Origin of the sequence: Mycobacterium avium subsp. avium (assembly GCF_009741445.1) — a bacterium.
Taxonomy (GTDB): Bacteria; Actinomycetota; Actinomycetes; order Mycobacteriales; family Mycobacteriaceae; genus Mycobacterium; species Mycobacterium avium.
The window spans coordinates 1,189,820-1,247,490 of record NZ_CP046507.1 but is presented as its reverse complement, the minus strand read 5'-3'; the positions used below and the strand labels follow the sequence as shown (position 1 = coordinate 1,247,490).

Genomic DNA, 57,671 nt, shown 5'->3' with positions numbered 1-57,671 from the left:
GTTGACGGTGGTGCGGCGGCGGCGTGCGAGTTCGCTTACCGCGCTGGTGGTTTCGGCCGCCATCCGGAACGAGGCGACCCCGCGCCGCCCGGGCGCGTCGGCACCCCGCGGGGCCACCAGGGTGGGGGTGTCGAAACCGTCGAGCACCGCGCGCCATGCGGCGCGGGCGGCCGGCACGTCGCGGGCCGCCAGCCAGGTGACGAAGCCGCGGTACGGCGCCGGCGCCGGCAGCCGGGCACCGTAGTAGCAGGCGAAGATTTCCTGCAGCAGCACCGGCAGCGACCAACCGTCCATCACCAGGTGGTGGACGGTGAGCACGAACCGGTGTTCCGTGTCCGCGGTGCGGATCAGCGCGGCGCCAAACGGCGGGCGGTCGCCGAGCTCTCGCACCGCGGCGCGTTCGTCCGCGGACAGCTGCTCGAGCTGTTCGTCGACGTCGCTGGCGTCGAGTTCGAGGTAGCGCCAAGCTATTTCGGGTTCGGCGGGAATGATCTGCACCGGCTCGCCGAGCTCGGGGCAGAAGCGGGCGGCCAGGTTCGGGTGGCGGGTGACGACGGTGTGCAGGGCGCGGTGTAGCCGGTGCGGGTCGAGGGCGCCGCGCAGCGTGACGCTCAGCTGCACCGCGTAGACGTCGCCCTCGGCATGGCTTCCGGTCGCGTGGAACAGCAGCCCCTGCTGCAGCGGGGTCAGCGGCAGGATGTCGGCGACGTCGTAGCGCCGTTCCAGCTGCTCGATCCGGCCTTGGTCGAGGCGGGTGGGCGCGATGTCGGACGGCGTCAGCCCGCCGCCGCCGGCCTGCACGTGCGCGCAGATGCCGGTCAGCGCCTCGAACCACAACCGGCTCAACCGGTTTAGCTGCTCGTCGGTGAGCACGGAGCGCGCCCAGGTCCAGTTGGCGTGCAACTGCGGGCCGGCGTCGGTGTCCATGGTGCCGGCGTTGAGTTCGACGGTATGTCCCAACGGCATTGGCACGGCCGTTGCCACCGCGGCCGATGACAGGCTGTCGGCGCTGACCCGCCACATCTCCTCGGACAGGTCGGCGGCCGCGCCGCCGAGCCGGCCCAGGTAGTTGAATCCGATCACCGGATCCGGCCCCTGCACCTCGATCTCGGGGTTCAAGTAGCGCAGCAACCCGTAGCTCAGGCCGTCGGGCAGCGCCCGCAACTGCTCCTTGGCATCCTTGATCACCGCGCCCAGCGCGGCCTCCCCCGCCACCACCCGCGCCCAATCCAGACGCCGGCCCATCCTCAGTGCCACAGGATATTTCGTGGTGAACCAGCCCACCGTACGAGACAGATCCACCCCCGAGGCGATCTCCTCGTGCCGCCCGTGACCCTCCACGTCGATACCGATCGGCGCGCCACCACCCACGAACTCCGTGCAGGCCAACCCGAACGCAATCAACAAAATGTCTTGCACCCCAGCGTGAAACGCCGCCGGCACCTCCCCCAACAACAACCGGGTGGTCTGCACATCCAGCGACGCCGACAACTGCCCCGCCGACGCATACGTGTCATCGGGCCCCACCGCCGGCAACACCGCCGGCGTGGCCACCACCTGCTGCCACGCCGCCGCCGCAGCCACCACCGCCGGACTCTTGGCGTACTCGGCCAGAATCGACGACCACCGCCCAAACGACGTGCCCGGCACCGGCAACGCGATCTCCTGACCACCCTGATGCTGCGCCCAGGCGATGTTGATGTCCTCGATCAACGTCCGCCACGACACCCCATCAACCGCCAGGTGATGAACAACCAGGGCCAATTCGTTGGTGGCGCTTGCCCATACCGCGGACAGCATCAGGCCGGCGCCGGGGTTCAGCCGGGCCCGGGCCCGGGCCAGCGCGGCCTCGGAGAGCACATCGACGGTGCGCAGGATGGGGCGGGCGTCAACCGAACCGGGGGGCGGCACGTGCAGGTCCCAGCCGCCGGCGCCGTCGTCGTCGAGGCACAGCCGCAGCATCGGATGCCGATCCAGCAGCGCCTGCAGCACCACCGCCACGTCGGATTGGCTCACCCCCGCCGGGGCGGCCAGCACCATGGTCTGGTTGAACTCGTCGATCGGGCCGTCGATGTCCTGCAGCCAGCGCATGATCGGGGTGGGCTGCACCGGCCCGATCCCCTCGTCGGCCGCGCCCAACTCGCCGTCGGCGGCGGCCACGGTGACGACCCGGGCCAGCCGGGCCACCGTCTGTTCGACGAAAACGTCTCGGGCCGTGCACATCACGCCGGCGGCCCGGGCCCGTGCCACCACCTGCATGGACAGGATGCTGTCGCCGCCCAGGTCGAAGAACGAGTCGTCCACCCCGACCCGCTCCACGCCCAGCACCTGGGCGTAGATGCCGGCCAGGATCTCCTCGATCGCGTCGCCCGGGGCCCGGTAACGGCCGCCGGCGTAGTCGGGTGCGGGCAGGGCGCGGGTGTCCAGCTTGCCGTTGCCGGTCAGCGGCAGCGCGTCCAGCACCACCACCGCCGAGGGCACCATGTAGCCGGGCAGTCGGTCGGCCAGCTGCGCGCGCAGCTCGGCCGGGTCCGCGGTGCCGGTGATGTAGGCCACCAGTCGCGGGTGCCCGGCGCCGTCGTCGCGGGCGATCACCGCGGCCTGCTCCACCCCGTCCAAACCGGCCAGCACGGAACGGATTTCGCCGAGCTCGATGCGGAACCCGCGAATCTTGACCTGCTCGTCGGCCCGGCCCACGTAGTGCAGCTGCCCGTCGGCACCCCAGCGCGCCAGGTCGCCGGTGCGGTACATGCGGGTGCCGGTACCACCGAACGGGCAGGCGACAAACCGCGACGCCGTCAAGGCCGCGCGGCCGAGATAGCCGGCGGCCACACCGCGGCCGGCCACGTACAGCTCGCCCACCACGCCGGGCGGCACCCGGCGCAGCCGGCCGTCCAGCACGAACAGCGCCGCCCCGGGCACCGGCGAGCCGATCGGCACCGCGGCGCCGCCCGCACGCAGCGGCGTGGTCATCGTCGCGTACAGCGTGGTCTCGGTGGGCCCGTACTGGTTGACCATCAGCCGGCCGGGCGCCCAGCGGTCCATCAGCTCGACCGGGCAGGCCTCACCGCCGAGCACCAGCGCCACCGATTCCAGCCGTTCCGGCGACAACGCCGCCGCCGCCGACGGGGTCTGGCTCAGCACGGTGACGCCCTCGCCGATCAGCAAGGCGTGCAGGTCTTCCGGCGACCGGACGACGTCGTCGGGCACGATGACCAGCCGCCCGCCGCGCAGCAGCGCGCCGAAGATCTCCCACACCGAGAAGTCGAACGCCAGCGAATGGCACTGGCTCCATACCCGGCCGAGGCCCAATCGGTCGTCCAGCGAGCCAAGCAGCTGGGTGACGTTGTGGTGAGTGACCGCGACCCCCTTGGGAACGCCGGTGGTGCCGGAGGTGTAGATGACGTAGGCGATGTCATCCGGCGCCGGGGCCGCCCGCCCGCCGATGCGCGGGACGTGCGGGGCAGGGTCGTCGATGGCGACGACCCGATCTGGGTCGCCGGCCGAAGCGCGCAGTTCGGCGGTGGTGACCGTGACGACGGGCACGGCGTCGGCGAGCATGAAATCGATTCGCGCCGAGGGCAATCCGGGGTCGATCGGGACGTACGCGGCGCCGGTCTTGAGCACCGCCAGGATGGACACCACCGCGCCGGCGGACCGCGGGACCAGCACGGCGACCCGCTCGCCCGGGCGGGCGCCCCGGCCGGCCAGCACGCGCGCCAGCCGGTTTGCCGACGAGTCGAGTTCGCGGTAGGTCCAGGACCGCTCGCCGCAGCTGATCGCCACCGCCTCGGGGGTGCGCGCCACCTGGGCGGCGAACAGCTGCGAAATCGACACCCACCCGGTCGCCGGTCGGGTCAGCGCGGCACGGTTGCCGAGCGCGTCGAGGTGGGCGTACTCCGGTTCGTCGAGGATGTCGATCGACGACACCGGCCGGGCGGGATCGGCGGTCATGGCGAGCAACACCCGCTGCAAGCGGCGCACGAGTGTTTCGATGCTGGCCGCGTCGAAGACGTCGGTGCGGAACTCCACCGTGCCGTCGATGCCGTCGGGCCGGCCGTCCGCTGTCCAGCGTTCGGCCAGCGACCACACCAGATCCATTCGGGCGACCTGGTTTTCCAGTGGCATCGGCGTGACGTGCACGTCGCCCAGGCTCACATCGACCGGGTCGTTGTTCTGCCAGGCCAGCATCACCTGGACCAGCGGATGGTGGGCGAGGCTGCGGGTGGGGTTCAGCCGTTCCACCAGTAGCTCGAAGGGCACGTCCTGGTTTTCGTAGGCCTGCAGGCTGCGGTGGCGCACCTGGCCCAGCAGCTCGGCGATACTGGGGTCGTCGGCCAGGTCGACGCGCAGCACCAGGGTGTTGACGAAAAACCCGACCACGTCGTCCAGCGCGGGGTCGCGCCGGCCGGCGATCGGGAAACCAACGGCCACATCGGGATTCGCACTCAGGGTGGACAGCAGCACCGCCAGGGCGGCCTGCACCACCATGAAGCTGGTGGCGTTGTGCGTCCGGGCCAGCTGGGCGATGTGCTGCTGCAGTTCGGCCGGCCAGTGTACCTGCACGCTCGCGCCGAGATGGTCGGCGACCAGCGGGTAGGGCCGATCGGTGGGCAGCGCGACGCGTTCCGGCATCCCGGCCAGGGCTCGCTGCCAGTACTGCAGTTGGGTGGCGATCGGGCTGTCGGGGTCGTCGAGGTCACCGAATTGCGCTCGCTGCCACAGCGTGTAGTCGGCGTACTGCACCGGCAGCGGCGCCCAGTCCGGGGGCCGCCCGCGGCACCGGCTGGCATACGCGGCGCCCAGGTCGCGCACCAGCGGGGTCAGCGACCATCCGTCCGCGGCGATGTGGTGGACCACCGCCACCAGCACGTGCTCGTCGTGGTTGCGCCGGAAAAGCCATGCGCGCAAGGGGATCTCGGTGGCCAGGTCGAAGGTGTAGCGCGCTGCCTCGTGGGTGGCCTCCGCCAGCCAGGACGCCGGCCACCGCGCCGCGTCGACGACCTGCCAATCGACCTCGGCGCGTTCGGCCTCGAGCACCACTTGTCGGGGTGCCCCGTCGGGCGCCGGGAACAGGGTACGCAGGCTCTCGTGGCGGGCCACCACGTCGCCCAGGGCGGCGCCCAGCGCGTCCGTGTCCAGCGGCCCGCGCAGGTTCAATGCGACCGCCATGTTGTACACGGGCGACGGGCCGTGCAACTGGTCGATGAACCACAGCCGGGATTGGGCGAACGACAGCGGCAGCACCGCCGGGCGTTCCGCGGCCACCAATCGCCCGGCCCTGCCGGTGCCGGCCGCGACGCGGGGCGCCAGTTGGGCGACGGTGGGTGCCTCGAACAGGGCGCGGACGGTCAGGTCGGCGTCCAACTCGGCGTTGACCGCGGTGATCAGCCGCATGGCCGACAGCGAGTCGCCGCCGAGTTCGAAGAAGGAATCGTCGACCCCTACCCGTTCCAGTCCGAGGAGGCGGGCGTAGACGTCGGCCAGGCTTTCCTCGGTGGGGTTTTGCGGTGCGCGGTAACGGTTTTCGGCGCGGAGCTCGGGGGCGGGCAGGGCGCGGGTGTCCAGCTTGCCGTTGACCGTCAGCGGCAGCGCGTCGAGCGCCAGCACCGCCGACGGCAGCATGTAGCCGGGCAGCCGGTCGGCCAGCTGGGTGCGGACCTGCGCGGGGTCGGCGGTCCCGGTGAGGTAGGCGACCAGGCGTTTGTGACCGGGGCTGTCCTCTCGGGCGATCACCGCAGCCTGCTCGACGCCGTCGAGATCGGTGAGCGCGGAACGGATTTCGCCGAGCTCGATGCGATACCCGCGAATCTTGACCTGCTCGTCGGCCCGGCCCACGTAGTGCAGCTGCCCGTCGGCACCCCAGCGGACCAGGTCGCCGGTGCGGTACATGCGGGTGCCGGTACCACCGAACGGGCAGGCGACAAACCGCGACGCCGTCAAGGCCGCGCGGCCCACATAGCCGGCGCCCACCCCGGCGCCCGCCACATACAGCTCCCCCGTGACCCCCACCGGGGCCGGGCATAACCAGGGGTCCAACACGAAAAACGATGCCCCGGCCACCGGCGACCCGATCGGCGGTGCGCCCGAGCCCGCCGCCAACGGCCTACTGTGCGACACCCACATGGTGGTCTCGGTCGGCCCGTAGACGTTGATCATCACCCGGTCCGGCGCCCAGCGGTCCACCAACTCGGGCGGGCACGGCTCCGCCCCGATCACCAGGGCGACCGAGTCCAGCCCCTGCGGCGACAGTGCCCCGGCCGCCGACGGCGTCTGCGTCAACACCGTGACGCGCTCGCGAATCAGCAAGCGCCGCAGGTCATCCGGTGAGCGGGCCACCGCGTCGGACACCACCACGAGCCGCCCGCCGTGCAGCAGCGCGGCCCAGATCTCCCACACCGAGAAGTCGAATGCCAGCGAATGGCACTGGCTCCACACCTGATCCGGTCCCAGGGTGATGCCGGTGTCCAGCGACGCGAACAGTTGGGTGATGTTGCGGTGGCTGACGGCCACTCCCTTGGGTTCGCCGGTGGTGCCCGAGGTGTAGATCACGTGGGCGATGTCGCCGGCGGCCGGGCCCGGGCCGGCCGGTTCGGTGGCCGGGTAGTCCGCCAACGCCGGATCGTCGAGGTCGACGATCGCCGCGCCGAGCCCGGTCAGCCGGGAGCGCGATCCCGCATCGGTCACCACCACCCGCAGATCGGCGTCGGCGACGATGAAGGCTATCCGCGCCGCCGGCACCGCCGGATCCATCGGCACGTACGCCGCGCCCGCCTTCAGTACCCCCAGGATCGCGACGACCGCCTCGGCGGAACGGTCCAGCAGCAACCCCACGTACTGCCCCCGGTCCACGCCGTGCTGAATCAGCAAGTGCGCCAGCCGATTCGCTGTCTCGTCGACCTCCCGATAGGTCCAGCAGCGGTCCGCGCTGCTGATCGCCACCGCCCCCGGCACCCGCTGCGCCCAGGCGCCGAACAGCGCGGGCACCGAGGCGCCCGTCGTTGACCGGCCCAGCGCCGCGCGGTTGCCGAATATGTCGAGCCGGGCAAACTCGGTGTCCTCGAGCACCTCGATCGACGAGAGGTGCCGGCCCGGGTCGGCGGTCAGGACGTCGAGCACCCGGCGCAGCCGCTCGGTGAGGGTGCGGATGGTGTCCGCGTCGAAGACGTCGGTGCGGAATTCCACCGTTCCGGCGATGCCGGCGGGCCGGCCCTCCTCGGTCCAGCGTTCGCACAGGGAGAAGGTCAGATCCATTCGAGCGGTGCCGATGTCGATCGGCAGCGCCGCGACCTCCAGCTCGCCCAGGCGCAGCCGCGTCGGATCGTCGCCGCGCCAGGTCAACATCACCTGAATCAGTGGGTGGTGGGCCAGCGATCGGGTGGGGTTGAGCCGCTCGACCAGGATTTCGAAGGGCACGTCCTGGTGTTCGTAGGCGGCCAGGCTGCGTTGGCGCACCCGGGCCAGGATTTCGCCGACGGTGGGATCACCGGACAAATCGACGCGCAGCACCAGGGTGTTGACGAAGAACCCGACCAGGTCATCAAGAGCCGGGTCACCACGCCCGGCAATCGGAAAACCCACCGCCACATCACAACTCGCACCGAGCTTGGCCAGCAGCACCGCCAAGCCGGCCTGCACCACCATGAAACTGGTCGCGTTATGCACCCGGGCCAGGGCCGATATCTGCTGCTGCAGCGACGCCGGCCAGTCGATGTCCACCCGAGCCCCACGATGATCAGCCACCGCCGGATACGGCCGATCCGTCGGCAACGCCAACCGCTCGGGCAACCCGGCCAACGCCTCCTGCCAATAACGCAACTGCCCCGCGATCGGACTGTCCGGGTCCTCGAGATCACCGAACTGCGCCCGCTGCCACAGCGCGTAATCGATGTACTGCACCGGCAACGGCCCCCAATCCGGGCCCCGCCCGGATGATCGGCGGACGTAGGCCGCGCCGAGGTCGCGCACCAGCGGGGTCAGCGACCATCCGTCCGCGGCGATATGATGGGCCACCGCCACCAGCACATGCTCGTCCTCGGCGAGGCGGAAAAGCTGTGCGCGCAAAGGGATTTCGTGGCACAGGTCGAATCGGTGGCCGGCTATCGCGTCGATGGCGTCGTTCAGCCGGCTCGCCGGCCATCCGTTGGCGTCAATCACCCGCCAGCCGATGTCGGCTTGTTCGGCGGGGATGACGACCTGGTGCGGTGTGCCGTCGCAGACGGCGAACACGGTACGCAGGCTCTCGTGCCGGCCCACCACGTCGAGCAGCGCGGCGCCCATGGCGTCGGTATCCAACGATCCGCGCAGGTGCAGCGCGATGGCCATGTTGTGCACCGGGGACGGCCCGTGCAGTTGGTCGAGGAACCACAACCGGGACTGGGCAAACGACAACGGAACCACCGCCGGCCGCTCACCCGCCACCACCCGAGCAAGCGTGCGGCCACCACCGCGCACCCGAGGCGCCAACTGCGCAACCGTAGGCGCCTCAAACAACGTACGCACCGAAACCCCAGCACCCAACACACCATTGACCGCCGCGATCAACCGCATCGCCGACAGCGAATCACCCCCCAAATCAAAAAACGAATCCTCAACCCCAACCCGCCCCACCCCCAACACCTGACCAAAAACCCCCGCCAAAACCTCCTCAACCACCCCCACCGGCGCCCGAAAACCCCCACCCCCCAACACCGGCGCCGGCAACGCCCCCACATCCACCTTCTCGCCCACCGTCAACGGCAACACATCAAGCACCACCACCGCCGACGGCACCATAAAAGAAGGGAGCCGCTGACCCAACCGGGCCCGAATCTCGACCGGGTCAGCGGCTCCGGTCACATAGCCGACAAGCCGCCGCTCACCGACCCCATCCTCACGAGCAAGCACCACCGCCTGCTCCACACCCTCAACCCCCAACAACGCCGCACGAACCTCACCCAACTCAATCCGATACCCCCGCACCTTCACCTGCTCATCAACCCGCCCCACAAACTCCAACCCCCCACCCACACCCCACCGCACCAAATCCCCCGTCCGATACATCCGCACCCCCACCCCACCAAACGGACACGCCACAAAGCGCGATGCCGTCAACCCCCCACGCCCCCAATACCCCACTCCCACACCCACACCCGCCACGTACAACTCCCCGACCACACCCACCGGCACCGGACACAACCAGCCGTCCAACACAAAGAAGGCCGCCCCGCGCACAGGCCAGCCGATGGGCGGCACGCCGGATCCCGCGGTCAGCGGCGCGCTGTGGGAGGCCCACATGGTGGTTTCGGTGGGGCCGTAGACGTTGACCATCACCCGGTCCGGCGCCCACCGATCCACCAGCTCGGCCGGGCACGGCTCGGCGCCGACCACCAGCGCCACCGAGTCCAGCCCGTGCGGCGACAGGGTCGAGACCGCCGACGGGGTCTGCGTCAGCACGGTGACGCCCTCGTCGACCAGCAGCGCGTGCAACTCGTCGGGAGCTTGGGTCACCGCGTCGGGCACCACCACCAGGCGGCCGCCGTGCAGCAGCGCACCCCAGATCTCCCACACCGAGAAATCGAAAGCGTAGGAATGGAATTGGGTCCACACCTGCTGCGCCGACAACTCGATGCCGATGCGCAGGTCGTCGAACAACTGCGCAACGTTATGGTGAGTCACCGCAACACCTTTCGGCACGCCGGTGGTGCCCGAGGTGTAGATGAGGTGGGCCAGGTCGTCCGGGGCCGGCGTCGGCGGTGCCGTGCCGGGTTGGCCGGCCAGCGCCGGATCGTCGACGTCGATGACCGGCAGCTCGAACCCGTCCAACGTGCCGGCCAGCGCCGCGGTGCCGACCGCGGCGATCGGGGCGGCGTCGGCCAGCATGAACTCGATGCGGGCCGCCGGCAGTGCCGGGTCGATCGGCAGGTACGCCGCACCGGATTTCAGCACCGCCAAAATCGCCACGATCGCCTCAGCCGAGCGCGAAAACACCAGGGCCACAAGCTCGCCCGGGCCGGCGCCACGATCGATCAACGCGTGCGCCAGCCGGTTGGCCGCCAGGTCGAGCTCGCGGTACGTCATCGACCGGCCCCGGCACGTCAGCGCCACCGCGTCCGGTGTGCGGGCCACCTGCGCCGCGAACAGGTCCACCACCGACACCGGTGCCAGCGGCTCGGACAGCGCGGCGCGGCGGCCGAACAGATCGAGTCGGTCGCGCCCGCTCTGGTCGAGCAGCTGCAGCGACCGCAACGGCCGGGTGGGATCGGCGGTCATCGCCGTCAGCACCCCTTGCAGCCGGTCGGCCAACTCGGCAGCGCCCAGCCCCGACCACGGTGCCCAGCTACCCGCCGTGCTGAAGAACAGCTCGTCGCCGTCGCTGGAGAAGATCAACCCGAACCCGTCGGCCTGGCCGGAGTTGGTGTACGACGCCGACGCGGTGACGCCGCCGAACGGCAGGGTGAATGCCGACGGGATGAAGTTGACGCTCACCCGTTCGGGCGGCCGGGCCAAGCCGCGGACCTTGCGCTCCAGCGCGTGCACCGGGAATCGCTGGTGCTGGATCGCCTCGTCGATGCGGGTCTCGACGTGCCGGCAGAAGGCGGCGACCGTGCACTGCGGCGCCAGGCTCAACACCAGCGGCACCACCCCGGCGACCATCCCGGGCAGCGTCTTGAGCTCCGGGCGCACCCGCCGGCTGACCGGGAAGTCGAGCACGACGCCGGAGCCGTCGCCGTCCCAGGCCCGCACCAGCAGGGCGCAGGCCGCGGTGATGACCGAGGTCTGCGAGACGCCCCAGACCTCCGACAGCCGGCGCACCCGGCGCACGACGTCGGCGTCCAGCGGCACCGGCGCCGACGGCCACGGGTCACGCTGCGCCGGGGCGGCCGGCAGCCGGGTGGTTTCGGGCGGAAGGTTCGCCAGCCAGTAGGCCTCGTCGTCGCGGTAGTCGGCCGAGGATTCGTAGTGCGACTCGCACTCGACCAGCTCCCGCAGCGAGCCGAAGACGGCCGTCGGGATGGGTCCGGCGGCGACGATCGCGGAGTAGATGGAGGCGATGCGGTGACCGACCAGCCCGACGCCGGTGCCGTCGATGACGATGTGGTGGCAGCAGGCGAACAAGTAGAACTGGTCCCGCCGGGTCGCAAAGAGGGCGAACCGGAACAACGGCCCGGACAGCGGCATCGGCGTGCGCTGGATCGCCAGCGCCCGGCGGCGGGCCTCGGCCACCGGGTCGTCCAGGCCGCTCAGGTCGTCGAAGGTCAGCTCGACGTCCGGATGCTCGATCGCCCGCTGGTAGACCGCGCCGTCCACCTCGAAGAACGCGACACGGGCGGGTTCAGCCTCCTGCACCGCCTGCCGGATCGCCCAGTGCAACGCGTCGCGCTCGACGCGGCCGTCGATGCGCACGAACAGGCCGAGCTGCCACTCGGTGCTGGAGTGACCCGTTGCCTGCGCAAGCCAGATGTCTAGCTGTCCGCGCGTAAGCGGAAGTGCTTGAGCATCAAGCTCCATCCATCTCCCCAACCACAGGGTCTGCCTTTCAACCCCCCGGTTGATGAAGCCGCTCGAGCAAGTGTTCTCTACCCGGTGCGGCCCCGGCGCGCGGCGCGATCCGCTCTGCCGTGCTCCACCCGGCGACCGGCTGGAGCGCCGGCAAAGACGGACCGCAACCGTGGCTGCCCTCGTGGTGGACCGAGGCGGCGAAGCCGGCGGCTGTCGCCACCGAATGCTTGGCGCTCACCGACTCCCAAGGCCTCGTAGTCAACACGAGTGCAACAGTTGGGAAGGCTAGTAGACGACAACCCCGCTGGTCCAGAGTTATTCAAACTTAATGTCCTGTGAATTGGCCAACTCAGTAGATTCGCCACCAGTATTTAGGTCGTATACGTACTTCAGGTACTGCCGAAACGCGTTCCAATGCCATACAGTATGGATTGGTGATGGGGGTATGCGGCCGCGGACCGGGCATCGGGCGTTATTGCCCCGTGATAGGCAGGGGGGTCTCCGTGCAAGGCGACGGGACACGCGCATGCTCCGGCGACGGCGCAGTCCGCGGGGACCAGGCCGTCGCCGGAGTTCTCGGAGGGTTAGAGCAAACCGAGCAGTTGCAGGTCGGTGACGTACTTGACGATCACCGGCGCGCTGATGTGCGGGATGTCATTGTCGGAGCCGACTTTGGCTTCCTGCACCGCGGCCCGGAACCGGTCGGTCGGCGCGAAGGCGCCGCGGGCCGGCTCGGCGGGCTGCAGGTTCTTCGGGTCGCGCAGCAGCAACAGCAACATCTGCAGCACCGAGTTCTGCCGCTGCCGTTCCGGCAGCCCGCGCAGACCGGTTTCGAAGCGTTGCAGCCACTCACCGAAGTCGTCGACCCGCTCGATCGGGTAACCCGCCTCGATCAGCCAGTCGACGTACTCGTCGAGCCCGATCCCGTCGTCGTGCGGGTTCATCACGTGGTAGGTCTCGAACCCGTCCATCACCTGGGCGCCGAGCTTGGCGATCGCCTCGGCGACGAACTCGACGGGCAGGGCGTCGAAGTGCGAGCGCTGCCGGTTGCCGTCGGCGTCGAGCCGGTAGAACGACTTGGGCGCGGTGCCGGTGGCCACGATGCTCAGGATCATCCGGGTGAAGATGTCCGTCACGTTGAGCTGGCCGGCGTAGCTGGTGTCGGCCAGGATCATGTCGGAGCGGAACACCGAGACCGGCAGCCCGCACAGGTCGTGGGCCTCGCGCAGCAACACCTCGCCGGCCCACTTGCTGTTGCCGTACCCGTTGGCGTAGCTGCCGTCGATGACGCGGGTGGCGCTGATGACCCGGATGTCGGCGTCCTCGGTGAACGCCGACGGCTCGATCTGGCGTCCCACGTCCGACGTCGACACGTACGCGAACGGCTTCTTCCTCGTGGTCAGCGCCAGCCGGATCAGCTCGGCCGTTCCGCCCACGTTGGGGGTGAACAGCTCACTGTAGGGCAGCACGCCGTTGACCACGGCCGCGGAGTCGACGATCAGGTCGACGGTGTCGGCCAGCTGCTGCCAGGTCTGCTCGTCCAGGCCGAGGTTGGCCTGGCCCTTGTCGCCGGCCACCACCTGCAGGTGTTCCTCGGCCAGTTCCTGGAAGTGCCGCAACAGTTCCGGGTCGCCGGTGTTGAAGGTCTTCTCCAGCCGGCCCCAGGCCTCCTCGTCGGAGCGGGCGCGCACCAGGCAGATCAGCTTGCCGTCGACCTGCTCCAGCTGCTCGAGCCATTCCAGCACCAGGTAGCGGCCCAAAAAGCCGGTCGCCCCGGTCAGCAGGACGGTGCGCACCTCGGGGCTGGGACCGGGCAGCGTCGGCGCGGTCGACAGCGTCGTCGCGTCGAGGAACTTGTCCAGGGTCAGGTCCCGGGCGTACACCTCCTTGGCGTCGGCGCCGTGCACCGCCGCGAAGCCGGGGCCCGCGGCGTTCTCGGCGTCGGCGCCACTGGTGATCCGCTGGCTCAGCGCCCGCACCGACTGCGAGTCGAACAGGGTGCGCACCGACAGCGCGCCGTCGACGGCGGTGTTGATCTCGGCGATCACCCGCATCGCGGACAGCGAGTCGCCGCCCAGCTCGAAGAAGGAGTCGTCGATCGAGACCCGCTCCATCCCGAGCACCCGGGCGAAGATGCCGGCCACCGTCTCCTCGGTCGGATTCGTCGGGGCGATGTATTCGCCGCCCCGCTTCCGGTACTCGGGGGCGGGCAGGGCGCGCTTGTCCAGCTTGCCGTTGACCGTCAGCGGCAGCGCGTCCAGCACCACCACCGCCGCCGGCACCATGTAGGCGGGCAGCCGCTCGGCCAACTGGATGCGGATGCCGACCGGGTCGGCGGTGCCGGTGATGTAGCCGACGAGGCGCTTGTCGCCGGGCCGGTCCTCGCGGGCGATCACCGCCGCCTGCTCCACGCCGTCCAGGCCGGCCAGCGCCGCCTGCACCTCGCCGAGCTCGATGCGGTAGCCGCGCAGCTTGACCTGCTCGTCGGCGCGGCCCAGGTATTCGAGCTGACCGTCCTGGTTCCACCGGACCAGGTCTCCGGTGCGGTACATCCGCGCGCCGGGGCCGCCGAAGGGGCAGGCCACGAACCGCGACGCCGTCAGGCCCGATCGGCGCGCGTACCCGGTGGCCACGCCGTGACCGGCGATGTACAGCTCGCCGACCACACCCGGGGGTGCCGGGCGCAGCCACCGGTCCAGCACGAACAGCGCGGCGCGCGGCACCGGCGACCCGATCGGCGCCGACCCGGTGCCGGGCTGCAGCGGCGTGCTCATCGCGGCGTACACCGTCGCCTCGGTCGGGCCGTAGGCGTTGATCATCACCCGGCCCGGCGCCCACCGATCCACGATCTCGACCGGGCAGGCCTCACCGGCCACCACCAGCGCCGTCGAGTCCAGGCCCTCCGGCGAGAGCATGCCCACCGCCGACGGGGTCTGGCTGAGCACGGTGACGCCCTCGGCGACCAGCAGGTCGTGCAACTCGTCCGGGGAGGCGGCGACCGACTCGGGCACCACCACCAGGCGCCCGCCGTGCAGCAGCGCACCCCAGATCTCGTGCACCGACACGTCGAACACCAGCGAGTGCCACTGCGCCCACACCCCGCCCTCGGGCAGGTCGGCGTGCAGCGACTCCACCAGCTGGGCGACGTTGTCGTGACTGACCGCCACCCCCTTGGGCACGCCGGTGGTGCCCGAGGTGTAGATCAGGTAGGCGATGTTGTCCGACGACGGGACGGGCAGCGCGGCGCTGGGCTGGCCGGCCAGCGCGGGGTCGTCGACGTCGACGACCGACGGCTTGCAGCCGTCCAGCCGCGACCGCAGCGCGGCCGTGGTGACCACGGCGACCGGCTCGGCGTCGCCGAGCAGGAACTCGATCCGCGCGGCGGGCAGCGCCGGGTCGATCGGCAGGTACGCCGCCCCGGTCTTGAGCACCGCCAGGATGGACACGATCGCCTCGGCCGAGCGGGAGAACAGCAGCGCCACGCACTCGCCCGGGCCGGCGCCCTCCTCGATCAGCAAGTGCGCCAACCGGTTTGACGCCTCGTCGAGTTCCCGATAGCTCATCGAGCGACCCTGGAAGGTCAGCGCCGCCGCGTCCGGGGTGCGGGCCACCTGCGCGGCGAACAGCGCCGGGATCGAGGTGCCGGTGGCCGGCTGGCTCAGCACCGGCCGGTTGCCCCACGCGTCGAGCAGCTCGTGCTCGGCCTCGTCCATCACCTCCAGCGATGTCAGCCGTCGAGTCGGGTCGGCCGTCATCTCCGACAGCACCCGCTGGAACCGCTCGGTCAGCTTCTCGATGCCGGCCGCGTCGAACACGTCGGTGTCGAATTCGACGCGCAGGCCGAGCTCGCGACCCGGCAGCGCCATCACCGACAGCGGGTAGTGGTTGTACTCGCGGTTGGTGACATCGGTGATGGCCAACTCGTGGAATCCCAGCGGCACGCTGGTGTCGATCGGATAGTTCTCGTACAGAAACAGGGTGTCGAACAGCGCGTCGTGCCCGGTCACCCGGTGGATCTCGCTGAGCGCCAGGTGCTCGTGTTCCAGGGTGTCGTTGTGGTGCTGCTGCAGCTGGTCCAGCAGGTCGGCGACGGTGGTTTCGGCGTGGGTGTTGGCCCGCACCGGCACGGTGTTGATCAGCAGGCCCACCATGGACTCGGCGCCGGCCAGGTCGGCCGGCCGGCCCGACACCGCGGTGCCGAACGCCACGTCATGCTGACCGGTCAGTCGCATCAGCAGCTGCGCCCAGCCGGCCTGCAGCACCGTGTTGACGGTGGTGTGGCAGGCGCGGGCCAGCTCGCCCAGCGCGCGGGTGGTCTCGGCGGACAGCCGGTAGGACTCCACGGCGCGCCGGCCGAGCCGCATCCGGCCGGCCGGGCCCACCAGGGTGGGCGTGTCGAATCCGTCCAGCACCTGACGCCAGGCCGCCTGCGCCGCGCTGCGGTCCTGGCCGGCCAGCCAGGTCAGGTAGCTGCGGTAGGTGGCGGGCGCGGGCAGCTGGTCGCCGTAGTAGATGGCCAGGATCTCGCGCAGCAGGATGGGCAGCGACCAGCCGTCCATCACGATGTGGTGGTTGGTCAGCACGAACCGGTGCCGGTTGTCCGCGGTGCGGATCAGCGCGGCCCGGAACGCCGGCCGGTTGGCCAGGTCGCTGACGGCGGCGCGTTCGGCGGCGCACAGCTCCTCCACCTTTTGTTCCGGGTCGACGTCTTCGGGGCCCAGCTGGATGTACCGCCAGGCCATCACCGGGTCGGCCGGGACGACCTGCACGGGTTCGCCGTACTGCGGGCAGAACCGGGCGGCCAGGTTGGGGTGGCGGTTGACGACGGTGTGCACGGCGTCGTGCAGGCGGTGCGAATCCAGGGCGCCGGTCACCGTGATGCCCAGCTGCACCGCGTAGACGTCGTCGCCCGGGTCCTGGGCGAAGCTGGCGTGGAAGAGCAGACCCTGCTGCAGCGGGGTCAGCGGCAGGATGTCGGCGATCTGGTGCTGCTTGCTCAGCTCGTCGATCTGGCGCTGGTTCAGCCGCGCGGGCAGGATGTCGGACGGGGTCAGCCCGCCGCCGCCGGCCCGCACGTGCGCGCAGATCCCGGCCAGCGCCTCGAACCACAGCTGGCTCAACCGGCTGATCTGGTCGCGGTCCACCGCCGAGGGCGCCCACGTCCAGTTGGCGTGCAGGTGCGGGCCGTCCTCGGTGTCCATGGTGCCGGCGTTGAGGTCCACGGTGTGCATCAGCGGCATCGCCACCGCGGCGGCCGCGCCGCTCAGCGACAGGCTGTCCGGGCTCAGCCGCCACAGCTCGCCGGGCAGGTCCGCGGCCGCGCCCAGCCGGCCCAGGTAGTTGAACCCGATGACCGGGTCGGACCCGCCGAGGTCGACGTCCGGGTTGAGGTAGCGCAGCAGCCCGTAGGTCAGGCCGTCGGGCAGGGCGCGCAGCTGCTCCTTGGCGGCCTTGACCGCCGCGCCCAGCGCGTCGTCGCCGGCCACCACGCTGGCCCAGTCCAGGCCGTCGATCGCCAGCGCCACCGGGTATTTGGTGGTGAACCAACCCACGGTGCGCGACAGGTCCACGTGCGGGCCCAGCTCCTCGTGGCGCCCGTGGCCCTCGACGTCGATGCCGATCGGGGTGCCGGCGCCGACGACCTGCGTCCAGGCCATCGCGAAGGCGATCAGCAGGATGTCCTGCACGCCGGCGTGGAACGCGGCGGGCACCTCGCCCAGCAGCAGCCGGGTGGTGTCGACGTCCAGCGAGACCGACAGCTGCTCGGCGCTCTGGTAGGTGTCCACCTCGGGCTGTACCGCCGGCAGCACGGCCGGGGTGGCCACCACCTCGCGCCAGGCGTCGGCCTGCTCGACCACCGCCGGGGTCAGCGCGTGTTCGGCCAGCAGCGACGACCACCGGGCGAACGAGGTGCCGCCGGCCGGCAGTGCCACCGGCTGGCCGCTGTGGTGTTGCGCCCAGGCGATGTTGAGGTCCTCGATCAGGGTCCGCCAGGACACCCCGTCGACGGCCACGTGGTGGATGATCAACGCCAATTGGCTTGTCTCACTTGCCCATACCGCGCTCACCATGACGCCGGCGCCCGGGTTCAGCCGGGACCGTGCCGCGACGAGCACCGCGTCGGACAGGGTGTCGACCGACTGCAGGCAGTCGGCGGCGCGCACCGAGCCCGGCTCGGGCGCCTGCAGGTTCCAGCCGCCGGCGCCGTCGTCCTCGACCCGCAGCCGCAGCATCGGGTGGCGGTCCAGCAGCGCCTGCAGCACCACCGCGACGTCGTCGGCGGTGACGCCCGACGGCGCGGCCAGCACCATGGTCTGGTTGAAGTCGTCGATCGGGCCCTGCACGGTTTGCAGCCAGCGCATGATCGGGGTGGCCTGCACCGGCCCGATGCCCTCGTCGACCACCTGCTCCTCGTCGGCGCCGTCGCTGGCCACCCGGGCCAGCCGGGCCACCGTCTGCTCGACGAACACGTCGCGCGGCCGGCAGATCACCCCCGCCGCCCGGGCGCGGGCGACCACCTGCATGGACAGGATGCTGTCGCCGCCCAGGTCGAAGAAGGAGTCGTCGACACCGACCCGCTCCACGCCGAGGACCTGGGCGTAGATGTCGGCAAGGATCTCCTCGGTGTGGTTGGACGGGGCGCGGTACTGGCCGGCGCGCTTGTGGTATTCCGGCGCGGGCAGGGCGCGCTTGTCCAGCTTGCCGTTGACGGTCAACGGCAGCGACTCGAGCACCACCACCGCGGCCGGGACCATGTAGGCGGGCAGCCGCTTGCCCAGCTGGGTGCGCAGCTCGGCCGGGTCGGCGGTGCCGGTGATGTAGCCGACCAGGCGCTTGTCGCCGGGGCGGTCCTCGCGGGCGATGACGGCGGCCTGGTCCACGCCGTCGAGCGCGGCCAGGGCGGACTGGATCTCGCCGAGTTCGATGCGGTAGCCGCGGATCTTGACCTGCTCGTCGGCGCGGCCGAGGTATTGCAGTTGCCCGTCGGCGCCCCACCGGACCAGGTCGCCGGTGCGGTACATCCGCGCGCCCGGCCCGCCGAACGGGCAGGCCACGAACCGCGAGGCCGTCAGGCCCGCCCGGCGGGCGTACCCGGTCGCGACGCCGCGGCCGGCGATGTACAGCTCGCCGACCACGCCCTCGGGCGCGGGCCGCAACCACTTGTCCAGCACGAACAGCGCCGCGCCGGGAACCGGCGAGCCGATCGGCGGGGCGCCGGACTCCGCGGTCAGCGGGGCGCTCATCGCGGCGTACACGGTGGCCTCGGTCGGGCCGTAGGCGTTGATCATCACCCGGCCCGGCGCCCACCGGTCGACCACCTCGGCCGGGCAGGCCTCACCGGCGACGACCAGCGCCGTCGAGTCCAGGCCCTCCGGCGAGAGCATGCCCACCGCCGACGGGGTCTGGCTGAGCACGGTGACACCCTCGGCCACCAGCAGGTCGTGCAGGTCATCGGGCGAACCCGCCACCGATTCGGGCACCACCACCAGGCGCCCGCCGTGCAGCAGCGCACCCCAGGTCTCCCACACCGAGACGTCGAAGACCAGCGAGTGCCACTGCGACCACACCTGTCCCGGGCCCGACGGCAGCTTGGGGTGCAGGGTCTTCAGGAACTCGGTCACGTTGCGGTGGGTGACCGCCACGCCCTTGGGGGTGCCGGTGGTGCCCGAGGTGTAGATCATGTAGGCGATGTCGTCGGGCGACGGCCCGGGCAGCGCGCTGCTGGGCTGGGTGCGCTCGATCTCCGCGGCGGCCTCGTCGACGTCGATCACCGGCAGGTCGAAGCCCTCCAGCCGGTCGCGCAGGCCGGCGGTGGTGACGGCGGCGATCGGGGTGGCGTCGCCGAGCATGAATTCCATCCGCGCCGCGGGCAGCGCCGGGTCGATCGGCAGGTAGGCCGCGCCGGTCTTGAGCACCGCCAGGATCGACACGATCGCCTCGTCGGACCGGGAGAACAGCAAAGCCACGCACTCGCCGGGGGCCGCGCCCTGCTCGGCCAGCAGGTGCGCCAGCCGGTTCGACGCCTCGTCGAGCTCGCGGTACGTCATCGAGCGACCCTCGAAGGACAGCGCCACGGCCTCCGCGGAGCGCGCCACCTGGGCCGCGAACATCCCCGGGATCGATGCCGGAGCCTTGACCGGCTTGGTCAGGATCGCCCGGTTACCCCACTCGTCCAGCCGGTCGTGCTCGCCGCCATCCAGCAGATCGATCGACAACAATCGCCGTCCCGCACCGACGGTCATGACTGTTCCTCCAAGTCCACGGTCATGGCTTCCAGCACGCGCCGGAATCGTTCGATCACCTTTTCGATCCTTGCCTCGCCGAACACGTCGGTATCGAACTCGACGCGAAGACCGATCTCATGGCCCGGCACGGCTTGCACCGAAAGTGGATAGTGGTTGTATTCCCGGTTCGTAAATCCAGTAATAGTTAACTCGTCCACAGCCGATAGCGCGGCAGTATCGATGGGATAGTTCTCGTACACGAACATTGTGTCGAAAATCTGGTCGTGCCCCGTTACACGATGGATATCGTTCAGCGCCAGGTGCTGATGCTCCAGCGTGTGGGTGTAAGCCCGTTGTAGCTGGTCAAGCAGGTCGGCGATGGTGGTTTCGGCGCCGATCGTGGCGCGCACCGGCACGGTGTTGATCAGCAGGCCCACCATCGACTCGGATCCGGCCAATTCGGTCGGACGGCCCGACACCGCGGTGCCGAACACCACGTCGTGCTGCCCGGTCAGCCACATCAGCAGCTGCGCCCAGGCCGCCTGCAGCACCGTGCTCACGGTGGTGCGGCAGGAGCGGGCCAGCTCGCCGAGCAGCCTGCTGGTGTCGGCGGGAACGTGGAACTCGGCCACGCCGCGCGGCCCGAGGGCCATCCGGCCCGACGGGCCCACCAGGGTGGGGGTGTCGAAACCGGCCAGCACCTCGCGCCAGGCCGCCTGCGCCGCGGCCCGGTCCTGCGCCGACAGCCAGGTGATGAAGTTGCGGTAAGGCACCGGCGCGGGCAGCCGCACCCCGAAATAGGCGGCGAAGATCTCTTGCAGCAGCAGCGGCTTGGACCAGCCGTCCAGCACGATGTGGTGGTTGGTGAGCACGAACCGGTAGGCGTCCTCCGCGGTGCGGATCAGCGCGCCGCGCAGCGGCGGCTGGGCCAGGTCGGCGACGGCGACGCGTTCGGCCGACGACAGCCGCTCCACCTGCTCGTCGAGGTCGGCGCCGGCGTCCAGCTCGACGTACTGCCAGGCCAGCTCGGGCTCGGCGGACAGGATCTGCACCGGCTCGCCGAAGTCCTCGCTGAAGTGGGCCACCACGTTGGGGTGGCGGGTGATGACGGTCCGCACCGCCTCGCGCAGCCGGTCGGGGTCGACGGCGCCGGTCACGGAGATGTCCAGCTGGACGGCGTAGAGGTCTTCGGATTCCTGGCTGCCCTGCGCGGTGCCGGCGTGGAACAGCAGCCCCTGTTGCAGCGGGGTCAGCGGCAACACGTCGGCGACCCGGTACCGCTGAGCCAGCTCGTCGAGGTCCCGCTGGGTCAGCCGGGCGGGGGCGACGTCCGAGGGCGTCAGCCCGCCACCGCCGGCCCGCACGTGCGTGCAGATGCCGGCCAGGGCGTCGAACCACAGCTCGGAAAGCCGGCCGATCTGCTTGTCGTCCAGCGCGGAGCGGGCCCACGTCCAGTTGGCCTGCAGGTGCGGGCCGTCCTCGGTGTCCATGGTGCCGGCGTTGAGCTCCACGGTGTGCGGCAGCGGCAGCTCCACCGCCCCGGCCGCGCCGGCCAGCGCGAAGCTGTCCGGGCTCAGCCGCCACAGCTCGGGTGAGAGCTCGGCGGCCCCGCCGCCGAGCCGGCCCAGGTAGTTGAACGCGATCGCCGGATCCGAAACATCCAGCCCCGCTTGGGGATTCAGGTAGCGCAGCAACCCGTAGGTCAGGCCGTCGGGCAGGGCCCGCAGTTGCTCCTTGGCCTCCTTGACCACCGCGCCCAACGCCTCGTCGCCGCCGACCACCTGACCCCAGGACAGCCCGCCGAGGCGCAGCGCCACCGGGTACTTGGCCGTGAACCAGCCCACCGTACGGGACAGGTCGACCTGCGGGCCCAGCTCCTCGCTGCGGCCGTGGCCCTCCACGTCGATGCCGATCGGCGCGCCGGTGCCGATGAACTGTGTCCAGGCCAGCCCGAACGCGATCAGCAGAATGTCTTGCAACCCGGCGTGAAACGCCGCGGGCACCTCGCCCAGCAGCAGCCGGGTGGTCTCCACGTCCAGCGACGCCGACAACTGCCCGGCCGTCGCGTAGGTGTCCCCGGGTTGCGCCCCGGGCAGCACCGCCGGGACGGCGGCCACCTGCCGCCAGTCCTCGGCGCGCTCGACCACCTCGGGCCGGCGGGCGTGGTCCTCGAGCAGCGCCGACCAGCGGGCGAACGACATGCCGCCGGTCGGCAGGGCCACCGGCTGGCCGCTGTGGTGTTGCGCCCAGGCGATGTTGAGGTCCTCGATCAGGGTCCGCCAGGACACCCCGTCGACCGCCAGGTGGTGGATGATCAACGCCAATTGGCTTGTCTCGCTTGCCCATACGGCGCGCACCAGGATGCCGTCGGCGAGGTTCAGCCGCGACCGGGCGTCAACCAGCGCCGCCGGCGACAACGCGTCCACGGTCTCCAGGCAGTCGGCGGCCTGCACCGAGCCGGCCTCGGGCACCTCCAGCGACCAGCCGCCGGCGCCGTCGTCCTCGACCCGCAGCCGCAGCATCGCGTGCCGGTCCAGCAGCGCCTGCAGCACCGCGGCCACGTCGTCGGGGGTGACGCCGGCGGGGGCGGCCAGCACCATGGTCTGGTTGAACTGCTCGACCGGGCCGTCCATGTTCTGCAGCCAGCGCATGATCGGGGTGGCCACCACCCGGCCGGTGCCCTCGTCGACGACGTCGTCGTCGCCGGTGGCGACGGTGGCGACCCGGGCCAGCCGGGCCACCGTCTGCTCGGTGAAGACGTCGCGGGGCCGGCAGATCACGCCGGCGGCCCGGGCGCGGGCCACCACCTGCATGGACAGGATGCTGTCGCCGCCCAGGTCGAAGAACGAGTCGTCCACCCCGACCCGCTCCACGCCCAGCACCTGGGCATAGATGTCGGCCAGGATCTCCTCGATCGCGGTCACCGGGGCGCGGTACCGGTCGACGTCGGAGTATTCGGGCGCGGGCAGGGCCCGGGTGTCCAGCTTGCCGTTGACGGTCAGCGGCAGCGCGTCGAGCACCACCACCGCCGAGGGCACCATGTAGCCGGGCAGCCGCTCGCCCAGCTGCGCGCGGACCTCGGCCGGGTCGGCGGTGCCGGTGATGTAGCCGACCAGGCGCTTGTCGCCGGGCCGGTCCTCGCGGGCGATCACGGCGGCGTGCTCGACGCCGTCCAAACCGGCCAGGGCGGCCTGGATCTCGCCGAGCTCGATGCGGTAACCGCGGATCTTGACCTGCGCGTCGGCGCGGCCCATGTACTGCAGCTGCCCGTCGGCGCCCCAGCGCACCAGGTCGCCGGTGCGGTACATCCGCGCGCCGGGCCCGCCGAACGGGCACGCCACGAAGCGGGTGGCGGACAGGCCGGGCCTGCCGACGTAGCCGGTGGCCAGGCCGCCACCGGCCACGTAGAGCTCGCCGACCACACCGACCGGGACCGGGCGCAACCACCCGTCCAACACAAAGAAGGCCAGATTGGCCAGCGGCACGCCGATCGGGCTGTCGCTGCTATCCACATCGGCATCGACGATCTCCCGGAACGACGCATGCACCGTCGTCTCGGTAATGCCATACATATTGATCATCCGCGGCAACCCCGGATGATGATGCAGCCACGTCGCCAACCGATGCGGTTCCAGCGCCTCACCGCCGAACACCACCGTCTGCAACTTCAACTGCTGACCCAACTCCGGGGCCAACGCATCAGCACTCTGCAACGCATAAAACGCCGACGGCGTCTGACTCAACACACTGACCTGCTCACGAACCAACAACGCGTGCAAGTCTTCGGCCGAGCGCACCACCGCGTCCGGCACCACGACCAGGCGGCCGCCGTAGAGCAGCGAGCCGAAGACCTCCCACACCGAGAAGTCAAACGCCAGGGAGTGACACTGCGTCCACACCTGGCCCAACCCCAGCTGAGCGTCGAGTGTCTCCAGCAGCAACGTCACGTTGCGGTGTGGGATGGCCACGCCCTTGGGGGTTCCGGTGGTGCCCGACGTGTAGATGATGTAGGCGATGTTGTCGGCGGCCGGGACGGGCAGGCCGGTGGCGGGCTGCTCGGCGACGGCGGGGTCGTCGAAATCGATGATCTGGCCGGTGAACCCGTCCAGCCGGTCGCGCACCTCCGCCGTGGTGACCGCGGCGACGGGTGCGGAGTCAGCGAGCACGAACTGCAGCCGGGCCGCCGGCACGCCGGGGTCGATCGGCACGTAGGCGGCGCCGGTCTTGAGCACCGCGAAGATCGCCACCACTGCCTCGGCCGAGCGCGGAATGACCACCGCCACCCGCTGACCTGGGCCCGCGCCCTGCCCGGAAAGCAAGTGCGCCAACCGATTTGCCGACTCCTCGACCTCGCGGTAGGTGAACGACCGCTCGCCGCAGGTGATCGCCACCGCGTCGGCGGCGCGGGCAACCTGCGCGGCGAACAGCGCCGGGATCGAGGCCTGCGCGGCGGGCCGCCGGGTCAGCACCGCCCGGTTGCCCCAGGCGTCGAGCCGCTCATGCTCGGCGGCGTCGAGCAGGTCGATCGCCGACAGCCGCTGCCCGGGATCGGTGGTCATGGCCGCCAGCACCTGGCGCAGCCGCTCGATCAGGGTTTCGATGCCGGCCTCGTCGAACACCTCGGTGTCGTACTCGACCCGCAGGCTCAGTTCGTGGCCCGGGGTGGCCACCACCGACAGCGGGTAGTGGTTGAATTCGCGGCTGCTGAACTCGGTGACGGCCAGCTCGTGCACGTCGAGCAGCGCGCTGGCGTCGATCGGGTAGTTCTCGTAGAGGAACAGGGTGTCGAACAGTTGGTCGTGCCCGGTGACGCGGTGAATTTCGTTGAGCGCCAAGTGTTCATGCTCGAGCGTGTCGGCGTGCGCGCGTTGCAGCTGCTCGAGCAGGTCGACGACGGTGGTCGCGGCGGCGATGTCGGCGCGCACCGGCACGGTGTTGATCAACAAGCCGACCATGGCGTCGGCGCCGGGCAGCTCGGTGGGCCGGCCGGAGACGGCGGTGCCGAAGGCGACGTCGTGCTGGCCGGTCAGCCAGGTGAGCAGCTGCGCCCAGGCGCCCTGCAGGACGGTGCTGACGGTGGTGCGGCTGGAGCGGGCCAGCTCGCCGAGCGCCTTGGTGGTGTCGGCCGAAACCGTATAGGTGGCAACGGCGCGCCGCCCGATCTTGCCCGGCGGGGCCACCAGGGTCGGGGTCTCGAACCCGGCCAGGGCCTCGCGCCACGCGTCCTGGGCGGCGGCCCGGTCCTGGGCGGACAGCCACATCAGGTAGCTGCGGTACGACGGCGGCGCGGGCAGCCGCTGGCCGTAGTAGCCGGCGAACACCTCTTGGAGAAGCACGGGCAGCGACCAGCCGTCGATCACGATGTGGTGGATGGTGAGCAGCAGCCGGTGCCGGTCGTCGGCGATGCGGATCAGCGCGGCCCGGAAGGCGGGCTGGCCGGCCAAATCGCACACGGCGGCGCGTTCGTCCGCGGACAGCTGCTCGAGCTGTCCGTCGATGTCGCCACCGTCGAGTTCGAGGTAGCGCCAAGCCATTTCGGGTTCGGCGGGAATGATCTGCACCGGCTCGCCGAATTCGTCGAAGAAGCGGGCGACCAGGTTGGGGTGGCGGTTGACCGCGTTCTGCACCGCGTCGCGCAGCCTGTGCGGGTCGAGGGTGCCGCTCACGGTGATGCCGAGCTGCACGGCGTAGAGGTCTTCGAGTTCCTGGGCGAAGCCGGTGTGGAACAGCAGCCCCTGCTGGACCGGGCTCAGCGGCAGCACGTCGGCGATCTGGTGCTGCTGGCAGAGTTCGTCGATCTGCTGCTGGTCGAGGCGGGCGGGCGCGATGTCGGACGGCGTCAGCCCGCCGCCGCCGGCCTGCACGTGCGCGCAGATGCCGGTCAGCGCCTCGAACCACAACCGGCTCAACCGGTTTAGCTGCTCGTCGGTGAGCACGGAGCGCGCCCAGGTCCAGTTGGCGTGCAACTGCGGGCCGGCGTCGGTGTCCATGGTGCCGGCGTTGAGTTCGACGGTGTGCGCCAACGGCATTGGCACGGCCGTTGCCACCGCGGCCGATGACAGGCTGTCGGCGCTGACCCGCCACATCTCCTCGGACAGGTCGGCGCCGGCACCCAGCCGGCCCAGGTAGTTGAATCCGATCACCGGATCCGGCCCCTGCACCTCGATCTCGGGGTTCAAATAGCGCAGCAACCCGTAGCTCAGGCCGTCGGGCAGCGCCCGCAACTGCTCCTTGGCATCCTTGATCACCGCGCCCAGCGCGGCCTCCCCCGCCACCACCCGCGCCCAATCCAGACGCCGGCCCATCCTCAGTGCCACAGGATATTTCGTGGTGAACCAGCCCACCGTACGAGACAGATCCACCCCCGAGGCGATCTCCTCGTGCCGCCCGTGACCCTCCACGTCGATACCGATCGGCGCGCCACCACCCACGAACTCCGTGCAGGCCAACCCGAACGCAATCAACAAAATGTCTTGCACCCCAGCGTGAAACGCCGCCGGCACCTCCCCCAACAACAACCGGGTGGTCTGCACATCCAGCGACGCCGACAACTGCCCCGCCGACGCATACGTGTCATCGGGCCCCACCGCCGGCAACACCGCCGGCGTGGCCACCACCTGCTGCCACGCCGCCGCCGCAGCCACCACCGCCGGACTCTTGGCGTACTCGGCCAGAATCGACGACCACCGCGCAAACGACGTGCCCGGCACCGGCAACGCGATCTCCTGACCACCCTGATGCTGCGCCCAGGCGATGTTGATGTCCTCGATCAACGTCCGCCACGACACCCCATCAACCGCCAGGTGATGAACAACCAACGCCAATTGGCTTGTCTCGCTTGCCCATACCGCGGACAGCAGTACGCCGTCGGACACGTTGAGCCGGGACCGCGCCTCGACGAGCGCGGCGTCGGACAAACTGTCGACCGCGCGCAGGCAGTCGGCCGCGCGCACCGAGCCGACCTCGGGCGCCTCCAGCGACCAGCCACCGGCGCCGTCGTCCTGCACCCGCAGCCGCAGCATCGGGTGGCGGTCCAGCAGTGCCTGCAGCACCACCGCGACGTCGTCGACACCGACCCCGGCGGGCGCGGCCAGCACCATGGTCTGGTTGAACTCGTCGATCGGGCCGTCGATGTCCTGCAGCCAGCGCATGATCGGGGTGGGCCGCACCGGCCCGATCCCCTCGTCGGCCGCGCCCAACTCGCCGTCGACAGCCACTTGGGACACCCGCGCCAGCCGGGCCACCGTCTGCTCGACGAACACGTCGCGCGGCCGACAGATCACCCCCGCCGCGCGGGCGCGGGCCACCACCTGCATGGACAGGATGCTGTCGCCGCCCAGGTCGAAGAACGAGTCGTCCACCCCGACCCGCTCCACGCCCAGCACCTGGGCGTAGATGTCGGCCAGGATCTCCTCGATCGCGTCGCCGGGCGCCCGGTATTCGCCGGCGGCGTATTCCGGCGAGGGCAGCGCGCGCTTGTCCAGCTTGCCGTTGCCGGTCAGCGGCAGCGCGTCGAGCACCATCACCGCGGTCGGGACCATGTAGGGCGGCAGCCGGTCGGCCAGCTGCGCGCGCAGCTCGGCCGGGTCGGCGGTGCCGGTGATGTAGCCGACGAGGCGCTTGTCGCCGGGCCGGTCCTCGCGGGCGACCACCGCCGCCTGCTCCACCCCGTCCAAACCGGCCAGCACCGACTGGATTTCGCCGAGCTCGATGCGGAAGCCGCGAATCTTGACCTGCTCGTCGGCGCGGCCCAGGTACTGCAGCTGCCCGTCGGGGCCCCAGCACACCAGGTCGCCGGTGCGGTACATCCGCGAGCCGGGGGCGCCGAACGGGTTGGGCACGAACCGCGAGGCGGTCAGGCCGGGCCGGCGCACGTAGCCGTGCCCCACGCCGCGGCCGGCCAGGTACAGCTCGCCCACCACGCCGGCGGGCACCGGCTGCAGCCACTTGTCGAGCACGAACATCGCCGCCCCGGCGATCGGCGAGCCGATCGGCACCACCGGGTCGCCGGCCGTCAGCGGTGTGCTGATCGACGCGCACACCGTGGTCTCGGTCGGGCCGTAGGCGTCCAGCATCACCCGCCCGGGCGCCGCCCACCGGTCGACCACGTCGGTCGGGCAGGCCTCGCCGGCCACCACCAGCGCGGTGGACTCCAGGCCCTCGGGTGAGAGCATCGCCACCGCCGACGGCGTCTGGGTGAGCACGCTGACCTGCTCCGCGACCAGCAGGGCGTGGAAGTCCTCCGGCGACGACGCCACCGACTCGGGCACCACCAGCAGCCGCCGGCCGCGCAGCAGGGCGCCGAAGATCTCCCACACCGAGAAGTCGAACGCCGACGAGTGGCACTGCGTCCACACGTTTCCGGGCGGCAGGCCGGCGTCCAGCGACTCGATCAGCCAGGTGACGTTGAGATGAGGAATGGCAACACCTTTGGGGGTCCCGGTGGTTCCCGAGGTGTAGATGATGTAGGCGGTGTTCTCCGGCGCCGGCCACGGCAGCGCGGTGCCGGGCTGGGCTTCGACGGCCGGGTCGTGCACGTCGACGACGAGGAGGTCGTGATCGTCCAGCCGCGAGCGCAGGTCGGAGGTGGTGATCACCGCGCTGGGGGCGGCGTCGGCGAGCACGAAGTCCATCCGCGACGACGCGTGCGCCGGGTCGATCGGCACGTAGGCCGCCCCGGTCTTGAGCACCGCCAGCATCGAGACGATGGCGTCGGCGCAGCGGGGGAACATCACCGCCACGCAGTCGCCCGGGCCCACGCCGTGGTCGGCGAGCAGATGGCCCAGCCGGTTGGACGCCTCGTCGAGCTGGGCGTAGGTCAGCGAGGTCGCCCCGAACGTCACCGCCACCGCGTCGGGGGTGCGCTGCACGTGTTCGGCGAAGGCCTGGGGGATCGACACCGGGGCGGGTGCGGGCTCGGTCAGCGCCGGACGGTTGCTCCACCGGTCGATCAGCGCGGGCTCGTCGCCGGTCAGCAGTTCGATCGAGGACAGCGGGCGGTCCGGGTCCTCGGTCATCGCGGCCAGGATCTGCTGCAGCCGACCGGCCAGGTCCGCGACGCCGAAGCTGGCGAACGGTTGGCCCGGGCCCGCGGTGCTGAGGAACAGCTGGTCGCCGGCGCCCAGGAAGAACAACCCGAAATGCCCCACCGGGCCGTGGTTGGTGTACGACGCCGTCGCCGGGGAACCGGCCAGGTCCAGCGTCAGCCGGGACGGGATGAAGTTGATCCCGACCCGGTTGGGCGCCTGCCGCAACCCGTCGCCTTCGAGGGTGTGCACCGGGAAGCGCTGGTGCGCCAGCAGCTCGCGGATGCGCTTGTCGACGTGCTTGCAGAAGTCGGCGACCGTCGACTCGGGCGCGGTGCTGAGCACCAGCGGCACCACGCCGGCCAGCATCGCGGGCAGCGTTTTGGACTCCGGACGCACCCGCCGGCTGACCGGGAAGTCCAGCGCCACCTCCGATCCGCTACCCGACCAGCCGCGCACCAACAGCGCGCACGCGGCGGTGGTGACCGAAAAGCGGCGGATGGCAAGCTTTTTGGACAGCTCCTTGATCCGGTTGGCGACGGACGGGTCCAGCTGTACCGACGCGGACGGCGAGTAGTGGTCGCGCTCCCCTTCGGCGTCGGGCAGCCGGTCGACCGGCCCGCTCTCCGGCGGCAGGTGCTCGCTCCAGTACGCCTTGTCCTCGGCATAGTCCGGGGAGGCCTCGTAGCCCGACTCCAGGTCGATCAGGTCCTGCACCGTGCCGAAGTAAGCGTCCGGAATCGGCTTACCGGCCACCATTGCCGAATAAATGGTGGCCACCCGTCGGCAAACAAGAGCCATGCCCAGACCGTCGATAGCTATGTGGTGGCAGCAACCAAACAAATAGAATTCGTCGTGCCCTGTTTGGAAAAGCACGAATTTGAACATTTGGCCGTTCAACGGCATCGGCGTGCGCTGAATGGCGGACGACATCTCCCGCGCCTCGGCCACCGGGTCGGCGTGGTCGGTCAGGTCGTGAAAAGCCAGCTCGACGTGCGGGTAGTCGATCGGCTTCTGCACCACCTGGCCGTCGACCTCGAAGAACGAGACCCGGCCGGGTTCGGCTTCGGCGACGGCCTGGGTGATGGCCTGCTCGAGCGCGTCGCGATGGACCTTGCCGTCGATCTTGACCAGCAGACCGAGCTGCCACTGGGTGCCGGCGAAACCGGCTTCCTGGGATAACCAGATATCAAGCTGCCCTCGCGTCAGCGGAAACGCCCGATCATCCCTCGCCATCGACTCCCCCAAGTCTCCACCCACCCGCCCCGTACCCCGGCAGGTTACTGATCAAAACCCCGACCCGTTGCGAGCTTGTCCCGCAGGCTCTTCGGCCGAATGTCGGGCCAGTGCTGCTCGATGTACTCCAAACACGCAGCGCGGTCCGCTTCCCCGTGTACCACCCTCCAGCCAGCTGGAACATCGGCGAAGGCCGGCCACAAGCTGTGTTGCTCCTCGTCGTTCACCAGGACGAAAAAGCTGCCGTTGTCGTCGTCGAATGGATTGATGCTCACAATTCTCCAGGATGCATAGTGGACATGAGTGGAACAGGTCCAAACCATAGTTCAGGGCAACAGTGCCCGTCGGTGGTTTGGCCAAAGTTCCTGCTGTGACCTGCAAGGCTGTTGTCGCCATCGGGTGATCGGTGTGCGGTGGGGCCCCGATGCCCCTTTATTCGCTGCAGCGACCTGCATCAATGGCGTTGACTGCGAAATTTCGCTATTGGAGCAGGCACGTCCTTGCGGCCGATGAAGTTATTGTGCTTGTGGCTCACAGCCTAGCCGAAGTCGCGGGGGTCGGGAAAATCACCGCGAGCCCAACGCGCGGCGCGTACCTGGCAGGCTGCTGGCAACAAGCCCCGAGGCGAACCGGGCGGTGACACGGCGCGGGCGGCTGTGCTTAGGTAAGTGGGCGGCCTTGCGAAGGACATGTGTAGGGAGCAGATTCGTCGCTTCAGCAAAATGCCGTTTGCGCACGCGATAGGCATTACGATCGCGTATCGCGTTGCCAAAGCAGTGATATGGACGTCAATGGCATGGTTTACTCATCAAGATCTGGTCGCGCTCCCGGGGGGCGGGGCTCGCATGAGGTGACGGATGCACGGCTAGTCTGCGACGGGCACCGCATCGCGGCACCGCAGTCTGGCGTGTCGCGACCGACGTGCAGTTGGATGTTCGGGCGACGGAAACGGCGCGGGCGTGGATACGGGTGAAGGGGGTGCAGTGGTCGAACCCGACGTACGGGCCCGGCCCGACAACGCATTCACGGAAGGACAGGACGTTAGCCGATCGCCTCGCCGTCGACGTGGCTTCCTGGGCTTTGCTCGTCGATCATCGACTCGCCCCATACAGCAAAGTCGCCCCCGCAGGGGTGGCCGGAACCTGGGCACCACGTTTGTCGGGTTTTTGAAGCGGCTGTGGATTCCGCTGGTCATCGTGGCGGTGGTGGTTGCCGGCGGTTTGACCGTCTCGCGACTGCACGGGATTTTCGGTTCGGAGAAGCGCCCGTCGTACGCCGACACCAGGCAGCAGGACACCAAACCGTTCAACCCCAAGCACGTGAAGTACGAGGTCTTCGGGCCGGCCGGCGCGATGGCCGACATCAGCTATTTCGACGCCAATGGCGAACCGCAGCACATCAACGGCGTCGAGCTGCCGTGGACGTTCGATATCTCGACGACGTTGCCGTCGATCGTGGGAAATGTGGTGGCACAGGGCAATAGCGATAGTCTCGGCTGCCGCATTCTGGTGGACGGCGTTGTCAAAACCGAGAGGATCTCGCACGAATTGAACGCATTCACCTACTGCGTGTTGACGGCCACATGAGTACCCAGCAATTGGAGACCCAGCAGGCCGCGCGACCACGGGTGGCGCGGATCATTCACCGTTTGTCCGTTCCCATCATTTTGGGCTGGCTGGCGGTTGCGGTGCTGATCACCATCGGCGTTCCCTCGCTGGAGCAGGTCGAGGCCGAGCACGCGGTGTCGCTGAGTCCCATTGGGGCGCCGTCGTTCAAGGCGATGGAGCGCCTCGGCGAGGACTTCAAGGAAACCAACACCGGCGCGCTGGCCATGATCCTGCTGGAGGGCCAGCAGCAACTCGGCGACGACGCGCACACCTACTACGACCGCCTGATTCGGCTGCTGGAAAACGACCACAAGCACGTGCAGCACGTGCAGAACTTCTGGGGCGATCCGCTCACCCGCGGCGCCGCGCAAAGCCAGGACGGCAAGGCCGCCTACGTTCAGGTGAACCTGAACGGAAATGCGGGCGCGGCCGCCGGTGACGAATCCGTGGCGGCAATTCGGAAGCTGGTCCAGGAGGCTTCTCCCCCGCCAGGTCTCAAGGTTTACGTCACCGGTCCCGCACCGATCGTCGCGGACATGAACATCGCGGGGCAAAAGACGGTCATGCTGGTGACGCTGGCCAGCCTGATCGTCATCTTCGTGACGCTGCTGCTGGTATATCGATCGGTCATCACCGTCATTCTGCTGTTGCTGATCGTCGGCCTGGAATTGCAGATCGCGCGCGGAATGGTCGCGCTACTGGGCCATCTCGGGGTGGTAGGTCTCACCACCTTCGCGGTCAACCTCTTGGTGGCCGCCGTCATCGCGACCGGCACCGACTACGGCATCTTCTTCGTCGGCCGATATCAGGAGGCACGGCAAGCGGGCGAGAGCCGGGAAGAGGCCTTCTACACCACGTTCAACGGGGTGGCCAAGGTGGTGCTGGCCTCCGGCTTGACCATCGCCGGTGCGGTGCTGTGCCTGAGCTTCACCCGACTCCCCTACTTCCAGCCGCTCGGTATCCCGGTTGCGGTGGGCATCTCGATCGCGGTCCTGGTCGCACTGACGCTCGGGCCGGCGCTGCTGGCCGCCGGGGCCCGGTTCGGCCTGTTCGAGCCGCGCCGGGCGGTCTCGGCCCGGCGGTGGCGGCGCATCGGCACCGCGATCGTGCGCTGGCCGGCGCCTATTCTCATCGCCACCCTGGCGGTCTCGCTGGTCGGACTGCTGGCGCTGCCGAATTACCGGCCCAGCTATGACGACCAGAAATTCATTCCGGACAGCATCCCGGCGAACGTGGGCTATGCGGCGGCGGCGCGGCATTTCCCCGGGCAGCGGATGCAGATGCCGGAGATCCTGCTGGTCGAGACCGACCATGATCTGCGCAACCCGACGGACATGTTGGTGATCAACAAACTCGCCAAGGGTGTTCTTGCGGTCCCCGGCATCGCCACCGTGCAGACGGTCACCCGCCCCGAGGGAGTTCCGTTGCAGCACACGACGATTCCCTGGATCATCAGCATGGGCCAGGCCAGTCAGCTGCAGAACATGGCCTTCCAGAAGGACCGGATGAACGACATGCTCGTCCAGGCCAACGAGCTGGGCAAGATGATCGGCATCATGCAGCACATGCTGGACCTGATGCGCGAGCTCGTCGCAACGACGCACCACATGGTCCAGACGACACATGAAATGCAGGAGATCACCGGAGAATTGCGCGATCACATCTCCGATTTCGAGGACTTCTGGCGTCCGCTGCGCAGCTACTTCTACTGGGAGAAGCACTGCTACGACATTCCGATCTGTTTCTCGCTGCGGTCCATCTTCGACGCACTCGACGGCGTCGACGAGATCAACGACAAACTGGGCGATCTGGTGAAGAACCTCGATCAGCTTGACGCCATCCTGCCGCAGCTGGTCATGCAGATCCCGCCGATGATCGAAACCATGTCGGGCATGCGCACCATGATGCTGACCATGCACAGCACCATGTCCGGCGTTATCGGCCAAATGGATTCCAGCGCAAAGGATCCCAGCGCGATGGGGCAGGCTTTCGACGCCTCCCGCAACGACGACTCGTTCTACCTGCCGCCGGGCATCATCAACGGCTCCGACTCCTTCAAGCGGGTGGAGAAGGTGTTCATGTCGCCGGACGGCAAGGACGTCCGGCTGCTTATCACTCAACGGGGTGACCCCGCCACACCCGAGGGTCTGTCCCGGGTGGAACAGATCAAGACCGCGGCCGAAGAATCGCTCAAGGGAACACCGCTGGAGAATTCCAAGATCTATCTGACCGGCACGGCGGCGATCACCAAGGACCTGGTGGATGGATCGAAATTCGATCTGTTGATCGCAGGCGTCTCCGCGCTCTGCCTGATCTTCATCATCATGCTGATCATGACGCGCAGCTTCATCGCGGCCATGGTGATCGTGGGCACGGTGTTGCTGTCGCTGGGGGCGTCGTTCGGGTTGTCGGTGCTGGTGTGGCAGTACCTGCTGCACATGCAGCTGCACTGGACCGTGCTGTCGACTTCGGTGATCGTGTTGTTGGCGGTGGGGTCCGACTACAACCTGCTACTGGTGTCCCGGATGAAGGAGGAGCTGGCGGCCGGGATCCACACCGGCATCATCCGCGCGATGGGCGGCACCGGGAAGGTGGTTACCAACGCCGGTCTGGTGTTCGCGTTCACCATGGGCGCGATGGTGGTCAGCGACCTGCGCAGCATCGGCCAGGTGGGCACGACGATCGGCCTGGGCCTGCTGTTCGACACGCTGATCGTGCGGGCGTTCATGACGCCGTCGGCCGCCGCGTTGCTGGGCCGCTGGTTCTGGTGGCCACAGCTTGTCCGTCCTCGCCCGGCCAGCACCATGCTGCGCCCGACCGGTCCTCGTCCGTTGGTGCGTTCACTACTCCTGAAGCAGCCGCAATAGGCGGCGCTTTCCACTTCAGGATGGAAACGGCAATCGTGGTGAACAACGTGAGGGCAGCATGACTACCGAACGCGTCCGGCCTCCCGGGGCTTTTGCGCGGGTCATCCGCCGGCTGGCGGTGTTCATCATCCTCGGCTGGGTGGCGCTGACGCTGTTGGTGACGTTCGGCGTGCCACGGCTGGAGATCGTCGGTCAGCAGCATTCGGTGCCGTTGGCGCCGCAGGACGCGCCGGCGGTGCAGGCCATGCAGCGCATGGGCCGGGACTTCAAAGAGTCCGATTCGGACAGCTTCGCCATGCTGGTGCTCGAGGGGCAGCAGCAGCTGGGCGATGACGCGCATGCCTATTACGACAAGCTGGTTCGTGAATTACGCAACGACACAAAGCATGTCGAGCACGTGCAGGACCTGTGGGGAGATCGCCTCACCCAGGCGGGCGCGCAAAGCCCGGACGGCAAGGCCGTCTACGTGCAGTTGAATCTGGCCGGCAACCAGGGCACCACGCTGGGTCAGGAATCAGTGGCGGCCGTCCGCGACGTGATCGCGCGGATCCCACCGCCCGCCGGACTGAATGCCTACGTCACCGGGCCCGCGGCGTTGTTCTCCGATATGCAGCTCGCCGGTGACCGCTCGATCCTGAAGATGACCCTGATCGGCGCGCTGATCATTTTCATCGTGCTGCTCTTCGTCTACCGCTCGGTCACCACCGTCGTGTTGCTGTTGCTCACGGTGGGCATCGAAGTCTTCGCCGCGCGGGGCGTGATCGCCTTCGTCGCCAACAACAATCTGATGCCGTTGTCGACGTTTGCCGTCAACCTGCTGGTGGCCCTGGCGATGGCGGCCGGAACCGACTATGCCATCTTCTTTTTCGGCCGTTATCAAGAGGCGCGTCAGGCCGGCGAGGACCGCGCGACGGCGTACTTCACCACCTATCGCAGCGTCGCCCCGGTGGTGTTGGGTTCGGGTTTGACCATCGCCGGCGCGATGTTGTGCCTGAGCTTCACCCGGATGCCCATCTTCCAGACCATGGGCCTGCCGTGTTCGGTGGGCATGCTCATCTCGGTGTTCATCGCCCTGACGCTGGTTCCGGCGGTGCTGACCGTCGGCGGCGGCTTCGGCCTCTTCGATCCCAAGCGCGCCATCGGCTTCGGCCGGTGGCGCCGGATCGGGACAGCGATCGTCCGCTGGCCCGCGCCCATCCTGACTGCCACCATCGCGGTCGCCCTGGTCGGCCTGGTCACCCTGCCGGGCTACAAGACCAGCTACAACAACCGGCTCTACATGCCCGACAGTGTTCCGGCCAACGTCGGATACGCGGCCGCCGACCGGCATTTCACCCAGTCGCGGATGATGCCCGAGCTCTTGATGATCGAAGCTGACCACGACATGCGTAACCCCGCCGATTTCCTGGTGCTGCATCGACTTGCCAAGGGAGTCTTCGGGGTTCACGGGATTTCTCGTGTGCAGGGCATCACCCGTCCCGAAGGCACGCCGATCCAGCACACGTCGATCCCGTTCCTGCTCAGCATGCAGCAGGCCACCATGCATCAAGACATCCGGTACATGAAGGCTCGGATGGACGACATGCTCGTGCAGGCCGACTTGATGCGCAAGCAGATCGAGATCATGAGGCACATCTACGAGCTGCAGAAGCGGCTCACCGACATCACGCACGACTCGATCGTCAAGACCAAGGAAATGGCCACCGTCCTTTGGGAATTGCGGGACAAGATGTCGGACTTCGAGGACTTCTGGCGTCCGCTGCGCAGCTACTTCTACTGGGAGAAGCACTGCTACGACATCCCGATATGCTGGTCGTTGCGGAACATCTTTGAAACGCTCGACGGCGTCGACACGCTCAGCGACAAGATGACGTACCTGCTGCAAGACCTCGATCACATGGACCGGCTGATGCCGCAGCTGCTCGAGCAATATCCACCGATGATCGCGATGTCGGAGGACATGCTCAGGATGATGCTGACCAACCACAGCACCATGTCCGGGATCATCGGCCAGATGGACAGCAATAGCAAGGATGCCACCGCCATGGGCGAGGCGTTCGATGCGTCCAAGAATGACGACTCGTTCTATCTGCCCCCGGACATCTTCGACAACGCGGACTTCAAGAAGGCGATGAGCCAGTTCCTGTCGCCCGACGGAAAGGCGGCCCGCTTCATCATTTCGCACCGGGGCGACCCGGCCACCTCGGAAGCCCTGAACCGGATCGACAAGATCAGATCGGCGGCCGAGGAGGCGCTCAAGAACACTCCCCTGGAGAACGCCAAGGTCTACCTCGCCGGCACCGCGTCGACGTTCAAGGACTTCCGGGACGGATCCACCTACGACCTGTTCATCGCCGGCGTCGGGGCGCTGTGCCTGATCTTCATCATCATGCTGATTCTGACCCGAAGCTTCATCGCCGCGCTGGTCATCGTCGGCACGGTGACGCTGTCGCTGGGCGCCTCGTTCGGGTTGTCGGTGCTGATCTGGCAGTACATCTTCGGCATCCAGCTGTACTGGATGGTGCTGCCGATGTCGGTCATCGTCTTGCTGGCGGTGGGATCGGACTACAACCTGCTGCTGGTGTCCCGGATGAAGGAGGAAATCTCCGCCGGGATCAATACCGGGATCATTCGGGCGATGGGCGGCACCGGCAAGGTGGTCACCAACGCCGGTTTGGTGTTCGCCTTCACCATGGCTTCGATGGTGGTCAGCGACCTGCGCATCATCGGTCAGGTCGGTACCACCATCGGTCTGGGTCTGATGTTCGACACCTTGATCGTGCGCTCGTTCATGACGCCCACCATCGCCGCGCTGCTCGGACGCTGGTTCTGGTGGCCGCAGCTGGTGCGGCGGCGACCGGCCAGCCAGCTGCTTCGGTCCGAGGGAACCCGGCGGTCGGTGCGCGTCCTGCTGCACCAGAACGACGACGCGGACGCCGACACGGCCGAAATCCCGGTCCCCAGGCCGACCGCCTAGGTGCTTCTCGTCGCCTCACCCGGCGTTGGCCGCGAAACGGTCGACGCGTTCGGCGAAAAGGATTGGACGTCAATGGTTTTGCCCCGGACATTCGGAACTCCCCCGCCGCGAACGGGTTTGGCGAGCGGGTCGGCAAAGGCCGGTGCCCTGCCCCGGATCGCTTTCCACCTATACCGCCGACACGGCGGTGCGCACCGTGAAATACTCCAACCGTGAGCGCACCGGCGATCGAGGTCGAAGGCCTCACAAAGAAATTCGGGGGAAGCACGGTCGCACTGGCCGGAGTGGACTTCTCGGTTCCGGCCGGGACGGTGTGCGGGCTGCTCGGCCACAACGGCGCGGGCAAAACCACCACGATCAACATCTTGTCTACGCTGATCCGCCCGACGTCGGGCCGGGCCAGCGTCGCCGGGCATGACGTCGTCCGCCGGCCGGCGGAGGTACGTGCCAGCATTGGGATGGCCGGGCAGTTCACCGGACTGGACCCCATGCTGACCGGCCGGGAGAACCTGGTGCTGTTCAGCAGGCTGCGCGGACTCAATCGGCGGCGGGCGAAGGCCCGCGCCGACGAACTGCTCGAACAGTTCAACCTGGTCGACGCCGCCGACCGGCGGCTGTCGACCTACTCCGGGGGCATGTTCCGCCGCGTCGATTTGGCCAGCGCCCTGGTGGTGCCGCCCAAGGTGCTCTTCCTCGACGAGCCGACCACCGGGCTGGACCCGCGCAGCCGCCGCGACGTGTGGGCGCTGGTGAGCTCGCTGCGGGTGCAGGGCATTACCGTGCTGCTGACCACCCAGTACCTGGAAGAGGCCGACGTGCTGAGCGACTCGATCGTCGTCATCGATCACGGGCGGGTGATCGCCAGCGGCACGTCCGAGGAACTCAAGCGGGCGGTGGGGACCAGCTACTGCCAGGTGACCCCGGCCAACCCCGCCGACCTGCCCCAGGTAGTGGCCACGCTGACCGGCCTTGACGGGGTTGATATCGACAACGACACCGGTTCGGTATCGGTGTTCGCCCCGGACGGCGTGGCGACCCTGGTCGAGGTATTCCGCCGCGTGGACGCGCTGGGGCTCGAGCTCGCCGACATCTTGCTGCGCAAGCCCTCGCTGGACGAGGCGTTCCTGCACCTAACCGAACGGACCGTCGCGCGACCATGAGCGTTTTGGCCGCACTGACCGAACGCTCGCTGAAGTCCGCGGCACGCGACGGCGAGATGATCTTCGAGATAGTCTCGCCCGCAGCGTATTTGGCAGGCTTCACCGTGGCGTTGCATGGGCTGATTGACACCGGCCGGATCAGCTATTCGCAGTACCTGCTGCCCGCGGTGGTGGTTCAGTCGATGATCGTCCTAGGACTGCTCACGGCGGACCGTGCGGCACGCGACCATCTTTTCGGGTTCGGGGAGCGAATGCGAACGCTGCCCATCGCCGCGGCCGCCACGGTGACCGCACGCGTTGCGGCAACCTTGATGCGGGCGCTGCTGTCCCTGGTTGTCGCGATGGTTGCCGGTTACGCCTTTGGTTTCCGCATAACGGGCGGACTGGGCTATGCGATGGCGTTTCTCTTCATAGCGCTGTTGTTGTGCTTGGCCGTGACGCTGGGTGCCGATGCAGTGGGATCTCGCGCCAAGAGCGTCCAGGGGGCCAGCCATTTGCTCTTTGTCCCCCAGCTACTGCTGTTCATGCTGTCCACCGGACTTGCCCCGGAACAGACATTCCCAGCCTGGCTGCAACCGTTTGTCCGCAACCAACCGGTGTCGCAATTCGCCGAGACACTGCGCGGCTTAGCTGCCGGACGTGTGGTGCTCAGCAATGCGACGGCCGCCCTGGCCTGGTGTGCGGGCATGGTGCTGGTCTTCGGCGCAATCACGCTGCGGATGCAAAGGCGCGGCTAGTGGCACATCGCCTACAGCCACAAGGTTCCCTGTTGACCCAGAGCTTGGTGCAGGCGGGGCGACTCCTGCTGCGATGGAGGCGTGACCAGGCAGTCCTCATGGGCTCGCTGTTGCTTCCCATCTTTCTTCTTTTTGCCTACCAAATTGTGCTGGGCGAGCGGGTGCACCAGGTCACCGGCATCGGAAGCGTTTACGGCATAGCACCCATGTGCGCAGTGATATCCGCTCTGTTCGGTTCGCTCGGCAACTCGGTCGGGATCACCATAGACCGTGAATCCCGCGTGCTCAGTCGGATGTGGGTGCTGCCCATACACCGGGCCAGCGCGGTTACCGGGTGGGTGATCGCTGAAGTGGTGCGCGCACTCATTGGCACCATCCTGATCACAGCCATCGCGCTGGCCATGGGGCTACGCTTCACGAACGGCTGGGCCGCTGCACTGCTTTTCCTTCTGATCCCGTCGATCACCGTAACTGGGTTCACGGCGCTGGTAATGGCGATGGCGGTCCGAAAGAAGGGCCGAACGGCGATGACCTGGCTGTTGAGCGCCACCTTCGCGCTGGCGTTCGTCAATCCTGGTGCCACGCCCATCAAGCTGTTCCCGGATTGGGCACGACCATTGATCCGCATGCAACCAATATCGCCACCCATCGAGGCGATGCGGTCCCTCGCCCACGGAGGCCCCATCTTGTGGCCCTTGGCCATAACTTTTGCGTGGGCGGTCGTGCTGATCGCCGTGTTTATCCCCATAGCCGTGCGCGGCTATCGATTGGCCGCTGAAGCCACCGCTTAAGTCGGCCCGCCAGTTCCCGGCCAGCGCAGTGCGGACGCCACAACATAGTGACGTTCCGAACGTGCAGCTTCCGAACCGCACGAGCACCCAGAAACATCATCGCTTTCTGGTCAGCGCTCGCAACCGTCTTGGCTGGCAACAGTATTGGATGGGTCCCGCGTTGAGTGGTGAATCGCTTGACCACCGACCGGCTCTCAGCCGGAACACAACGCCTTACAAAGCCGGTTTTGGGCTCGGCGCGGGAGGATCTTCGGCTTTCTCGCCAATAAAGCGGGCCCGCCTTCCGGGAATGTCATTTGAGCGGTCGACTGATCCACCATCTTCCATATTGGCTAGCGCAATTGAACTGTTTTTCCGCCGGAGACGACTCTTCCAGGACAATGCAGGTTTCTCGACCAAGAACCAACTGAGCGCGGCGAGCGGCAAAATAGCCGCGACAGAAATCGCGCAGAAAGCGATTGGATTTATCTCGGCAAATCCACACAGGACCAGCAACTGCTGAATTGCAAACGCATAAATATATACTCCATAGGATAGATCGGTGCGGAACCTCATCCTTTGATTGTGGATGAGCGAACCCGAAGCGATGATTAGGTACGCCATCGGAAGGGCCGCCACCAACCGGTAGTTCGGCAGCACGGCAGAGGAAACCACAACGATAATGAGGCCGACGGCAACGAAGGACCACCGAGCCGGAATCACGTTACGGAATTGATACAGCAACGCTCCGGCCGAAAACATCACAGCGAATCGCGCAGCATTGGAGGCGATCGCGTGTATTCCGCCCCATGCCGGCAAGAACACCGACCACGACAGCGCCAGGACCAATATCCCTGGAACGAACCAACGGCGACTAAGAAGTCCGAGCATACCAAATACTGCTACGCCGATATAGCAAAGCACCTCCCAACCCAATGTCCACAGAGAACCGTTCCAAATACCCGCAACTGGAATATCGCGAGGTGTGCCACCGATATCGAACTTAACCATCCAAACCGCACTGTTTTTTAGCACATACTCGATCGGAGCGCCGGACATCAGTAGTTTCGCGGCCGAACCGCCCTGGGCGCCCACACCTATCGGAGCGATGACAAACGCCGTCAAGACGAGACAGATCCACAGACCCGGGAGAATACGAAGACATCGAGCGGTGAAGTATTGGGCGGGATGCGGGTTGCGAAGCCAGCTCGAGACGATGAGATAGCCGGAGACCGCAAAGAAACCATCAACGCATCCAAGGCCAAGCAACTGGACGAACGGCGCCCACGGCATACGTCCAGTGAGCGGAAACGAATGCCATAGGATCACCCCGCTCGCCAACACCAAGCGCCACGCATTAAGTGCATGTCCATGGCCATGAGAAAGTCCCCATCTGTGGCCAGTAGGAAGTCCCCACTGGTGGCCAGGTAGAAGTCCCCACTCCTTTGCGGGCTCGTCGTGTCTTTTCCGGGAGCTGAGGGCCTGGGCGGTGACGGTGATAGCGCCAACTGTCACTTGATCACCGCCCAGGGAGCTCTATTGAAGTCTGCAAGGGAGCGTATGAACATCATTTCGGCGTATCACCAGGTCGGGTCGTATCGCGGCGCGGCCGAGCTGTGCGGTACTACGCACAAGACGGTCAAGCGGGTCATCGAGCGGGCCGAGGCCGGTGGCGCGCCCCCGCGGGAACCACGGCCACGCAACCTCGACGCGTTCACCGATCTAGTCGCCACCCGAGTCGAGAAATCACACGGCAAGATGTCGGCGAAGCGGATGCTGCCGATCGCCCGAGCTGCCGGGTATCAGGGCTCGGCCCGTAACTTCCGCCGCCTGGTAGCCGAGCAGAAAGTATTGTGGCGCAACGCTAACCGGCATCAACGCCGTCCGGCGGTCTGGTCACCCGGTGACTATCTGGTGATGGATTGGGCCGAAGCTGCACCGGGGTTGATGGTGTTCTGCGCGGTGCTGGCCTATTCGCGGTGGCGGTTTGTGCGGTTCGCCGCCGACGAGAAAGCCTCGACCACGCTGGCGATGATCGCCGAAGCCCTCGAGGCGATCGGTGGGGTTCCGGCCAAGATCCTGGCCGACCGGATGGGCTGCCTCAAAGGTGGTGTCGTCGCCAATGTTGTTGTTCCAACACCGGATTATGTGCGATTCGCGTCCCACTATGGCTTCGTTCCGGACTTCTGCCACGGTGCGGATCCGCAATCGAAGGGCATCGTGGAGAACCTCTGTGGCTACGCTCAGGACGACCTTGCGGTGCCGCTGCTGACCGAAGCTGCGTTAGCCGGTGAGCAGGTCGACCTACGTGCCCTCAACGCCCAGGCGCAACTATGGTGCGCCGAGGTCAATGCCACGGTCCACTCGGAGATCTGCGCCGTGCCCAACGATCGCTTGGTTGACGAGCGCACCGTCTTGAGGGAGCTGCCCTCGCTGCGGCCGACGATCGGCTCGGGGTCGGTGCGCCGTAAGGTCGACGGCCTCTCGTGCATCCGTTACGGCTCAGCTCGTTACTCGGTGCCTCAGCGGCTCGTCGGTGCCACCGTGGCGGTGGTGGTCGATCATGGCGCCCTGATCCTGTTGGAACCTGCGACCGGTGTGATCGTGGCCGAGCACGAGCTCGTCAGCCCAGGTGAGGTGTCCATCCTCGATGAACACTACGACGGACCCAGACCCGCACCCTCGCGTGGTCCTCGCCCGAAAAACCCAAGCAGAGAAACGATTCTGCGCATTGGGAACCGAAGCGCAGCAGTTCCTCGTCGGTGCTGCTGCGATCGGCAACACCCGACTGAAATCCGAACTCGACATTCTGCTCGGCCTTGGCGCCGCCCACGGCGAACAGGCTTTGATTGACGCGCTGCGCCGGACGGTTGCGTTTCGCCGGTTCCGCGCTGCCGACGTGCGCTCGATCCTGGCCGCCGGCGCCGGCACCCCACAACCCCGCCCCGCCGGCGACGCACTCGTGCTCGATCTGCCCACCGTCGAGACCCGCTCGTTGGAGGCCTACAAGATCAACACCACCGACGGGACGGCCTCATGACCACCGCTGCCAAGCCGGTGGCACCGTCCTCGGCGGCACCGCTGGCTGCTGACCTTGACGCGGCGCTGCGGCGGTTGAAGCTGGCCACGGTGCGCCGCAACGCCGCCGAGGTGTTGCAAGTCGCCAAGACGCAACGCTGGACACCGGAGGAGATCCTGCGGACGTTGGTTGAGGCCGAGATCGCTGCCCGCGATGCCTCCAACACCGCCAACCGTCTCAAGGCCGCAGCCTTCCCGGTCACCAAGACCCTCGACGGGTTCGACGTCACCGGATCGTCGATCACCGCAGCCACGTTCGACTACCTGTCGAGCCTGGAATGGATTCGGGCACAACAGAACCTGGCGGTCATTGGCCCACCTGGTACGGGCAAAAGTCACCTGCTCATCGGCTGCGGGCACGCTGCCGTCCACGCCGGATTCAAAGTCCGCTACTTCACCGCCGCCGACCTGATCGAGGTCCTCTACCGCGGCCTGGCCGACAACACCGTCGGCAAGATCATCGACACCCTGCTCCGCGCGGATCTGGTCATCTTGGACGAGATCGGCTTCGCCCCGCTCGACGACACCGGGACTCAACTGTTGTTCCGGCTCGTGGCTGCCGGCTACGAGCGCCGCTCCCTGGCCATCGCCTCGCATTGGCCCTTCGAACAATGGGGGCGATTCCTGCCCGAGCACACCACCGCCGCCAGCATCCTCGATCGGCTGCTGCACCACGCCAGCATCGTCGTCACCTCCGGCGAGTCCTACCGGATGCGCCACGCCGACCACAAGAAGGGAGCCGCCAAGAATTAGCCAACCACCCGCAGCGGAGTGGGGACTTCTGCTGGCCACCAGCGGGGACTTCTACTTGGCCATTGACAGTGCATTCGCGCGCGGATCGAAAACCTGTCCCAGCCTCATAGGCCGTTCTCCCCTTCGCATGTTGCTCAAGCTTCGAATCCCTTTGCATCCGCTTTCAGCCGCGAGCTGGAGGCGCTTGTGCACGCACTCCAGTAGTCTTGCGGTGTCTTGCTCAACCGCGACTGAAACCTTTCGCGACGCCGAGTTGCACTCATTGGCTTCAGTCACGTGACACGCTACCTCTAGGAGCGGGCGCGAACGTCAAGAACGCGAACCAGAGTGCTCGACGCTTTCCAAGCACTGGCACGAGAACAGTGATGCGATATGCGACCACTCTCTGCGCGCCGCGTTACGCGGAACGGGCTTGAAAGGTGGATCAGGACGCAAACGCGTTAAAGAAGTCCAATGTGGATCCGCGACTACGGTTCTGCGCTTCGTTCTTTGGAGACGGCCTTAACCCTTATCAACCGCGTACGCAAGGCCAGACGGCGATTCTCCTTGTCTTTCAAAAACGCCAGCATGCGCCTGCAAGTCTCCCACCCTGCAACCCAGAAGTACATTGGCAGCCGTTTTCTGAACTCTTTATCAGTCCCCTGCCTCATGCTGAAGCCGGTCATGTCGTTGTATTCGGAAATCACGACGTCCATGTAGCGGGTAATCAGCGCCGGGTTGGAGAAGCAGCGAATATTGAAGTCCCAGTCCGCCCAGACTCGGTAGCGCAGGTTGTAAGGGCCGATGCCGTCGAAAAGCTCACGGCGGTAAAAGATCGATTGGTGGCACAAATTCGTCTCAAATAGGAGGCGGTCGAGGTCGAAAGGTCCGGCATGCCGGCTTTTCGTCGAACGCATCACAACATCGCCATAGACAAGATGGCTTGCCGCATGGTCGCCGAGAAAAGCGGCTACCTGGGCCAACGTGGTTGGTTCGTAGAGGGTGTCGTCGGCGCCTAAAAAAAGTACCCATTCGCCTGTGGCCACGCCGACGCCGCGGTTCATGGCGTCGTAGGGGCCATCATCGGGCCCGCTGTGAACGACCAGTCGCGAGCCGAGTTCCGGGCGGAAACTGTTCGCGATGTCGAGGGTCCGATCGGTCGAACCGCCGTCGACAAGGACCACTTCCACTTCCCGGTAGGTCTGCCCGACGATGCTTCCGAGGCAGGCTTGCAGCGTCACCGCTGCATTGAAGGTAGGGATAATTATCGAGAACACTGGCGCAGTCATGACGTGTGTAACGCTAGCAGCCGGCCACCTGTTCGTGCCGCACGTCGCGGCCGCCTCAATTTAGATAGTCGATTAGGTGCCCGGGAGGCCGGCTCACCAGATCGCCCGTTTGGATACCGGCAGGGTGCCGACGGAGCATTTATGTCAATCGTCCCCACGGAAGAAAATGCCGTCAGCTTGAAGCATTCGACCATTGCGCGGATCCGTAAAGCCGGGCAACAAACCCGTCAGTCTGAAACCTAGGGAATAGACAAGTTCAAGCGCTTCATGAATCAGCATGTCACCTTCGTACAACGGAATAAAAGAAAGTTCGAGTTGCATGCCGACGCAGCTTTCGTTAAGCGTTGACTTACTGCCCGTGATAACCTGCTTCTCGAAACCCTGTACGTCGATCTTCAGGAAAGTAACATCGGTAGGGTTCAGAAATTCTGATGCAACCGAATCAAGGCGGTGTATTGCAACGTCTTCGGTGCCAATATAATTCGCGGGAGGAAAGGCATCTTGATGACTTTTAAGCATCGGCAGCACGGAACTACTTGCCCCCGCATTGCCTGCCACATTGATGGTAATCGTCTCATCGGCGTCGCCTAGGGCATACTGGTGACACTCCCATAGTGGATCCGATGCCGACTTGCGCGTTAGTTGCGCAAATGGCCCCGAAAGAGGTTCAAAGGAAACGATACGGCTCTTGAATCCTGCACGACGCAAAGCGCTACCGAACTGGCCGGAGTTAGCACCGACATCAATAACAACGTTGACTCCGTATGCTTTGAATTGGTTTACTAATAGGCGCTTTCGTTCGAAGTGGCGCAGCATCTCGGTACTAACGTTACGAGCCATCAAGCCGGCGTTGCGCAAAAAATCCATCGAGCGATATTAGCATGCGAAATTGGGAAACGAGTCGGTTCGAGCTTGCGTGGTCGTGCCACACCGGACCATGAGGAGACCTGAACGGGATGCTGCCGCAAGCCTGCGAGCTGGCGCGAAAGCGGTCAACTGATAATGCGTAGGGGCGAGCCAAGCCAGGCTATTGGATACTCCCATAGGCCATGCGCCTCGCCGGCCAGGCGACTGCCGTACCACTCGATGGCAGGTCGCCCTACCCGTCCGGCCGGAGGGATAACATCGGCCGACCCGCAGCTTTACCTCCTCACGGCATCGGCATTTGTGCGGTACCACGACACCGTTGCATCGATGCCGTCTTTCAGTGCGATTCGCGGGCGCCAACCCAACTCGCGTAGCGCGGAGACGTCCAATAGTTTGCGCGGGGTTCCATCGGGTTTAGTTGGATCCCAACGTGTTTCGCCGATGTAGCCCACCGCTGTAGCGACCATGTCTGCGATCTCGCTAATGCTGTGATCGACGCCGGTGCCCACGTTGACGTGGTTCGGACCATCGAAATGTTCCAAAAGGAACAGGCATGCGCTCGCCAGATCGTCGACATGCAGAAGTTCGCGCCGCGGAGTACCGGTCCCCCAATTCGTCACCTCTTCTGCACCACCAGCTTTGGCTTCCTCATATCGACGGATGAGCGCCGGCAAGAGATGCGACCCGGACGGGGAGAAGTTGTCGCCGGGTCCGTAGAGGTTAGTCGGCATCGCAGAGATCCACGCCAGCCCATATTGGCGCCTAACCGCCTGAACTTGCAGGATACCGGCGATCTTGGCGATCGCATACGCGTCGTTGGTGGGCTCCAAAGGGCCAGTCAATAAAGCACTCTCGTGGATAGGTTGCGGAGCGTACTTCGGGTAGATGCATGACGAACCGAGGAAAAGGAGCCGCGGCACACGCACGGCGACAGCTGCGTCGAGCAAATTGGTCTGGATTCGGAGGTTTTCGGACAAGAAGTCCGCGGGATAGGTGTTATTCGCCATGATGCCGCCGACCCGTGCGGCCGCATCGATGATCACCTGTGGTCTTGTCTCAGACACAAAATCAAACGTTGCGGCTCGGTCCGTCAGATCAATCTCATCGCGTGATCGCACAATGAGATTGGTGAACCCCTCGGCCTCAAATCTACGTACGAGCGCTGAGCCGACCAGCCCCCGATGACCGGCGATATACACGGGCGTTGCGCGGTCCAGAGGCCCAGGTGTAGTCGTCAACTTACTCTGCCCCAACCAGGCAACATCGGCGTGTCGATCCATGGTGTGCCATCGCACTCCAACGCGGCGATGTCCGCGTCCACCATGATGCGCGCGAGTTCACCAGTATGAACCGAAGCTTTCCAGCCGAGTGACTGGGCCGCCTTGTCGGCATCTCCTACTAGCGAATCGACCTCGGTGGGACGCAAATAGCGGTCGTCAAACTTGACGTGCTTTTGCCAGTCGAGCCCGACATGGTCAAAAGCAGCTTGAGCGAACTCACGTACGGTGTAACCACGCCCTGTCGCCAGGACGTAGTCATCAGGTTCAGGCGCTTGCAACATCCTCCACATCCCCTCGACATATTCGGGCGCGTAGCCCCAGTCGCGGATCGCATCGAGGTTGCCCATATAGACCTCCGATTGGACGCCAGCTCGGATGCGCGCCACGGCACGCGTGATCTTTCGGGTCACGAAAGTCTCGCCGCGCCGGGGGGACTCATGGTTGAACAAGATGCCATTCACTGCGAATAATCCGTACGCCTCTCGATAGTTGCGAGTCGTCCAGTACGAGAAGACCTTGGCCGCGCCGTATGGCGAACGGGGATAGAACGGCGTCGATTCGTTCTGCGGTGGCGGAGATGCGCCGAACATCTCCGACGAGGAAGCCTGATAGAACCGGCAGTCCACCCGAGAAAGGCGGACTGCTTCCAGAAGTCGGATCGATCCCATGCCGGTGGTGTCTCCGGTATGCACTGGCTCGTCAAAGCTGACGCGCACATGGGACTGCGCTGCGAGGTTGTAGACCTCATCCGGGTCGATACTGCTGAGCAGGGTCACCAACCGGGTGCCGTCAGTGAGGTCTGCATAGTGCAAGAACAAGCGCGCGCCCGGTTGGTGTGGGTCAACGTAGAGGTGATCGATCCGCGACGTGTTAAACGTCGAAGCTCGACGAACGAGCCCGTGAACCTCGTATCCCTTGCTCAGTAGTAGCTCGGCGAGGTAGGAACCATCCTGCCCCGTGATCCCTGTTATAAGCGCTCGCTTCACCGGGTTCTCACTTTTGTCACTCCGGCGTTGACTCCGCCCAGCCGATATTTCCTCATCATGGCGCTCTCACTCTCGTTGTGGTGCAAGGGATCCGAAGCGTCAGGCACTCGGTGCCGGGATCGGTGGCGCTTTCCACCTGGCCGTTCAGGTCGCACTGATCGCGCTGCGCGCCTCGGCGCTGCTCAGGTCAGGCAGTAGAAGTTGGTTTCTATGAATTTTGCTTCCGCGAAGCTCTGGCGAACTTCGCTCGCAAGAACTTTACCGCGTTGAATGCGGCCAGGTCGGCCCGAATCAAGTACTCCTTCACACGCAAGTAAGCCCACGACACTCTGCGCCCACCCAGCGGGTAGTCGCCATGCAGGTCCCAGAGCCGCCGCAGGGTCCGATAGTGCTCACGGATGGGCTGGGTTGAACCAGGTCCCGTGACATCGAAGTCGCAAACCACGCGGTCGATCGTGACGGGAGGCCGTATTAGTGCGGCACGGTAGATGAACAGCTGGTCCGCCTCGAGTCCAAAATCAAGATCGTAACCGCCCAACTTGGCTACCAGCGACGCGCCGAAGAATGTCGCCTGATGCGCAACCGTCGCGCCGAGCAGAAATTTCCGCATCTTAAACGGCATATAGCCGTACGGCCGAGGGAAAAGTGGTTTGCCGTCGAGTCCGACAAGGTTGTTTTTCCCGTAACCCCACAAATCACGTACTGGTCCATGCCCCGAGAGCGCCTCCACCACGGAAGCGACTGCATCTGGATCGGAGAAACGATCCGTGGAGTGCATAAACCACAACAGGTCGCCCGACGAATGGGCAATGCCCTGATTCATCGCGTCATATCTCCCGTTGTCGGGCTGAGATTGCCAATATGCAAAGCCAGGATCGCCGGACAGATACTCCACGACGGCGTCGCCCGATCCACCGTCGATGACGATGTGCTCGATTCGCCCCCCATAGCGCTGCGCGCGAACGCTCTCCACGGTGCTTTTCAATCCCTCGAGATCGTTCAGCGAAATCGTTATCACCGACACGGTTGGAGCAGATGACACCGACGTCTACCTCCCCGCTGCTTGACCACGCGCTATGGATTCTGGTCATGTTCGCATGGAAGCGGTGGCCGATCAAAGGTGCCAGGACAAGGACCGGTCATGCGCGCAGTTCAGGGCTGCCCCGTGGGTTCTTGCTGCATCGTTGCCGACAGACGCAACACTGTGATGTATCGCACCGGCAACCTCGTAGTCCTGCGACTCTCTCACCGAACGTCCCCGACTCGCTGGCTGCTCCTTACGAACGCGACATGCGAATTACCCACGGAGGGTACAGAGTTGCGGCAGTATGGTCGTCGACCGATCGGGGACTTGAAGGGGTCATCTTGAAAATTTCGGTGGTCGGATCAGGCTATGTAGGCCTCGTCACGGGCGCCTGTCTCGCGGATAGCGGCAACGATGTCGTCTGTGTCGATATCGATCAGGCCAAGATCGATTTGCTCCTCGCAGGCAGTGTCCCGATTTTCGAGCCCGGGTTGGCCGAGTTGATTGCGAGGAACCGTGAGAACGGGCTGATTGACTTCACCACCGACCGGCAACGCGGAATCGAGCACGCGGACGTCATTTTCATCGCCGTCCCGACGCCCATGGGTGAAAGCGGGGCGGCGGACCTGACGTACGTCTTCTCGGTTGCGGACGACATTGGGTCATACATCGACCGGTACAAGGTGATCGTCGACAAGTCGACGGTTCCTGTCGGCACCGCCGACCAGATCACAGCGATCATTCGAAGCAAGACCGACCAGGAGTTCGACGTCGTCTCCAACCCAGAATTCTTGAAGCAAGGCAAGGCAATCGCCGACTTCATGCAACCCGACCGCGTCGTGATCGGCAGCGATTCCAAGCGCGCCCTCAGGATCATGGAAGAGCTCTACGAGCCGTTCCTGCGTACCTTCCACCCTCTCATTGCCATCGATGTAAGAAGCGCTGAGATGGCGAAATATGCGGCTAACTGCTTTCTGGCAACCAAGATTTCGTTCATCAACGAGATGTCCAACTTGTGCGAGAAGGCCGGCGCCGATATCTCAGCGGTGCGGGAGGCCATCGGGGCAGACAAGCGAATCGGATATGACTTCCTGTTCCCGGGGATAGGCTACGGCGCCTCCTGCCTGCCGAAAGATGTTAGGGCGTTGTTGTACACGGCCGACTGCCTTGGCTCGGACATGCACCTGCTTCGTGCGGTCGAGCGAGTCAACGACGAGCAGAAGGCCGCTCTTGTATCCAAGATCATCACCCGCTTCGGTGGGTCCGAGAAGAATCTCGACGGGCTGCGCATTGGGTTGTGGGGATTGAGCTTTAAGCCCCAGACGGACGACGTGCGCGCGGCCCCTTCCCTAGTCATCGCAGAAAAGTTGGTTGAATTCGGTGCGACGGTGTGCGCATTCGATCCCGAAGCGATGGAGCAGACGAAAAAGGTTCTCGGCGATTCAATCGAGTACGCCGGGAACATGTATGACGCGGTTCAAGGTGCCGATGCGCTCCTACTCCTCACGGAATGGAAACAGTTCCAGCGTCCGTCGTGGTCACGGGTCCGATCGGCCATGCGAGGTTGCGTCGTTTTCGACGGCAGAAATATCTACGATCCTGAGCGCATGAAAGACGAGGGTTTTGAGTATTACGGCATGGGTCGAATTTGAGGAGAGCTTTATGACAATTGCGATCCACGGTGCCGCCATGCCCCAAATCGTTTCGGAGCAGAGTTATCCCGGCTTTGGATCCCTCACAGCGACTTCTGCAAGGTGCGGCACTCTGTTTGCGAGCGCTAGATGGAATCATCGAATACTCGGCTGACTCTTTTTGGAACATCTTTCAACTAAGGATGAGTCAATGACCTCGACGCCACCCATCATTTTTATGATATTCAATCGTCCAGACACCACGAGGAAAGTCTTTGAAAGGATTCGAGCAGCCAAGCCGGAAAAGCTCCTGGTGATTGCGGACGGTCCGCGTGCCAGCCGGCCGGGCGAGGCCGAGAAATGCGCAGCGACGCGCGCGATCATTGACGAAGTCGACTGGGATTGCGAGATCGAAAGGGATTTCGCCGACACCAACATGGGCACATGCCCTAGGATCTCCTCCGGTATAACACGCGCCTTCGAGCTTGTCGATAAAGCGGTAATCCTTGAAGACGACTGCGTGCCATCGCCCTCCTTCTTCGAATATTGCGCCGACCTCCTCGACCGCTATGAGAACGACGAACGCGTTATGATGATCTCAGGGAATAATCATCTATTTGGGCACGCGGATATAACGGATAGTTACTATTTTTCCAGATACCCACACGTCTGGGATTGGGCCACGTGGAAGCGCGCTTGGGCAAAATACGATGTGAAAATGACACATTGGCCAGAGATCAGAGACCGGCAGCTCTTTGACCAATACTTCTCGAAGACAACTGAGCGCTACCACTGGGAGGGCATATTCCAATACATCGTCTACGAAAATAGGGTCGACACATGGGCCTGGCGGTGGTTCTACAGCATATGGGCGAACTCGGGCCTTTGCGCCACTCCCGCACGAAACCTGGTGCACAACATCGGCTTCGAGGCTGACGCGACGCATACACACACCAAGTGGGACCAAATCTACGCTGCATTGATTGCCGAGGACCTGGACCTGCCGCTAGTGCACCCATCAAACGTTCTCGCGAGCTCCGATCTCGATGAACTCGAGGCGCGGCTTCGGGCCACTTATCACTCCAAGGGCCTACTATATGTGACCAATAAGTACCTTGAGCTGAAGGTGCTTATTGCAAGGGCTATGCGTCATGCGAAGAGCCGCTAGCTGGATCAGCGTGCATACCAGGGTGGGAGGGCGCCGGACGCCGATCGCGTCCACCCGTGATTCAGTTCCCTAGCGGGACTTCGACAACAATTGAGTCCAGACCAGTGCGTATCAGCGCGCCTGGGAACGCAGCGCGTGCGCTTCCCGTGATCGTGTCCAATTGAGGGAATCCGGAAAGGCCAGATCCAAAAAGCCGCAAGTCATCAATCACGATGGTCGTGCCCGCCGGAGTCACGTCTGCGAGGCGGCCCAGCGTAGACTCCGCCGGCTCCATCTCCTCCCCTTTGGCTGTGCCGGCACCTGAGAAGTGTCCGTCGAGGAACACCAACGGTGGACTCGAACAAGTCGCAACAATCCTTGGGATTTCGACGAGCGAGTCGCCACGAACGAGGGTCACATTCGGCTGCTGAGCAAATCGCTTCTGGGCCGCAGCGAAAAGCCCATCATGCAACTCGACTGAGATCACTTGGTCCGCATGAGGGATAAAAAAAGCAGTAGTTTGCCCCTTGTATGTGCCAGCCTCGACGAAGATGCGGTGATTGCGCGACTTGAACACATTAAGTAGATGGCGTTGTTTGGCGATCGCAGGTGGTGAAACCAAATGGTCGCCGAGGAACCAGCCGTATGCTGCCGCCAACCTTGTAGGCTCTAGGGATTTCCTGTTGCGAGCTGAGTTCAACGCAATAGTCACCAGGCTGTTCCCGATCCTCGACATAACGCTGACACTAACCGGTTGTAGGCCGTACTTCCAACACCATTGGCGGAACTCAGCCTCGGGTGCGCCGGCGCCCTATGCACCAGCCATAATGACCGAGATTCCTAGCTACGGACGACGACTGCAAGACTGGGACCTGTCATGAGATTTGCCCTGGCCAGTTACGGGACTCGCGGCGATATCGAGCCGTCCGCCGCGGTCGGCCGTGAGCTGCTGCGCCGGGGCCACGACGTTCGCCTGGCCGTCCCCCCCGAACTGGTCGGCTTCGTCGAGTCGACCGGGCTGGCGGCGGTGCCCTACGGCCCCAAGGTGCAGGAGTTCCTCGACGAGGAATTCCTGCGCAACATGTGGCGAGACTTTTTCCGCAACCCGATCAGGCTGGTCCTCAAGGTGTGGGATCCGATCATCAAGTACTGGGCCGACGCAAGTGCCACGCTCAAATCGGTGGCCGAGGGGGCGGACCTGCTGAGCACCGGCCTGAACTTCGAACAGGCCGCCGCCAATGTGGCTGAGTACTACGACATTCCGTTGGCATCGCTGCACCACTTCCCGATGCGCGCCAACGGGCAGCTGGTGCCGAACATGCCGTCACCGTTGGTGCGCTCGACGATGGCGGCCATCGAGTGGCTGTTCTGGCGTTCGACAAAGAAGGTCGACAACGCGCAGCGCCGCCAACTCGGGCTGCCCAAGGCGACCCGACGTTCGCAGCGAAGGATCGCCGAGCACGGCTGGCTGGAAATCCAGGCCTACGACGAGGTGTGTTTCCCCGGCCTGGCCGCCGAATGGGCGCACTGGGGCGACCGGCGCCCGTTCGTCGGCGCGCTGACGATGGAGCTGCCCACGGAATCCGACGACGACGTCGCGTCGTGGATCGCCGCGGGAACCCCGCCGATTTGCTTCGGCTCCGGAAGCATTCCGCTCGAATCTCCCACTGCCACAGTCGAAATGATCGGCGCCGCCTGTGCGCGGCTGGGAGAGCGGGCGCTGATCTGCTTCGGGGGCACCGACGTGCGCGGAGTACCGCGTTTCGACCACGTCAAGGTGGTCGGGCCGGTGAACTACGCGTCGGTCTTCCCAGCCTGCCGGGCCGTCGTCCACCACGGCGGCTCGGGCACCACCGCGGCGAGCCTGCGAGCGGGCATCCCGACCCTGGCCCTGTGGAGCTCGGCCGATCAACCCTATTGGGCAGCGCAGATCAAACGCCTGAAAGTGGGTACGGCCCGGCGTTTTTCGGCCACCACGTCCGAGACCCTGGTGGCCGACCTGCGCACCATCCTGGCGCCCGACTATGCGACCAGGGCGCGCGACTTGGCCGCCCGGATGACCAAGCCCGCCGAAAGCATCGAGACCACCGCCGATCTCCTAGAAGAAGCCGCCCGCCGGAAAACCTTGGGCTGAGCGCGATTACCGCCGGCCCGCCGGTGTGGAATTCACCCGGCTGGCAGCCGCTTTCCACGAGTCGGGGAGGAACCGCAGCGCCACCCCGACCGTCTTGGTGGTCAGCGAGCCCCCGACGACCTTGCGGTGGCCCCGCATCATGGCCTCGAACCCCTGCCTGGCCACCTCGGCCGGGTCGTCCTTCGGCTTCTGGCCCGCCCGGGTCTGATCCATGCCCGCACGGCTGAAGAAGTTGGTCTCGATGGTGCCCGGCATCAGCGAGGTGACGGTGATTCCGGTATCGCGCAATTCGTCCCGCAGCGCCCCGGCGAACGACTGAACGAACGACTTGGAGGCGTGATACACGGCCTCGAACGGCCCGGGCGCCATCGACGCCAGCGACGACGTGAACAGCACCTTCCCGGTGTTGCGCCGGGTCATGTTGCGCAGCACCAGCTTGGCCAGGTGCACGGTCGAGCGCACGTTCAGGTCGATGATGGACAGATCGTGCGCCAGCTCGCCCTCGACGAAACTGCCCCCGCCGCCCACGCCCGCGTTCAGGGCGGCCGCGTCCAACCCGCGACCACCCTCGGTGGCCTCACGATAGAGCTTCTCGACGCCATCGGGAGTGCGCAGATCGACCTGTACCGGCCGCACGTCGACACCCCAGCGGGACAAGCTGTCCGACGCCGGGTAGATGCCGTCGTTTTCGGCGGCCACCACCAGGTCATAACCGCGCTGGGCGAACAGTTCCGCGAGTTCGAGTCCGATTCCGCTCGACGCGCCGGTGATCATTGCCAAAGCCATAGCGCACGCCTACCCGTGCGAATGACGCTGAAACCATTGAGAGACGGCCTGTTTGGTGTATCCGGCGCGTCGTTCAGCGGGCCGGCTTGATGAGCAGGCCCTGCCCGGTGGGCAATGTGCAGATCTTCACACCGAATTCGGCGGCGACCTCGTCCATGGCGCGGCGCTGTTCGTCGCGTCCCCGGTTCGCATAGTCGTCGAGCAGCACGAAGGCGCCGGGAGTGAGGCGCGGCCAGAAGAAGCGCAGCGCGGCGACTTCGGGCGGAGCACAGTTCATGTCGATGTGTAGGTAGGCCACCGAGGGCGCATCGACCTGATCGAGGGTCTCGGGGACCGCGCCCACGATGATGCGGTGGTTTTTCCATTCCGCGAAATTGGCGCGGACACCGTCGACTCCGTTGGCATACATGCCGTTGCGCAGATGCCCCTTGCTGATCTCCAGCGCCCCGGCCGCGCGTTCGTTGTCGGTGACGAACCGCGGGTCGATGCCGGCGAAGGTGTCCAGCAGGTAGAACGTCTTGCCCAGCCGGTCCCAGTCCAGGTACTCCATGATGGCGCTGCTCAAGAAGCCGTAACTGACGCCGCACTCGACGAAGTCGCCGTCGAGCAGGCTGGCGCTGGCCGCCGCCCACAGCCCCACGTGCACCCGCCACGGCCACTGGTACCAATCCTCCTTGCCCAGCGAGCGGGCGCCGCGCCGGTAGGCGCGCTGGAATTCGGGATCGTCCAGGAATGCATGAAAGTTGTTGAAGGTGATCAGCGCATCGTTGGCGTAGACGTCCGGCAGCAGTGTGCGCGCCAGCCAGTATTCGGTGCGCACCCACCACATCCGCAGGCGCGTGCCGGGGGTCAGCCCTGTAGCCACGGCGGCAACCATAACATCGGCGTGCACCCGGTCCGCAAAATACGCGAAGGGTTCGACGTGACGCTCTTGCGCCCATCCCCGACCGGAGGGCAAATCGTTTCGAACACCGAGGGTTTCAGCGATCTCTCAGGGCTTGCGCCACAGCACACCGGTGCCGTCGATCTCTACGATCTCCGCGGTGACACCGTGCTGGGTGCGGTAGTCCGTCACGGCCTGCGCGCACGCCTTGATGGCGTGGTAGTCGTCGACGATGCAGAAGCCGCCGGGGGACAGTCGGGGGTACAGCGCGTCGAGCGCCTGGATGGTGGATTCGTAGAGATCGCCGTCGAGCCGTAACACCGAGATGCGATCGATCGGGGCGTCTTTCAGCGTGTCCTTGAACCAGCCGGGCACGAAACGCACCTGGTCGTCGAGCAGCCCGTAGCGCTCGAAATTCGCCTTGACGTTCTCCAGCGGCACACCCAGGATGCGCGCGTGACGGTGCAGCCTAATCCCCTTGTCCGCCTTGTAGTTGACGGTGTCCGGCGGCGGCACTCCGGCAAAGGAATCGCACAGCCACACGCAGCGCTTCTCGTCGCCGTAAGCCGCCAGCACGGCACGCATCAAGATCGACGCCCCGCCACGCCACACGCCGCACTCGACCAGATCGCCCGGAACGTCTTCTTCCAGAACCGTTTCCACGCAGTGCTGCAAGCTGGTCAGCCGCTTCATGCCGATCATGGTCAGCGCGTCCGCCGGCCAATCCAGGCCTAGATCACGAGCTCGTTTGTTGAACGGACGCTTGCGCACCAACATCAAGTTGCGGGTGCTGAACAGCGGGCGCCCCAGGCGGTACAACCCCACCGGCACCAACTCGTCGCTGCCATACCTGGTCAGATCACGCCGGAGCAGGTCGAGGTATGCAAACCGCGTGTCGTGATCGGTCACGGCCAAAACTTGCCCCTTACTCCGCTTGCCTGTATTACCGGTAGAGCCTAGACGTCCATCGACGCCGTCAATGCGTTTCGCACGGTATCGGTCAACGGTTCTCAGCGACTTCGCTGCGCTTCGGCCCGCGGAATGCAGCGGCCCGAGCGAGCGAATTCCTCCAGCAGGTCGACCGCCCGGCCCGCGCTCTCGGCGGGCTTGCTCATCCGCGAGGACAGTTCGCGCGCGCGGGTGAGGTATTCGGGCGCCAAGATCTTCCGCAGGTCGGCCACCAACGTTTCGGGCGTGGTGGCCGAGAACCGCCGCGAGGTGCCCACCTTCAGCTGCTTGATGCGTGACCCCCACAGCGGCTGATCCCCCGCAGTCCACAGGATCAGGCTGGGAATTCCCGCCCGCAGGCCGGCGGCGGTGGTCCCCGAGCCGCCGTGGTGCACGACCGCGCGGCAGGCCGGGAAGATCTTGGTGTAGTTGACCACGCCGACCACCTTGACGTGGTCGGCGTGCGGGACATTGCTGAAGTCACTCCAGCCCGAGCAGATCAACGCCCGCTCCCCCAATTCGGCGCATGCCGTGCCGATGATTTCGATCGTCTCGGCAGGCGATTCGGCCACCGGCATGCTGCCGAAGCCGAAGCAGATCGGCGGCGTTCCCTGGCCGATCCAGGACAACACCTCGTCATCGAAGTCGGTGGGCAGCTCCATGGTCAGCGAGCCCACGAACGGCCGCTGACCGCCCCATTTCGCCCATTCCTCGGCCAACCCGGGAAAGCAAACCTCGTCGTAGGCCTGGATTTCCAGCGACCCACGCTCGGCGATCCGGCGCGGTGAGGCCACCGTGGC

At 66.5% G+C, this 57,671-nt stretch carries 24 protein-coding genes and 2 pseudogenes (2 of these 26 running past the window's edge); 11 read left to right on the top strand and 15 right to left on the bottom strand.

All coding sequences use genetic code 11. The features are described from left to right. The 4 genes from MAA44156_RS06035 to MAA44156_RS06020 form a co-directional block, all read right to left on the bottom strand. Positions 1 to 11,490, bottom strand: partial view of a non-ribosomal peptide synthetase gene (locus tag MAA44156_RS06035; RefSeq protein WP_156649242.1) — the 5' portion only. Its footprint begins 6,828 nt before the window's first position; 11,490 of the gene's 18,318 nt are visible here — the first part of the coding sequence; the start codon lies at positions 11,488 to 11,490; the stop codon falls past the left edge of the window. A gap of 575 nt (positions 11,491 to 12,065) precedes the next feature. Beyond that, positions 12,066 to 19,697 (bottom strand): non-ribosomal peptide synthetase, encoded by a 7,632-nt coding sequence (locus MAA44156_RS06030; RefSeq protein ID WP_428842551.1) that lies wholly within the window; start codon positions 19,695 to 19,697, stop codon positions 12,066 to 12,068. 23 nt (positions 19,698 to 19,720) lie between these two features. Next, a complete protein-coding gene (locus MAA44156_RS06025) occupies positions 19,721 to 29,968 on the bottom strand; it encodes a non-ribosomal peptide synthetase (RefSeq protein ID WP_121035770.1) in 10,248 nt (3,415 codons plus the stop codon). Positions 29,969 to 30,012: 44 nt separating this feature from the next. Then, positions 30,013 to 30,243 (bottom strand): MbtH family protein, encoded by a 231-nt coding sequence (locus MAA44156_RS06020; RefSeq protein ID WP_003877688.1) that lies wholly within the window; start codon positions 30,241 to 30,243, stop codon positions 30,013 to 30,015. 891 nt (positions 30,244 to 31,134) lie between these two features. Between MAA44156_RS06020 and MAA44156_RS06015 the strand changes: the two genes are divergently transcribed. The 6 genes from MAA44156_RS06015 to MAA44156_RS05990 all read left to right on the top strand — a co-directional run bounded on the left by MAA44156_RS06015 (position 31,135) and on the right by MAA44156_RS05990 (position 40,107). Next, the gene (locus MAA44156_RS06015; RefSeq protein WP_003876149.1) at positions 31,135 to 31,554 is read left to right on the top strand and encodes an MmpS family transport accessory protein; all 420 of its coding nucleotides are present in this window, start codon (positions 31,135 to 31,137) and stop codon (positions 31,552 to 31,554) included. Next, on the top strand, positions 31,551 to 34,442 hold the full coding sequence (locus tag MAA44156_RS06010) for an MMPL/RND family transporter (protein ID WP_023880195.1): 2,892 nt from the start codon (positions 31,551 to 31,553) through the stop codon (positions 34,440 to 34,442). The genes MAA44156_RS06015 and MAA44156_RS06010 overlap by 4 nt, the downstream gene beginning before the upstream one ends. 58 nt (positions 34,443 to 34,500) lie before the next feature. Then, complete coding sequence (locus tag MAA44156_RS06005; protein WP_023880196.1) at positions 34,501 to 37,419, top strand: MMPL/RND family transporter; 2,919 nt, start codon at positions 34,501 to 34,503, stop codon at positions 37,417 to 37,419. A gap of 212 nt (positions 37,420 to 37,631) precedes the next feature. After that, complete coding sequence (locus MAA44156_RS06000; protein WP_009977481.1) at positions 37,632 to 38,579, top strand: daunorubicin resistance protein DrrA family ABC transporter ATP-binding protein; 948 nt, start codon at positions 37,632 to 37,634, stop codon at positions 38,577 to 38,579. Next, on the top strand, positions 38,576 to 39,316 hold the full coding sequence (locus MAA44156_RS05995) for an ABC transporter permease (protein ID WP_009977483.1): 741 nt from the start codon (positions 38,576 to 38,578) through the stop codon (positions 39,314 to 39,316). The genes MAA44156_RS06000 and MAA44156_RS05995 overlap by 4 nt, the downstream gene beginning before the upstream one ends. Continuing rightward, positions 39,316 to 40,107, top strand: coding sequence for an ABC transporter permease (locus tag MAA44156_RS05990; protein WP_010949127.1), 792 nt, complete (start codon positions 39,316 to 39,318; stop codon positions 40,105 to 40,107). The genes MAA44156_RS05995 and MAA44156_RS05990 overlap by 1 nt, the downstream gene beginning before the upstream one ends. A 213-nt stretch (positions 40,108 to 40,320) precedes the next feature. Here the strand turns inward: MAA44156_RS05990 and MAA44156_RS05985 are convergent. Next, a pseudogene (locus MAA44156_RS05985) lies at positions 40,321 to 41,454 on the bottom strand (acyltransferase family protein); the annotation flags it as partial. Positions 41,455 to 41,625: 171 nt separating this feature from the next. Here MAA44156_RS05985 and istA point away from each other — a divergent pair. Then, positions 41,626 to 43,126 (top strand): annotated as a pseudogene (gene istA, locus MAA44156_RS05980) (IS21-like element ISMav1 family transposase). Next, positions 43,123 to 43,917, top strand: a complete 795-nt coding sequence (gene istB / locus MAA44156_RS05975; protein ID WP_009979999.1) for an IS21-like element IS1612/ISMav1 family helper ATPase IstB — start codon at positions 43,123 to 43,125, stop codon at positions 43,915 to 43,917. The pseudogene istA and the gene istB overlap by 4 nt, the downstream one beginning before the upstream one ends. Before the next feature lie 467 nt (positions 43,918 to 44,384). Here istB and MAA44156_RS05970 read toward each other — a convergent pair whose 3' ends face one another. The 5 genes from MAA44156_RS05970 to MAA44156_RS05950 all read right to left on the bottom strand — a co-directional run bounded on the left by MAA44156_RS05970 (position 44,385) and on the right by MAA44156_RS05950 (position 49,360). Next, on the bottom strand, positions 44,385 to 45,185 hold the full coding sequence (locus tag MAA44156_RS05970; protein ID WP_003876142.1) for a glycosyltransferase family 2 protein: 801 nt from the start codon (positions 45,183 to 45,185) through the stop codon (positions 44,385 to 44,387). Positions 45,186 to 45,329: 144 nt separating this feature from the next. After that, entirely contained in the window at positions 45,330 to 46,052 is a 723-nt protein-coding gene (locus tag MAA44156_RS05965; RefSeq protein WP_009977489.1) for an FkbM family methyltransferase, read from the bottom strand. Between the two features lie 275 nt (positions 46,053 to 46,327). After that, complete coding sequence (locus MAA44156_RS05960; protein WP_085988258.1) at positions 46,328 to 47,332, bottom strand: GDP-L-fucose synthase family protein; 1,005 nt, start codon at positions 47,330 to 47,332, stop codon at positions 46,328 to 46,330. Beyond that, entirely contained in the window at positions 47,287 to 48,318 is a 1,032-nt protein-coding gene (gmd, locus tag MAA44156_RS05955; protein ID WP_009977492.1) for a GDP-mannose 4,6-dehydratase, read from the bottom strand. The genes MAA44156_RS05960 and gmd overlap by 46 nt, the downstream gene beginning before the upstream one ends. Positions 48,319 to 48,526: 208 nt before the next feature. Beyond that, positions 48,527 to 49,360 (bottom strand): glycosyltransferase family 2 protein, encoded by an 834-nt coding sequence (locus MAA44156_RS05950; protein ID WP_029248518.1) that lies wholly within the window; start codon positions 49,358 to 49,360, stop codon positions 48,527 to 48,529. Between the two features lie 323 nt (positions 49,361 to 49,683). Here MAA44156_RS05950 and MAA44156_RS05945 point away from each other — a divergent pair, with 323 nt between their 5' ends. Both MAA44156_RS05945 and MAA44156_RS05940 read left to right on the top strand, forming a co-directional pair. Then, positions 49,684 to 50,994 (top strand): UDP-glucose dehydrogenase family protein, encoded by a 1,311-nt coding sequence (locus tag MAA44156_RS05945; protein WP_009977496.1) that lies wholly within the window; start codon positions 49,684 to 49,686, stop codon positions 50,992 to 50,994. A gap of 190 nt (positions 50,995 to 51,184) precedes the next feature. Beyond that, positions 51,185 to 52,141: a hypothetical protein gene (locus MAA44156_RS05940; protein ID WP_023880200.1), complete on the top strand. Its 957-nt coding sequence runs from the start codon at positions 51,185 to 51,187 to the stop codon at positions 52,139 to 52,141. A 61-nt stretch (positions 52,142 to 52,202) separates the two neighbouring features. Here the strand turns inward: MAA44156_RS05940 and MAA44156_RS05935 are convergent, their stop codons facing one another. Further along, entirely contained in the window at positions 52,203 to 52,778 is a 576-nt protein-coding gene (locus tag MAA44156_RS05935) for a class I SAM-dependent methyltransferase (protein ID WP_126215962.1), read from the bottom strand. A gap of 219 nt (positions 52,779 to 52,997) precedes the next feature. Here MAA44156_RS05935 and MAA44156_RS05930 point away from each other — a divergent pair, with 219 nt between their 5' ends. Further along, positions 52,998 to 54,254 (top strand): glycosyltransferase, encoded by a 1,257-nt coding sequence (locus MAA44156_RS05930; protein WP_009977498.1) that lies wholly within the window; start codon positions 52,998 to 53,000, stop codon positions 54,252 to 54,254. A gap of 6 nt (positions 54,255 to 54,260) precedes the next feature. Here MAA44156_RS05930 and MAA44156_RS05925 read toward each other — a convergent pair whose 3' ends face one another. The 4 genes from MAA44156_RS05925 to MAA44156_RS05910 form a co-directional block, all read right to left on the bottom strand. Further along, positions 54,261 to 55,040, bottom strand: coding sequence for an SDR family NAD(P)-dependent oxidoreductase (locus MAA44156_RS05925; RefSeq protein WP_023880201.1), 780 nt, complete (start codon positions 55,038 to 55,040; stop codon positions 54,261 to 54,263). Between the two features lie 73 nt (positions 55,041 to 55,113). Further along, positions 55,114 to 55,917, bottom strand: a complete 804-nt coding sequence (locus MAA44156_RS05920; protein ID WP_023862303.1) for a class I SAM-dependent methyltransferase — start codon at positions 55,915 to 55,917, stop codon at positions 55,114 to 55,116. A gap of 114 nt (positions 55,918 to 56,031) precedes the next feature. Beyond that, positions 56,032 to 56,838 (bottom strand): TylF/MycF/NovP-related O-methyltransferase, encoded by an 807-nt coding sequence (locus MAA44156_RS05915; protein ID WP_009977502.1) that lies wholly within the window; start codon positions 56,836 to 56,838, stop codon positions 56,032 to 56,034. A gap of 95 nt (positions 56,839 to 56,933) precedes the next feature. Further along, positions 56,934 to 57,671, bottom strand: partial view of a glycosyltransferase gene (locus tag MAA44156_RS05910; RefSeq protein WP_080555749.1) — the 3' portion only. 549 nt of this gene lie beyond the right edge of the window; only the last 738 of its 1,287 coding nucleotides appear in the window; its start codon lies beyond the right edge, outside the window — the gene reads right to left on this strand; the stop codon is at positions 56,934 to 56,936.

What these genes read in the sequence shown, in the direction of transcription:
- MAA44156_RS06025 (WP_121035770.1), bottom strand. Translation starts at nt 29,968, where the DNA reads ATGGCGAGGGATGATCGGGCGTTTCCGCTGACGCGAGGGCAGCTTGAT.
- MAA44156_RS06010 (WP_023880195.1), top strand. Translation starts at nt 31,551, where the DNA reads ATGAGTACCCAGCAATTGGAGACCCAGCAGGCCGCGCGACCACGGGTG.
- MAA44156_RS06005 (WP_023880196.1), top strand. Translation starts at nt 34,501, where the DNA reads ATGACTACCGAACGCGTCCGGCCTCCCGGGGCTTTTGCGCGGGTCATC.
- MAA44156_RS05995 (WP_009977483.1), top strand. Translation starts at nt 38,576, where the DNA reads ATGAGCGTTTTGGCCGCACTGACCGAACGCTCGCTGAAGTCCGCGGCA.
- istB (WP_009979999.1), top strand. Translation starts at nt 43,123, where the DNA reads ATGACCACCGCTGCCAAGCCGGTGGCACCGTCCTCGGCGGCACCGCTG.
- MAA44156_RS05970 (WP_003876142.1), bottom strand. Translation starts at nt 45,185, where the DNA reads ATGACTGCGCCAGTGTTCTCGATAATTATCCCTACCTTCAATGCAGCG.
- MAA44156_RS05965 (WP_009977489.1), bottom strand. Translation starts at nt 46,052, where the DNA reads ATGGATTTTTTGCGCAACGCCGGCTTGATGGCTCGTAACGTTAGTACC.
- MAA44156_RS05960 (WP_085988258.1), bottom strand. Translation starts at nt 47,332, where the DNA reads ATGGATCGACACGCCGATGTTGCCTGGTTGGGGCAGAGTAAGTTGACG.
- MAA44156_RS05940 (WP_023880200.1), top strand. Translation starts at nt 51,185, where the DNA reads ATGACCTCGACGCCACCCATCATTTTTATGATATTCAATCGTCCAGAC.
- MAA44156_RS05930 (WP_009977498.1), top strand. Translation starts at nt 52,998, where the DNA reads ATGAGATTTGCCCTGGCCAGTTACGGGACTCGCGGCGATATCGAGCCG.
- MAA44156_RS05925 (WP_023880201.1), bottom strand. Translation starts at nt 55,040, where the DNA reads ATGGCTTTGGCAATGATCACCGGCGCGTCGAGCGGAATCGGACTCGAA.
- MAA44156_RS05920 (WP_023862303.1), bottom strand. Translation starts at nt 55,917, where the DNA reads ATGGTTGCCGCCGTGGCTACAGGGCTGACCCCCGGCACGCGCCTGCGG.